37 protein-coding genes, 2 tRNA genes and 1 CRISPR repeat array are annotated in these 42,596 nt (G+C 27.7%); of the genes, 29 read left to right on the top strand and 10 right to left on the bottom strand.

What is annotated here, in order from left to right; translation table 11 throughout:
• Window positions 1-42 precede the first annotated feature (42 nt).
• A CRISPR array of direct repeats spans window positions 43-409; the repeat unit is 29 nt; unit sequence GTTTTTAGCTCGCCTATGAGGGATTGAAA.
• Between the two features lie 251 nt (window positions 410-660).
• The 26 genes from N3D74_04330 (at window position 661) to N3D74_04205 (ending at window position 26,208) form a co-directional block, all read left to right on the top strand.
• The gene (locus N3D74_04330; protein ID MCX8095391.1) at window positions 661-963 is read left to right on the top strand and encodes a hypothetical protein; all 303 of its coding nucleotides are present in this window, start codon (window positions 661-663) and stop codon (window positions 961-963) included.
• A gap of 6 nt (window positions 964-969) precedes the next feature.
• A complete protein-coding gene (larE, locus tag N3D74_04325) occupies window positions 970-1,776 on the top strand; it encodes an ATP-dependent sacrificial sulfur transferase LarE (GenBank protein ID MCX8095390.1) in 807 nt (268 codons plus the stop codon).
• Complete coding sequence (gene larB, locus N3D74_04320; protein ID MCX8095389.1) at window positions 1,767-2,522, top strand: nickel pincer cofactor biosynthesis protein LarB; 756 nt, start codon at window positions 1,767-1,769, stop codon at window positions 2,520-2,522. Before larE ends, larB begins: the two co-directional genes overlap by 10 nt.
• Window positions 2,519-2,761, top strand: coding sequence for a LarC family nickel insertion protein (locus N3D74_04315; GenBank protein MCX8095388.1), 243 nt, complete (start codon window positions 2,519-2,521; stop codon window positions 2,759-2,761). The genes larB and N3D74_04315 overlap by 4 nt, the downstream gene beginning before the upstream one ends.
• On the top strand, window positions 2,758-3,666 hold the full coding sequence (gene larC, locus N3D74_04310; GenBank protein MCX8095387.1) for a nickel pincer cofactor biosynthesis protein LarC: 909 nt from the start codon (window positions 2,758-2,760) through the stop codon (window positions 3,664-3,666). The genes N3D74_04315 and larC overlap by 4 nt, the downstream gene beginning before the upstream one ends.
• A complete protein-coding gene (locus tag N3D74_04305; protein MCX8095386.1) occupies window positions 3,663-5,729 on the top strand; it encodes an NAD(P)/FAD-dependent oxidoreductase in 2,067 nt (688 codons plus the stop codon). Before larC ends, N3D74_04305 begins: the two co-directional genes overlap by 4 nt.
• A gap of 124 nt (window positions 5,730-5,853) precedes the next feature.
• Window positions 5,854-6,120, top strand: a complete 267-nt coding sequence (gene rpsO, locus N3D74_04300; protein MCX8095385.1) for a 30S ribosomal protein S15 — start codon at window positions 5,854-5,856, stop codon at window positions 6,118-6,120.
• Window positions 6,121-6,142: 22 nt separating this feature from the next.
• Window positions 6,143-8,305 (top strand): polyribonucleotide nucleotidyltransferase, encoded by a 2,163-nt coding sequence (locus N3D74_04295; GenBank protein MCX8095384.1) that lies wholly within the window; start codon window positions 6,143-6,145, stop codon window positions 8,303-8,305.
• Window positions 8,306-9,565 carry an insulinase family protein gene (locus N3D74_04290; GenBank protein ID MCX8095383.1) on the top strand — a complete coding sequence of 420 codons (1,260 nt, stop codon included), beginning with the start codon at window positions 8,306-8,308 and terminating at the stop codon, window positions 9,563-9,565. It abuts the gene before it with no gap.
• Window positions 9,540-11,201 carry a ribonuclease J gene (locus N3D74_04285; protein MCX8095382.1) on the top strand — a complete coding sequence of 554 codons (1,662 nt, stop codon included), beginning with the start codon at window positions 9,540-9,542 and terminating at the stop codon, window positions 11,199-11,201. The genes N3D74_04290 and N3D74_04285 overlap by 26 nt, the downstream gene beginning before the upstream one ends.
• A 25-nt stretch (window positions 11,202-11,226) precedes the next feature.
• Window positions 11,227-12,324: a DUF362 domain-containing protein gene (locus tag N3D74_04280; protein MCX8095381.1), complete on the top strand. Its 1,098-nt coding sequence runs from the start codon at window positions 11,227-11,229 to the stop codon at window positions 12,322-12,324.
• Entirely contained in the window at window positions 12,321-12,776 is a 456-nt protein-coding gene (locus N3D74_04275; GenBank protein ID MCX8095380.1) for an HIT domain-containing protein, read from the top strand. Before N3D74_04280 ends, N3D74_04275 begins: the two co-directional genes overlap by 4 nt.
• Window positions 12,777-12,798: 22 nt before the next feature.
• A complete protein-coding gene (locus tag N3D74_04270; GenBank protein MCX8095379.1) occupies window positions 12,799-13,584 on the top strand; it encodes a PIG-L family deacetylase in 786 nt (261 codons plus the stop codon).
• A 23-nt stretch (window positions 13,585-13,607) separates the two neighbouring features.
• Window positions 13,608-13,682 (top strand) — tRNA-Gly (locus N3D74_04265).
• 23 nt (window positions 13,683-13,705) lie between these two features.
• Window positions 13,706-14,113 (top strand): polymer-forming cytoskeletal protein, encoded by a 408-nt coding sequence (locus tag N3D74_04260; protein MCX8095378.1) that lies wholly within the window; start codon window positions 13,706-13,708, stop codon window positions 14,111-14,113.
• Entirely contained in the window at window positions 14,097-14,726 is a 630-nt protein-coding gene (locus N3D74_04255) for a phosphoribosyltransferase family protein (protein MCX8095377.1), read from the top strand. The genes N3D74_04260 and N3D74_04255 overlap by 17 nt, the downstream gene beginning before the upstream one ends.
• Window positions 14,713-15,309, top strand: coding sequence for an ATP-dependent Clp endopeptidase proteolytic subunit ClpP (clpP, locus tag N3D74_04250; GenBank protein ID MCX8095376.1), 597 nt, complete (start codon window positions 14,713-14,715; stop codon window positions 15,307-15,309). Before N3D74_04255 ends, clpP begins: the two co-directional genes overlap by 14 nt.
• Window positions 15,310-15,311: 2 nt before the next feature.
• On the top strand, window positions 15,312-17,633 hold the full coding sequence (lon, locus tag N3D74_04245) for an endopeptidase La (protein ID MCX8095375.1): 2,322 nt from the start codon (window positions 15,312-15,314) through the stop codon (window positions 17,631-17,633).
• Window position 17,634: 1 nt separating this feature from the next.
• A complete protein-coding gene (locus tag N3D74_04240; GenBank protein ID MCX8095374.1) occupies window positions 17,635-19,248 on the top strand; it encodes a Na/Pi cotransporter family protein in 1,614 nt (537 codons plus the stop codon).
• Between the two features lie 73 nt (window positions 19,249-19,321).
• Window positions 19,322-20,680 (top strand): BMP family ABC transporter substrate-binding protein, encoded by a 1,359-nt coding sequence (locus N3D74_04235; protein MCX8095373.1) that lies wholly within the window; start codon window positions 19,322-19,324, stop codon window positions 20,678-20,680.
• 75 nt (window positions 20,681-20,755) lie between these two features.
• The gene (locus tag N3D74_04230; protein MCX8095372.1) at window positions 20,756-22,288 is read left to right on the top strand and encodes an ABC transporter ATP-binding protein; all 1,533 of its coding nucleotides are present in this window, start codon (window positions 20,756-20,758) and stop codon (window positions 22,286-22,288) included.
• Entirely contained in the window at window positions 22,288-23,442 is a 1,155-nt protein-coding gene (locus N3D74_04225) for an ABC transporter permease (protein ID MCX8095371.1), read from the top strand. Before N3D74_04230 ends, N3D74_04225 begins: the two co-directional genes overlap by 1 nt.
• Entirely contained in the window at window positions 23,429-24,424 is a 996-nt protein-coding gene (locus N3D74_04220; GenBank protein MCX8095370.1) for an ABC transporter permease, read from the top strand. Before N3D74_04225 ends, N3D74_04220 begins: the two co-directional genes overlap by 14 nt.
• The gene (locus N3D74_04215; protein ID MCX8095369.1) at window positions 24,402-25,319 is read left to right on the top strand and encodes a pseudouridine-5'-phosphate glycosidase; all 918 of its coding nucleotides are present in this window, start codon (window positions 24,402-24,404) and stop codon (window positions 25,317-25,319) included. The genes N3D74_04220 and N3D74_04215 overlap by 23 nt, the downstream gene beginning before the upstream one ends.
• A complete protein-coding gene (locus tag N3D74_04210) occupies window positions 25,309-25,803 on the top strand; it encodes a CinA family protein (protein ID MCX8095368.1) in 495 nt (164 codons plus the stop codon). Before N3D74_04215 ends, N3D74_04210 begins: the two co-directional genes overlap by 11 nt.
• Window positions 25,804-26,208 carry a transcriptional repressor gene (locus N3D74_04205; protein ID MCX8095367.1) on the top strand — a complete coding sequence of 135 codons (405 nt, stop codon included), beginning with the start codon at window positions 25,804-25,806 and terminating at the stop codon, window positions 26,206-26,208.
• A gap of 2 nt (window positions 26,209-26,210) precedes the next feature.
• Here N3D74_04205 and ychF read toward each other — a convergent pair whose 3' ends face one another.
• The 3 genes from ychF to proB are packed head-to-tail and all read right to left on the bottom strand — an operon-like array spanning window position 26,211 to window position 29,754.
• Window positions 26,211-27,302: a redox-regulated ATPase YchF gene (ychF, locus tag N3D74_04200; GenBank protein ID MCX8095366.1), complete on the bottom strand. Its 1,092-nt coding sequence runs from the start codon at window positions 27,300-27,302 to the stop codon at window positions 26,211-26,213.
• Window positions 27,303-28,655 (bottom strand): aminopeptidase, encoded by a 1,353-nt coding sequence (locus N3D74_04195; protein MCX8095365.1) that lies wholly within the window; start codon window positions 28,653-28,655, stop codon window positions 27,303-27,305.
• Between the two features lie 10 nt (window positions 28,656-28,665).
• Window positions 28,666-29,754, bottom strand: coding sequence for a glutamate 5-kinase (gene proB / locus N3D74_04190; GenBank protein ID MCX8095364.1), 1,089 nt, complete (start codon window positions 29,752-29,754; stop codon window positions 28,666-28,668).
• Window positions 29,755-29,839: 85 nt separating this feature from the next.
• On the opposite strand from proB, the gene N3D74_04185 reads away from it, so the two are divergent.
• From N3D74_04185 to N3D74_04175, 3 genes are all read left to right on the top strand, one after another.
• Window positions 29,840-31,408, top strand: coding sequence for a PQQ-binding-like beta-propeller repeat protein (locus N3D74_04185; protein ID MCX8095363.1), 1,569 nt, complete (start codon window positions 29,840-29,842; stop codon window positions 31,406-31,408).
• 46 nt (window positions 31,409-31,454) lie between these two features.
• A tRNA-Ala gene (locus tag N3D74_04180) sits at window positions 31,455-31,529 on the top strand.
• Window positions 31,530-31,541: 12 nt separating this feature from the next.
• The gene (locus N3D74_04175) at window positions 31,542-35,516 is read left to right on the top strand and encodes a stalk domain-containing protein (protein MCX8095362.1); all 3,975 of its coding nucleotides are present in this window, start codon (window positions 31,542-31,544) and stop codon (window positions 35,514-35,516) included.
• Here N3D74_04175 and pepT read toward each other — a convergent pair.
• The 7 genes from pepT to N3D74_04140 all read right to left on the bottom strand — a co-directional run.
• Window positions 35,498-36,742: a peptidase T gene (gene pepT / locus N3D74_04170; protein MCX8095361.1), complete on the bottom strand. Its 1,245-nt coding sequence runs from the start codon at window positions 36,740-36,742 to the stop codon at window positions 35,498-35,500. The two genes, N3D74_04175 and pepT, sit on opposite strands and share 19 nt — an antisense overlap.
• 72 nt (window positions 36,743-36,814) lie before the next feature.
• Window positions 36,815-37,762 (bottom strand): hypothetical protein, encoded by a 948-nt coding sequence (locus N3D74_04165; GenBank protein ID MCX8095360.1) that lies wholly within the window; start codon window positions 37,760-37,762, stop codon window positions 36,815-36,817.
• Window positions 37,763-37,814: 52 nt separating this feature from the next.
• Window positions 37,815-38,537: a nucleoside phosphorylase gene (locus tag N3D74_04160; GenBank protein MCX8095359.1), complete on the bottom strand. Its 723-nt coding sequence runs from the start codon at window positions 38,535-38,537 to the stop codon at window positions 37,815-37,817.
• 5 nt (window positions 38,538-38,542) lie between these two features.
• Entirely contained in the window at window positions 38,543-39,838 is a 1,296-nt protein-coding gene (locus N3D74_04155; protein ID MCX8095358.1) for an amidohydrolase, read from the bottom strand.
• Window positions 39,839-39,855: 17 nt separating this feature from the next.
• Window positions 39,856-40,791, bottom strand: coding sequence for a nucleoside hydrolase (locus N3D74_04150; protein ID MCX8095357.1), 936 nt, complete (start codon window positions 40,789-40,791; stop codon window positions 39,856-39,858).
• Between the two features lie 16 nt (window positions 40,792-40,807).
• Complete coding sequence (locus tag N3D74_04145) at window positions 40,808-41,725, bottom strand: ABC transporter permease (GenBank protein MCX8095356.1); 918 nt, start codon at window positions 41,723-41,725, stop codon at window positions 40,808-40,810.
• Window positions 41,709-42,596: ABC transporter permease (locus N3D74_04140; GenBank protein ID MCX8095355.1), on the bottom strand; the 888-nt coding region annotated here is incomplete at its 5' end. The genes N3D74_04140 and N3D74_04145, both read right to left, overlap by 17 nt.

Here is a 42,596-nt window from a genome sequence, read left to right as displayed (position 1 = left end):
AAACTTGAAATTTATTTTAGAGGCTTATTATAATTTTGTAAAGTTTTTAGCTCGCCTATGAGGGATTGAAACTAGGTTTACTCTAATTGGATTTTTAATAAATTCCGAACGTTTTTAGCTCGCCTATGAGGGATTGAAACTTATGAAAGATATAAGGTATTTTAAACAGCCTAATATGTTTTTAGCTCGCCTATGAGGGATTGAAATGTTCTAAAGAATAGATTTTTAGATGAGTTAGATAATGAGTTTTTAGCTCGCCTATGAGGGATTGAAACACTCAGAACTCACTATAAATTTATCAGTTTACGATAAGTTTTTAGCTCGCCTATGAGGGATTGAAACAATTTGATTCACAAAAATCGATAAACATCGCATATATTGTTTTTATTTAACTTATAAGGGTTTGAAAACTAAATAAGCATCTTGTTGCAGAATTAAAAACTATTATATAAAAAAAAATATAATATTATTAAAAAGAAATTAGTAAAAAATTTTTATGTATCTCTAAGATAATAAAGATACTTTATGACCATATAAGTAAAATCAAATTTATCAAAATGATTATAAATATGATTTTTTAGTTATTTCATTTAAGATTTATAAATTGATAAAAAATTAGTAAAATATAATTTGTAAATTTTCTTTGAAAGGAGATATGATATGAGAATAGAAGATTTGGTTAGAGATTTAAAAAGTTATAAAGATTATGAAAATGTAAAAGAACTTATTGATGATATTTATGAAGAATTACAAACACTTGATAATTATGATGTATTTGAAGTTTTAGAAGAGTTATACGATGAAGATGAATTAAAAGAGATTCTAATTGAAAAAATAAAAGAAAGAGAAAAAGAACTTGAAGAGATAATTGAAGAGATTGAAGATGAAGATTACGAAGAAGAGGAAGAAGATTTAGAAGAGGAGATTTGGGAAGAAGAAGATTTTGAGGAAGAAGATAGATAAAATTTAATGGATTTAAATAAAAAATTAGATGAATTAAAAAATTATCTAAAAAATTTAAATAAAGTTTCTATTGCATTTTCAGGAGGAGTTGATTCAACTTTTCTTCTCAAAGTTGCACATGATACTTTAAAAGAAAATATAATTTCTATTACAATAGATACAGAATTTCAAAAAAGAGAAGAAATTGAATTTGTTAAAAATTTTACTGAAGAAAATAATATTAAAAGTTATATTTTGAAATTTAATATTTTAGAAGATGAAATAATTAGGAAAAACCCGAAAGATAGATGTTATTTTTGTAAATATAAAATTTTTTCAGAAATTAAAAATTTCTCTATCAACTTAGGTTTTAATAATATATTAGATGGCACAAATTATGATGATTTAAGCGATTATCGTCCTGGATTAAGAGCATTAAAGGAGTTAAATATAATTAGTCCCCTTTTAGAATTGAAATTCACAAAAGAAGAAATAAGAGAGATTTCAAAACAACTCAATCTTAAAACATGGAATAAGCCTCCTGAATCATGTCTTGCAACAAGAGTTCCTTTTGGAGAAAAAATCACTTTAGAAAAATTAAAAATGATAGAAGAAAGCGAGAATTATTTAAAAAGTTTAGGTATTTCTTTAGTTAGGGTTAGAATTATGAATGAATATGCAAAAATTGAAGTTTTACTTAATGAAATTGATATAATTTATAAAAATTTAGAAAAAATTACTAAAAAGTTTAAAGATATAGGGTTTAAAGGAACTCTTATTGATTTAGAAGGATATAAAAAAGAGAAGGTTGAGGAAAAGTTTAAGTGGATTTAGAAAAACTTAAAAAATTACTAACTGATTTTAAAGAAAACAAATTATCAATTGAGGAGACTTTAGAAGATCTCATGAAACTCCCTTATGAAGACCTTGGTTTTGCTAAAATAGACCATTTTAGAGAAATAAGAAAAGGTTTTCCAGAGGTTGTATTTTGTGAAAGAAAGAGAGATGAAGATGCATTAAATATTATATTAAAACTTTATGAAAAGTCGAAAAGAGTTCTTGCAACAAGAGGTAATGAAAATCTTTTTAAACTTGTAAAAGAAAAAATAAAAAGCGCTCAATATAACCCACTTGGAAGAACTATTTCAATTTGCGAAGAAGAGTTAAAACCTAAAGGAAAAATTATAATTCTTACTGCTGGAACAACAGATATTCCAGTTGCTGAAGAAGCTTATGAAACAGCAAAAATTATGGGGAATAATGTAGAAAAAATTTATGATATAGGTGTTGCAGGTCTTCATAGAGTAATTGATAATCTTCAAAAAATAAAAGAAGCAAAAGTTTTAATAGTTGTTGCTGGAATGGATGGTGTTCTTCCAAGTGTTATTGGAGGTTTAGTTAAAGTTCCAGTAATTGCTGTTCCTACAAGTATTGGTTATGGTGCTAATTTTAATGGTCTTGCCCCCCTCTTAACAATGCTTAACTCATGTTCACCTGGAGTTGCTGTTGTAAATATTGATAATGGTTTTGGAGCTGGCTTTTTTGCAAGTTTAATAAATAAAATTGGTGAAGAAGAGTGAAAATTATCTATTTTGATCTATTTAATGGCATAAGTGGAGATATGATTTTAGGAGCACTTTTTGATTTAGGTCTTGATTATTCAACATGGAAAAAAGAAATAGATAAACTGTATTTAACTGGATTTGAGATTGAAATAACAAAAAAAGAAAAAAATGGAATTTATGGAACAGATTTTAAAATTAATATTTCTGATACTCTCACTGAAAGAAAAGGGATTGATTTAATAGAAATGTGTTGATTAAAAAATATAAATATCTAAAAGAAGTAAAAAATTTGAGTAAAAATATAAAATTAACAGAAAATGAAAAATTTGAAGAAGTTCACCTTCATGAATTAGGGGGATTAGATTCAATTATTGATATCGTTGGAAGTGTTATTGGATTAAGATTATTAAATGTTGAAAAAGTTTATTCATCTCCAGTTCCTGTTGGAAGTGGATTTGTAAAAACTCATCACGGAGTTTTACCTATCCCAGCACCAGCAACTATAGAAATTCTTAAAGGAGTTCCAATATTTTCAAATGGAATCAAAGGTGAAATTACAACTCCAACTGGCGCAGCTATTATAACAACTCTTAGTACATCATTTGGTGATTTACCTTCTATGAAAATAGAAAAAATTGGATATGGTCTTGGAAAAAAAGATTTTGAAATTCCAAATATCTTAAGAGTTTTTATTGGAGAACTTTATGATTTTTATTTAAAAGATTTCAATACACTTATAGAAACAAATATTGATGATATGAATCCTCAAATTTTTGGATATATAATTGATAAAGCATTTTCTTTAGGTGCCCTTGATGTATTTTTTACCCCAATTTATATGAAAAAGAACAGACCATCTTATAAAATCTCAATTTTATGTGAAGAGAAAGATAAAAATAACTTAATTGATCTAATTTTTAGTGAGACTACATCAATTGGAGTTAGGTTAACAAGAGTTGAGAAAGTATTTTTAAAAAGAGAAATTAAAGAGTTAGAGACAGAATTAGGTAAAATAAGAATTAAAATTTCATATTTTAAAGGAGAGAAAAAAATTACACCTGAATATGATGATATTAAAAAAATTGCAGAAGAGAAAAATTTACCAATTGTTAAGATTTATTCAATTATTGAAAAGGAATTAAATAAAATAAATTTATGAAAAGAGTTAAAATTCCAGGAATGCTCTTTATTTTAATATCTTTTATACCTTGGATAATTTATTGGAGCACTTCAAATTTAGAAAAAATTATTTCTCTTTTAATTCCACTTATAATTACAATTTTTCTTTTATTACCACAAATTAAAAGAAAAGATTTTAATTTAATGGATTTTTTCACATTTTTCTATTTTTCAATAGCATTAATATTTACTATATTTTTTAAAAATAAAATATTTTATGAAAAAAGTGGTCTTTTAGGCTATTTTACTCTTTTTATAATGGCTTTATTTTCAATAACAATTAAAAACCCATACACATTTCAAGTGTCTAAAAAAGATTATCCAAAAGTTTACTGGAAAGATAAAACTTTTATTTTTGTAAATTATATTATCACTATTTTTTGGATTTTTGTTTATGGCTTAAACTCTCTTTTTTATTTATTTTTATTGTTTCCATTAAATTTGATTTTTTCAAACATAAATATTGCTTTAGGAGTAATTTTTTCAATCATATTTCCATCAAAAGCACCTGAATATTTTATTAAAAGAGTTTATAAAGAATTTTTAAAAAAGTATGATTTTGAAGTTAAGATTGATAGAGCAAAACAAAAAGATGAGAATGAGTATGAAATTATTGTTTTAGGTTCTGGAATTGGCGGTTTAACATCAGCATCGCTTCTTGCAAAAAATGGTTTTAAAGTTTTAGTTCTTGAAAGACACTATAAAGTTGGTGGATATTGCTCTTCTTTTGGAAGAAAAGGATTTATTTTTAACACTGGAGTTGAAGATGTAAGTGGTTTATGGGAAGGTGGGCCTATTTCTTATTTATTAAAAGAGTTAAATTTAGATAAAGACTCTCTTTTTGTAAAGAACAAAACTCAATATATTTTAAATAGTGAAAAAATTGATCAAAAGGATCTTGAAAGCTTTATTTCTCTTCTTTCTCAAAAATTTCCTCATGAAAAAGAAAATATTATAAGATTTTTTGATGATGCTAAAAATGCATATATTGAATGTTATAAAGATGTAAAATTTTTTGGCACTCCACTTCCTGCTGAACTTATTTTGAAGGTTTTAGGAAGTAAATATCTTGTAAATTATCCTAGGGAACATCCTCATTTTTATGATTGGATGAATAAAACTTTTGAAGATAAGCTTAATGAATATTTCAAAGATAATAATTTAAAAAAACTTATATCATCTCTTGTTGGTTATGTTGGTTCTTCACCAAACAAAATTTATGCAAGTAGCGCTTTAACAAATTGTGTTTCTTATTTTCTTTTTGGAGGATATTTTCCTAAAGGTGGTGCCCAAAATTTTTCAAATTCTCTCAAAAATAAAATTGAAGAATACAATGGGAAAGTTTTAACAAATCATGAAGTTCAAAAAATAGTTGTTGAAAATGGAGTTGTAAAAGGAGTAATTTCTAATGAAAAGTTTTTTAAATCTGATATAGTTATTTCAAACATAAATGCAAAGGTTACTTTTTTAAAACTCATTGATCAAAAAGAAATTGATAAAGATTATATAGAATATATTAAAAGTTTAAGGATGTCACCATCATGTTTTATGACTTTTTTGAGTGTTGATATTGATTTAAAAGGTTATCCAAATTTAATAAAAGATATTGATGATGAAATTGATGTTGTAATAAATTCAAACGCTGATCCAAATTTAGCACTAACAAATAAATCAAGTATAACAATAATAAGTGGTGCTAATTATTATGATTTCCCTAAAAGAGAAAGTGAGGAATATAAAAATTTAAAAGAGAAATATATTAATGAATCAATTGAAAAATTGATTAAATTAATTCCAGAAATTAAAGATAAAATTTTAATTAAAGAAGGAGCAACACCTAAAACATTTGAAAGGTACACATTGATGCCAGAGGGAGCTCTTTATTCTTTCGATCAATCAATTGACACAAAAAGGCCATTTTTTAAAACTCCAATTAAAGGCCTTTATCTTGCTTCTGCTTCAACATTTCCAGGAGGGGGAATTGAAGGAGTAGTTATTTCAGGAATTATTGCCGCAAATGATATTTTAGGTTGGAAAAAATAATTTTTTACCCATATAATTTGAAAAATTTCCTTAATATGATATAATTTTTTAAAGTTATAAAACCAATGATCCTTAACCTGGATTAAAGTTAAATCTGGGTTAAAGGGTAGGTTAGGAGGTAAAGATGTTAGATAAAAAAGAAAAACAGGAGATAATAGAAAAGTTTAGATTACACGAAAAAGATACAGGATCTCCTGAGGTACAGATTGCTATATTAACTGAAAAGATTAGAAGGTTATCCGAACATCTTAAGGAGCATAAAAAGGATCACTCCTCAAGAAGAGGGCTTCTTAAGATGGTTGGAAGAAGAAGAAAACTCCTTAATTATCTTAAGGAGAAAGATTACGATAAATATTTACAATTAATTGAGAGTTTAAATTTAAGAAAGTAATTTAACTCTCTAAAGGAGAAAAATGATTTTAGATATAAATAAACGGACATTAGAAATTGAAATTTCTAATAAAAAATATTTTTTTGAAATTGGTGAAGTTGCAAAACAAGCAGATAGTGCCACACTAGTAAAATGTGGTGGTACTGTTGTTTTAGTTACATGTGCTGTAAGTAAAGAAGTAAAAGAAGGGCAAGATTTTCTTCCACTTGTTGTTGATTATGAAGAAAAACTTTATGCAGTTGGTAAAATTCCAGGCGGATTTTATAAAAGAGAAGGAAAACCAACAGATGAAGAAATACTTAAAGGTAGATTAATAGATAGATCTTTAAGACCTTTATTTCCCGAATTTTTCTATAATGATGTTCAAATTATAGCAATGGTTTTATCACAAGATAAAGAGAATCCAGCAGATATTTTAGCCTTAAATGGAGCATCCCTTGCATTATCTCTATCTTCTGCACCATTTTTAGGTCCAGTTGGTGCAGTAAGAGTTGGTAAAATTGAAGATAAATTTATAATTAATCCAACATTTGAAGAGATAGATAAAGGTGAAATGGATATTGTTGTCGCAGGAACAGAAGATTATATTGTTATGGTTGAGGCAGGTCTTAAAGAAGTAAAAGAGGAAGATATACTCAAAGCACTTGATTTAGCACATGAAGAGATTAAAAAAATTGCAAGAAAAATAAAAGATTTTGCAAAAGAAAATGGAAAAGAAAAAATTATAGTTGAGCCATTCTTAGTAGAAGATGAAATAATTCATAAATCAAAAGAGTTTCTTGAGCCAAAGTTTGAAGATATACTTGAGAATTTTCCTGAGAAAACAAAAAGAGAAGAGGAGCTTGAAAAACTTAAGGATGAACTTTTTAAATATTTCATAGAGGATTTTGAAACAAAAGAGGAGTTTACAAAAGAAGAAAATGAGTTATTAAAAAAACTTGATTATACATTCACAAAAATTTTAAAAGAATTTGTAAGAAAAAGGATTATTGAAAAAAATATAAGAGTTGATGGAAGAAAACCTGATGAAATTAGACCACTTTATATAAAAGTTGGTCTTTTACCTCAAACTCATGGTTCTGGTTTATTCACAAGAGGTCAAACTCAAGTTCTTTCAGTTGTAACATTAGGAGGTCTTAAAGAAGGACAACTCATTGAAGGTCTTGAAGAAGAATTCACAAAAAGATATATGCACTATTATAACTTTCCACCATTTTCTACTGGAGAAGTTAAACCTCTTAGAGGTCCATCAAGAAGAGAAATAGGACATGGTGCTTTAGCAGAAAGGGCGCTTCTTGCAGTTATTCCAGATGAGATAGAATTTCCATATTCAATAAGAGTTGTATCAGAAGTTTTGGAATCTAATGGTTCAACATCTATGGCTTCTGTTTGCGGTTCAACTCTTTCTTTAATGGATGCAGGAGTTCCAATTAAAAGACCTGTTTCTGGTATTGCAATGGGTTTAATTAAAGAAGGAGACAAATATACAATTCTTTCTGATATTCAAGGAATGGAAGACCATCTTGGAGACATGGATTTTAAAGTTGCAGGTACAGAAGAAGGTGTTACTGCTCTTCAAATGGATATAAAAATAAAAGGAATAGATCTTGAAATAATTGAAAAAGCACTAAAACAAGCAAAAGAGGGAAGATTATATATATTAAGTGAAATGTTAAAAGTTATTGATAAACCAAGACCAGAAATTTCACCACTTGCTCCAAGAGTTATTGTTATGGAAATTGAACCAATCAAAATTAAAGATGTTATTGGTCCTCAAGGAAAATTTATCAAAAAAATTATAGATGAAACAAAAGTTCAAATTGACATTGAACCAACTGGAAGAATTTATATAACTGCACCAGATTACAATTCAGGAGAAAGAGCAAGAGAAATGATAAAAGAGCTCACTCAAGACATTGAGGTTGGAAAAATTTATCTTGGAAAAGTTTTGCAAGTAAGAGAATTTGGTTTAATTGTTGAAATAACACCTAATAAAGATGGATTGCTTCATGTATCTCAAATGAGAAGTAATATTGCAAAAAATACAAAACTCTGGCCAAAAGTTGGAGATGAAATAATTGTTAAAGTTGCAAATGTTGATGACCTTGGAAGAGTTAATTTAACTCAAAAAGGAATTATATTTGATGATGAAGATAGAGAAAGGAGAAGAGATAGAAGAGAATAGATGGCAGATAGCGAAACAATAGTTGAGCCACTATTTAATGGCTCAACATTAATATACCAGAGAGGAGAAAATTTCCCTTCCTTCTCTCTTTTTATTTTGGTACCAGCAGGTTCAATTTATGAGAGTGAAGAGACAAATGGATATTCACATTTTATAGAACATCTTGTTTTTAAAGGAACTCCTAAAAGAAACTCAAAAGAAATTTCAATTGAAGTCGAAGGAATTGGTTGTGATATGAACGCTTTTACATCAAGTGAATATACTGGCTACTATATTAGAGGAAGAGATAGAAGTTTTAAAAAAGCAACTGATGTTATTTTAGATATTATTCAAAATCCACTTTTTCCTGAAATTGAAATTGAAAAAGAAAAAAATGTTGTTATTGAAGAGTATAACTCAATTGAGGATTCACCTGAAGAACTTTCTCTAATTGAACTTAAAAAAGCTATTTGGGGAAATTCAAGTTTTTCTTATGATGTTATTGGAAAAGTTGAAAATATAAAAAATTCAACAAGAGATTCTCTCTTTTCCTTTTTTAAAAATTTTTATCATCCAGAAAATTTAATCATCTCTTTTTATGGAAATATTCAATTTGATGAAGTTAAAAAGGTAGTAGAAGAAAATTTAAAAAAATTTGATTATGATAAAAAAATAAGTGAAGTTTTTGAACCAAATTTTTTATCTGATATAAAAGTTAGATATAAAGATATTAAACAAGTTTATGTACACATGGCTTTTAAATCTGTTTCAATTCTCACAAAAGAATATCCTATTCATCTTGTTCTTTTAAATGTTTTAGGTGGTGGAATGTCATCAAGATTATTTCAAAGGATAAGAGAAGATTTAGGTTTAGTTTATTCAATTTATTCTTTCAATTTATCTTATAAACAAACTGGGGCTGGAGTAATCTATTTTGCAACAAACAAGAATAATTTAGAAAAAGTTCTTTATGAAATTAAAAGTGAATTTGAGAAAATAAAAAAAGAGTCTTTTAAAATAGATGAGATAGAGAGAAGTAAAGAATTTTTAATTGGAAATTTGCTTCTTAGATTAGAGAACTCTTTGGCAAAAAGTGAAAGAAATGGAGTTAATTTTTTTAGAAAAGGTTATGTTGAGAAAATTGAAGAAGTAATTGAAAGAATTCAAAAAGTTAATAGAGATGATTTAATGAAAGAGTTTAGTGAAATAGAGTTTGAAAAATTTGGTTTTGGTGTATGTGGAGGCTTAACACAAGATGAGTTCGCAAGAATTATCAAGTAAATTTGTAAAAATAACTTTTTTAGGAGGGTTAAACGAAATTGGTAAAAACATGATGATTTTTGAAGATAATGAAACTGCTTTTATTCTTGATGCAGGTTTTAAATTTCCTGAAATTGAAATGTATGGAGTTGAATATGTAATTCCAAATCTAACATATATTGATAAAATAAAAAATAAATTAAAAGGAATAGTTATAACTCATGGTCATCTTGATCATATTGGTTCTATAAAATATATTTTTGAAAAAGTAAAACTTCCTCTTTATGGAACAAAACTAACTCTTGGTCTTGCTTCAACTGTAATTCCAGGTAAATTAAAACCATACGAAGAAGTTGAAATAAAACCAAATGAAAAATTTAAAATAGGAAATTTTACACTTGAGGGAGTTTATGTAAATCATTCAATTCCAGACGGACTTGGTTTTTTAATTGAAAATCCCTTTTCTGGAAGAATTTTTCATACAGGAGATTTTAAAATTGATACAACTCCAATTGATGGAAAAGCAATTGATCTTCAAAAATTAGGAAAAATTGGACAAGATGGAGTTTTACTCATTCTATCAGATTCTACAAATGCAACAAAAGAAGGTTTTACTGGTTCTGAAAGGGTTGTTGGTGAAAGGCTTTTTGATCTTTTTAGAAAAATAAAAGGAAGAATTATAATTACAACTTTCTCAACAAACATTCATAGAATCCAACAAATTTTTGATATTTCTCATAAACTAAATAAAAAAGTTTATGTTGATGGAAAAAGTTTTGTAATTATAATTACAATTTCTAAAAAACTCGGCTTTTTAAATATTCCAAATGATCTAATGATCCAGATTGATGAACTTTCTCTTGTTCCAGAAGAGAAATTAGTTATTTTAACAACTGGAAGTCAGGGTGAACCACTTTCAGGGCTTACAAGACTTGCAAATTCAGCACATGATAAAATAAAAATTCTTCCAAAAGATACAGTTATAATTTCTGCACATCCAATTCCTGGAAATGAAGAATATGTAAACAAAATTATAAATTCTCTTTTTTATCTTAATGCTGAAGTTATCTATAGAGAAGAAGATGGTGTTCATGTATCAGGACATGCTTCAACTGAGGAGTTAAAAATAATGCTTCAACTTATTAAACCAGATTATTTTGTTCCTATTCATGGAGAAGCAAGACACCTTTATGCTCACAAAAAGGTAGCAAAAGAGATTGGTATAAGTGAAGATAAAATTTTTGTAGTTGAAAATGGTGATACTTTAATAGTCACAAAGGACCATGTTAGAAGAGGAAAAAAAGAAAACACAGGAGATCTTTTTATTGATGGGCTTGGTCTTGAATCTGAAGAGAGTGAAGTTTTAAAAGATAGAAAAATTTTAGCAAAAGAAGGTATTGTTGTATTAGGTATTTTAATAAATAAAGGGAAAATAAAAGACATAAGTTTTTCATCAAGAGGATTTTTTAATGGAATTGAGTTTAATAAAATAATAAAAGATGCTAAAGAAAGAGTAGAGGAGATATATAATTCAAATCACTCTTATTCAAAAGATATACTTGAAAGAGATTTACAAGGTGCTCTTTCTTCATTTCTTTATGAGAGAACAAGAAGAAAACCAATTATTATTCCATTAATTTTTGAAGAGAATGAATAAAATTTATTAGAAAGGAAAATTTAAAATGGCTGAAGTTTTATTTGCTTCACTCAGAGCAGAAAATGAAGAGAGGTCATTTTTAAGAAAAATTAAAATTTTAGCATCTAAACTTATTAAAGAGATTAAAAATGGTGATCTAGTTGCAATTAAACTTCATTTTGGAGAGTTAGGTAATCATGGTTTTTTAAGGCCAATTTTTGTAAGGCAGATTGTTGACCTTGTTAAGGATTTAGGAGGTAAACCATTTTTAACAGATACTAACACTCTTTATAGAGGCTCAAGGTCAAATGCAATTGATCACTTGAACACTGCAATATACAATGGATTTTCTTACTCCTCAATGGGTTGTCCAATTGTAATTGCTGATGGAGTAAGAGGACAATATTTTTATGAAATTGAAGTAAACTTAAAACACTTTAAAAAAGTAAAAATTGGTGGTGCAATTATTGATTCAGATTATCTTGTTGTTTTAACTCACTTCAAAGGTCATATGTCAGCAGGTTTTGGAGGGAGCATTAAAAATGTAGCTATGGGTTGTGCTTCAAGAGCAGGAAAACAACAGCAACATGCAGATTTTAAACCACCATTTATTTTTGAAAGATGTATTGGCTGTGGTAAATGTAGAGATCATTGCCCTGAAAATGCAATTGAAATTATAAATAAAAAAGCAAGTTTCGATTATTCAAAATGTATTGGATGTGGAGAATGTGTTACTGTTTGTCCAACAAATGCAATTAAAACATCTTGGGGAAGCTCAAGTGAAATTTTAGAGGAAAAAATGGTCGAATATGCTTTTGGAGTAAAAAAATTTTTTGAAGAAAGAATCTCCTTTTTAAATTTCGTTTTGGATGTATCACCAGATTGTGATTGTTTACCATGGCATGATGAAAATATAATAAGAGATATTGGTTTGTTTGGTTCAAAAGATATTGTTGCAGTTGATCAAGCATCTTTTGATGCAATAAAAAATATTGAGGCCCTAAAAGTTCACTCATTAGATTATAAAACTTTAGAAAATGAAGATAAATTTTTATATGTCCACAAAATTTCTGGTATAAGACAACTTGAATATGGTGAAGAGATTGGCTTGGGAGAAAGAAAATATAATATAAAGGAAATATGAATTTTTGTCCTTTTTGTGAACCTGAAAATGAAAGAGTAATTTTTAAAAATAAATTTTCTTTTGCACTTCTTGATATATTTCCTGTAACTAAAGGACATACATTAATTATTCCAAATAGACATGTTTTGAAATTAGAAGATTTAAACGATGAAGAAATTTTAAATATTTTTGAAACATATAAAAAAGTGAAAATTGGTATTGAAATAGTTCTTAAAGCATCTGGTTTTAATTTTGGATTAAATCTTGGAGAAGTTGCAGGTCAATCAATAGAACATATTCATTTTCATTTAATACCAAGATATATTGGTGATACTAGTTTTCCAGATGGAGGAATAAGAAAGGTGACTATGAATTTAATAGATTTTATTGTTAAAAATTTAAAAGAAGTATGGGTTAAAAATAGGTTAAGTAATAATGAAATAGAAAAACTTAAAGAAGTACTCAATAAATAATTTAATAGTAAAATTTAATTATATGAAAAAGAAAAAATTATATAAATATTTAATTCTTTTCTCTCTTTTTATTATTTTAATTTATGGTTTATTTTTTATAAGAGCAACTCAAGTTTTACCACAAGGAGCAATAAATTTATTGCCTGAAATTGAAAATCCAAAAAAAAATGAAAGAATAATTGTTTTTTCTCCACATCCTGATGATGAAACCATTGCTTGTGGTGGTTATATACATAGAGCAATTATAAATCAATCAAATGTTTTTATAGTTTTAATTACTGATGGAAATAAGAGACATAAGAAAGAGATTAGATATAATGAATTAAGAAATGCTGCTTCTTTGCTTGGTTTAAAAGAAGATAACTTAATTTTCTTGAATTATCCCGATGGTAAATTATTTAAATATAGAAATGAACTTTATATAGATTTTTACGGAATAGTTAAAAATTATAAACCTGACAAAGTATTTATACCTTTATCTTATGATAAGCATAAAGACCATAAAGTAAGTGGAGAGGTATTAAAAGAGGTTTTATCAAATTTTGAGAATATAAAAATTTATCAATATCTTGTACATCATGATTATTTCCCTCAACCAATTAAATTTGATCCAAATTTATACGTTTTGCCTCCTTTAAGAACATTAAATTTTCATTCAAAATGGGAAAAATTTATTTTAAATGAAAAAGAAATTGAAATTAAGAAAGAATCAATTTTTATCTATAAATCTCAAATTGAAAAGATACCACTAAAAGAATTATTACCAAGTTTTATAAGAAAAAATGAGATATTTTATGTAGATACTTAAAATTATTGATATAATATCATTAGGCGGGAATAGCTCAGGGGTAGAGCATCGGCTTCCCAAGCCGAGGGCCGCGGGTTCGAATCCCGTTTCCCGCTCCATAAATTTCAAAAAGGAGGTAGTAATGCCATTCGGAAAAGCATCAAAAGAAGAAGTTGTAAGAGATTCAGCACAGTCATATATTGGTGAAGGAACAACAGTTGAAGGAAAAATTATTTGTGAAGGTAGTTTAAGAGTTGATGGAAAAGTAAAAGGTGAAATTGAAGTTAAAGGAATAGTAACAATTGGAGAAAAAGGAGTTGTTGAATCAAATATTAAGGCAGCTGAAGTTCAAATAATGGGAGTTATTAATGGAAATGTTTTTTCTGATAGAAAAGTAGAAATTTATTCAACTGGAAAATTAATTGGTGATGTTCATACATCTAAAATTGCAATTGAAGAGGGAGGGGTTTTAGAAGGAAAATGCACAATGGGAGTAAATAAAGAAACTTTAATTTCAAAAGAGAAAACAAAAGTTGATATTCAGAAATAGAGAAGAAGCAGGAATACTATTAGGAAAAAAATTAAAAGAGTTAAACTTAAAAAATCCTATTGTTTTTGGCATACCAAGAGGAGGAGTTGTAATTGGTTATGAAATAAGTAAGATTTTAGATTGCCCTCTTGACATTATTATTGTTTCTAAAATTCCTTCTTTTTACAATGAAGAGTATGCAATTGGTGCAATAAGTGAAGATGGAACAATTTTTTTAAGAGAAAAAGAAAATGAAGAGCTTTTAAAAAAAACAATCGAAAGAAAAAGAAAAACTCTTGAAGATAGAGTTAAATTATTTAGAGGTGGTAAACAATTAAAAGATTTAACTAATCAAACTGCAATTGTTGTTGATGATGGAATTGCAACAGGAGAAACAATGTTAATTGCAGTAAGAACTATAAAAAATAAAAATCCAAACAAAACAATTGTTGCTGTTCCTGTTTCAAGTATTGATGCAAAAGAAAGAATAGAAAAAGAGGTAGATCTATTTATTTCATTGTATCTTCCACACTTTTTTTATGCGGTTGGACAGTTTTATGAGGATTTTGAGCAAGTTGAAGATAATTATGTTATAAATATATTGGAAGAAAGGAGAAGACATGAAAGAGATTAATCAGGTTATACCATGGGTTATAGAAAAGACACCATATGGTGAAAGAAGTTATGATATTTTTTCAAGATTACTTAAAGATAGAATTATTTTTCTTGGAACTGAAATTAATGATCAGGTAGCAAATGCAATTATAGCAGAACTTCTTTTTCTTGAGGCAGAAGACCCTGAAAGAGATATAAATTTATATATAAATAGTCCTGGAGGAGAAGTTACAGCAGGTCTTGCAATATACGATACAATGCAATTTATAAAAGCACCTGTATCAACAATATGTGTAGGCCAAGCAGCAAGTATGGCTGCTGTACTTCTTGCAGCAGGTACTAAAAATAAAAGATATGCATTACCAAATACAAGAATTTTAATACACCAACCATGGGGTGGGGTGCAGGGCCAAGCAAAAGATATTGAAATTGTAGCAAAAGAGATTATAAGAGTAAAAAATAAAATTAATGAAATTTTATCAAAACATACTGGGCAACCCCTTGATAAAATTGAAAAAGATACTGATAGAGATTATTATATGACTTCATATGAAGCAAAAGATTATGGAATAATTGATGAAGTTTTAGAGAATAGGAAATAAATATGGAAAAGAAGACAATTTATCCTGTTTTACCATTAAGGAATGTTGTAGTTTTTCCTCACACTGTCCTTCCAATTTTTGTTGGAAGAAGAAAATCGCTTGCATCATTTGAAGAAGCAATAAAAAAAGATAAACTTCTTATTCTTGTCACTCAAAAAATAGAAGAAGAGGAAGATCCAACACCAGAGGGTTTATATGAAATAGGTGTTCTTGCTCAAATTTTACAAAATGTTAAACTTCCAGATGGAACTGAAAGAGTTATAGTTGAAGCAATAAAAAGAGTCAAAATTGAAAATTATACAAAAGTTGAACCCTATTTCGAAGCAGAAGTAACAGAGATAGAAGATAAAGTTGAGATTACACCAAAAATCGAGGCTTTAACAAGAGTTACACTTGACCTTTATGCAGATTATGTAAGATTGTCAAAAAAAATTCCAATAGATTCTTTAACAGCTGTTCAAGATATTGGAGATCCTACAAGATTTTTAGATATAGTTGCATCAAATATAATTGTTCCTATTCAAGATAAACAGAAAATTTTAGAAACTATAAATATTGAAGAGAGATTTGAAATTTTAATAAAACTTCTCTCAAAAGAGGTTGAACTTCTAAAAATAACAAATGAAATTGAAGAGAAAGTAAAATCACAAGTTGATAAAACACAAAGAGAATATTTCTTAAGAGAGCAACTTAAAGCAATTAAAAGAGAATTAGGTGAATCTGAAGAGTATTCTGAAGAAGTTGAAGAATATAGAAATAAACTAAAGGGAAGAAAATTACCAGATTATGTTTTAGAAAAATTTAATGAAGAGTTGAAGCGCTTATCAAAAATGCCACCTATGGCAATGGAAGCAGCAGTTATTAGAACATATCTTGATTGGCTTCTAGATCTACCATGGGATAAATCAACAAAAGATGAGATTGAAATTTTAAGAGCACAAAAAATTTTAGATGAAGATCATTATGGTCTTGAAGATGTTAAAGAAAGAATTCTTGAGTATCTTGCAGTAAGAAGATTAACAAAAAAGCCAAAATCCCCAATTCTTTGTTTTATAGGACCTCCTGGAGTAGGAAAAACATCTCTAGGTAGATCTATAGCAAGAGCACTTGGAAGAAAATTTGTTCATGTATCTCTTGGTGGAATTAGAGATGAAGCAGAAATAAGAGGTCATAGAAGAACATATGTTGGAGCTCTTCCTGGAAGAATAATACAGGGGATAAAAGAAGCAGGTACAAGAAATCCAGTTTTCCTTTTAGATGAAATAGACAAAGTCGGAGTAGATTTTAGAGGAGACCCATCAGCAGCACTTCTTGAAGCTCTTGACCCAGATCAAAATTCACATTTTTCTGATCATTATATTGAAATTCCGTTTGATCTCTCTGATGTTTTATTTATTACAACAGGAAATGTTACTCACACAATTCCTCCGCCACTTTTAGATAGAATGGAGATAATTTACCTTCCAGGTTATACTGAAGATGAAAAACTTCACATAGCTAAAAAATATCTATTTCCAAAACAACTAAACTTTAATGGTTTAAATGAAGATGATGTTAAAATTACAGATGAGGCATATTTAAAAATAATAAGAGAATATACAAGAGAATCTGGATTAAGAGAACTTGAAAGACAGATTTCTAAAATTTTAAGAAAAGTTGCAAAAGAGAAACTTGAGAAAGGTGAAAACTTTAAAAAAGTTACAGTATCAGCAAAAAATTTATTTAAATATTTAGAATATCCACTATATAGATTTGGAATAAAAGAAGAGAGAGATGAAATTGGTGTTGCAACTGGTCTTTCTTGGACACCATTTGGAGGAGACATTACAAAAATCGAAGTTGTTAAAATGAAAGGAGATGGAAAACTTATTCTAACAGGACAACTTGGAGATGTTATGAAAGAATCAGCACATGCAGCATTCTCTTATATAAGATCTCATGCTGATACACTTGGAATTGAGGATAAAGATTTTTATAAAAAATTTGATTTTCATGTTCATGTTCCAGAAGGTGCTGTTCCAAAAGATGGACCATCTGCAGGAATTGCAATGCTTACAGCAATGATTTCAACAATTAAAGAAGTTCCAGTTAAAAAAGAAGTTGCAATGACAGGAGAGATAACTTTAACTGGAAAAGTTTTACCAATTGGAGGTCTTAAGATTAAAGTTCTTGCAGCACACAGAGCAGGAATTAAAGAGGTAATTATTCCAAAAGAGAATGAGAATGATCTCAAGAAAATTCCAAAGCAAATTAAAAACAGTTTAAAATTTCATTTAATTGAAAGAGTGGAGGAGGGTATTAAATTATCTTTAAGGAGTTCTTAATGTGCTAACAAAAATTATTTTTCCTTTAATTGGAGGCATTGCTCTTTTTATTTATGGTATTCATATCACATCTAATGGTATTCAAAAAGCATTAGCACAAAATCTAAAAAAAATTTTAGAAAAAGCAACTTCAAATCCAGTTATGGGTGTCTTACTTGGTTTTATAGTTACTTCTATAATTCAATCAAGTTCTGCAACAACAGTAATTGTTGTTAGTTTGGTTAATAGTGGCATATTAACTCTTTATCAAGCAGTAGGTATTATTTTTGGTGCAAACATAGGTACAACAATAACAGCACAAATTATTGCTTTAAAAATAACTAAATATGGATTTTTGTTTTTCACAGTTGGATTTTTGTTATATTTCTTACCATTCAGAAAAAGAGTAAAGTATTTTGGTGAATTTATAATGGGTTTTGGTTTAATTTTTATCGCTATTGAAATTATGACTTCTTCAGTTAGTCCATTAAGAGCATCACAAAAAGTTGTTGATGTTTTTACTGAATTTGGAAAGGTTCCAATTTTAGGAGTACTTGCAGGAACAATTTTCACAGCAATTCAACAGAGTAGTAGTGTAACAGTTGGCATAATTGAAGCACTTGGTATGGAAGGATTAGTTGACATAAATTCTGCCTTTCCTTTAATATTAGGAGCAAATATTGGAACTTGTGTTACTGCACTAATAGCAAGTATTGGAACAAAATTATCAGCAAAAAGAACTGCTTTATCACATTTACTTTTCAATGTTATAGGTACATTAATATTTTTAATTATTTTAAAACCCTATATTTTGTTTATATCATCTCTTACTTCAGATACAGTTAAACAAATTGCTAATTCTCATACTCTATTTAATGTTATAAATACATTGATTTTTTTACCTTTTACATCAAAATATGTTGCTTTAATTACAAAATTATTGCCAGGTGAAGAAAAATTAATTGAAACCGGAGTTAAATATTTAAATCCTTCAATTTTAAAATCTCCTATTGTTGCTTATGATGCTTTGGTTAATGAAATAAAAAGATTAGGAGAAATTGTAAATAATAATTTTATATGTTTAAGAGAGCTCATTTTTAATAAAAATAAAAGTGCTGTTTTAGATATAACTTCAAGAGAGGAAACAATTAATTTTGTTAACAGAGAAATATCAAGATATGTTTCAAAAATTTCATCTCTTTCTCTTCCAGAAAAAGAAGCGAGAGAGATACCTCGATTACTTATTGTATCTTCTCAATTTGAAAGAATTGGAGATATCATAGATAATACTTCCCAAATTGAGTTAAATAGATTAGAAGAAAAAATTCCATATTCTCAATATGCTATGAAAGAATTAGAAGAAATGTTTGAATTAGTTTATAAAAATTTCTTATTAGTAAAAGAAAATTTATATAATAATGATTTTGATTTTTATGATGAAGTTAAGAAAAATGAAATAGAGATTGACAGATTAGAAGATTGTATGAGAGATAATCATATTGAAAGATTAAAACAAGGGATTTGTTTAAATGAAGCGGGTGTTATATATCTTGATACAATTTCAAATCTTGAAAGAATTGGTGATCATATAATAAAAATTGCAAATATTATTTGTCACTATGAAAGTGTGGTATAATTTTTAAAATGGAAAGGAGGTGATTGTTAATCATAAAAATTCTCAAAATTTTTCTTAAAGAAGGAGGGCATAAATGAAAAAAACTTTAACAATTTTTTTGGTATTACTTTTAGTTGGTGTAATTTTTGCTGGATGCGCAAAAACTACAGGTACAATTTCTGGTACAGTAAAAGATAAAGCAACTGGAAAAGCAGTTCCAGGTGCAACAGTAACAATTGGTGGAAAGACAGCCACCACTGGAAGCGATGGTAAATATGAAATTAAAGATGTCCCCAAGGGTGAACAAACTTTAAAAATTACACTCAAAGGTTATAAAGATTTTACTGAAAAAGTAACTATTGAAGCAGGAAAAACAATAACAAAAGACATATCTTTATCACCAGTTATTAAAGTTGGATTAGTTACAGACGTAGGTGGTAGAGGTGACAAATCATTTAACGATTCAGCATTAAGAGGTTTAGAAGCATGGGGTGCTGGACTTAAGATGGTTGCTGGTGTTGGTTATCAACCATTAACAGATGAAGAGTATAAAAAGAGTATTGAAGATGAAGCACCAGATCTTTTAGATAGAGGAATTAAAAAATTTGATATTGAACCACTTGTTCTTGAATCAAAAGCAAATGAAGATTATATTCCAAATTTAAAGAAGTTAGCAGATGAGGGTTGTAAACTTGTTATTGGTGTTGGATTTATGTTAACAGATGCTATAAAAGAAGTTGCACCACAATATCCAAATACATACTTTATGTTAATAGATGGTGTTATTGATCCTGCACCACCAAATGTAGTTTGCTATACATTTAAAGAGCATGAAGGTTCATTCCTTGTTGGTGCTCTTGTAGGACAGATGACAAAGAAAAATAAAGTAGGATTTGTTGGTGGAATGGACCTATTTATTATTCATAAATTTGAAGCAGGATATAGAGCAGGAGTAAAGACTGTTAATCCTAAATGTGAAGTTTTAATTGGATACACTGGAAACTTCACAAGTGCAGATGATGGACAAAAAATTGCAAAACAACAATTTGATGCTGGTGCTGATATTGTTTATCACGCATCAGGTGCATGCGGTATTGGTGTAATAAAAGAAGCACAAAAAAGAGGACAAGGATTCTTTGCAGTTGGAGTAGATTCAGATCAAGATTATATGGCACCAGGAAATGTATTAACATCTATGATTAAGCATGTTGACTATGCAGTTTGGCTTTCAATTAAATCAGTTGTTGAAAATACATTTAAATCAGGAATTGTTTCTCTTGGAGTAAAAGAGGGTGGAGTTGGTCTTTCACCTATGAAATATACAAAGAATATGATACCATCAGCAGTTTTAGAAAAAGTTGAAAAACTAAAGAAGATGATTGCAGATGGTACATTTACAGTTCCAGACTCAAGAGATGCATTTGCAAAATTTGTTCCTCCTCAAGTTCCATAATTAAGGTTATATGAATCTTTAGGGGTGAGGCAAGTTTAAGCCTCACCCCTTTTTTTAATATATTTGGAGGAGAGTTTGGAGTACGCAATTGAGTTAAAAAATATAACTAAAGTTTTTCCTGGTGTCATTGCAAATGATAATATCAATTTACAAATAAAAAAGGGGGAGATATTTGCAATAGTTGGAGAAAATGGTGCTGGAAAAACTACATTAATGAATATTATTTATGGTCTTTACACACCTGATAAAGGTGAAATATATATAAATGGAAAAAAAGTAATACATAATTCACCAAAAAGAGCTATAGAACTTGGTGTTGGTATGGTTCATCAACACTTTATGCTTGTTCCAGTTTTTACTGTTTATGAAAATATTGTACTTGGAAATGAGTTTATAAAAAATGGATTTGTTTTTGATAGAAAAAAAGCAATTGAAGAAGTAAAAAATTTATCTGAAAAGTATGGGCTTAAAGTTGATCCTCTTGAAAAAATTCAAAATCTTCCAGTTGGAATTCAACAAAGAGTTGAAATTTTAAAGGTTCTTTTTAGAGGAGCAGAGATATTAATTTTAGATGAGCCAACCGCAGTATTAACACCTCAAGAAACAAAAGAACTTTTTTTAACAATAAAAGAACTTAAAAAAGCAGGAAAGACAATTATATTTATTTCACATAAATTAAAAGAAGTTCTTGAAATTGCAGATAGAATTTGTGTTTTGAAAAATGGAAAAGTTATGGGGATTAAAAATAAAGAGGAGACTAATGAGAGAGAATTAGCACGTCTTATGGTAGGAAGAGATGTAGTGCTAGAAATTCCAAAAAAAGGAGTTGAACCAGGAGAAGTTGTTCTTGAAGTTAAAGACCTTGTAGTTTTAAGTGATAGAGGTATTCCAGCAGTTAAAGGAATATCTTTTAAATTAAGAAAATATGAAATTTTAGGAATCGCTGGAGTTGAAGGTAATGGACAAAAAGAACTTGTTGAAGCTCTTACTGGTTTGAGACCAATTGAAAGTGGAAAAATAATAGTTAAAGGTAAGGAGATACTCATAAGTGATGCAAAAATTTTAAGAAATTTAGGAATGGCTCATATACCTGAAGATAGAAGAGCGAGAGGGCTTGTTTTACCTTTTACTGTATCTTATAACCTATTTTTAGGAAGACAAAGAGAAAAACTTTTTTCAAAAGGAAGATTTTTAAATAGTGGTTATATAAAAGTTTTTGGAAATAGTAAAGTTGAAGAGTATGACATAAGACCAAGAAACCCATATCTTAAAGTAGATGCGCTCTCTGGTGGAAATCAACAAAAAGTTGTAGTTGCAAGAGAAGTTTCTTATGATCCAGACATTTTAATTGCATCACAACCAACAAGAGGTCTTGATGTTGGAGCAACAGAATTTGTTCATAAAAAGTTAGTTGAGCAGAGAGATTCAGGGAAAGCAATACTTCTTATTTCTCTTGAACTTGAAGAAATTATGAGTTTATCAGATAGAATTGCTGTTTTGTATAATGGTGAAATAGTTGGAGAGATGAATGCAAAGGATGCAACAGAAGAAGAATTAGGACTTCTTATGTTAGGACTAAAGAGATATGAGAAAAAAGAGGTGCAATAATGAATAATTTAAAATTATCAAGTATTGATAAATTTATTAACTGGTGGAATGCAAAAAAAGAAGATTTATCATCTTTTCTTGTTCCAATAATTTCAGTCATAATTTCATTTATAATTGCTGGAATTATGATTAAACTTACAGGAAAAAGTCCTATTCAAGCATATAGAGTTTTATTCCAAGGAGCAATTGGAAAAAGTTTTGCAGAATTTATATCATTAAGAGTTGCAGGTGAAGGAATTCTTAAAGGAGCAATACTCGCATTAACAGGTTTATCAATTACAGTTGCTTTTAAGGCAGGGCTTTTTAATATTGGAGCAGAAGGACAATTTATTATTGGTGCAATAACTGCTGCTTATTTTGGTTTTAAATTTAATTTGCCTCCTCTTATAGGAATACCTCTAATACTCTTGATTGTCGCAGTTGCTTCAGGACTTTATGGTGCATTTGCAGCATTTTTAAAAGTAAAAAGAGGTGTACATGAAGTTATTACAACCATAATGTTAAATTGGATTGCAATTCACCTTGTTGAGAACTGGATAGTCGTTGGACCATTTAATATATTAAGATATAATCCAAGAGCAGTTCTTGCTGGTACACCCTATATAACAGATAATTCAAGATTAAAACCACTTTTTGCTGGGACTCGATTAAATGCAACTATTTTTATTGCTATAATTGCAGTAATTTTAGTTTATATCTTAATAAATAAAACTATTCTTGGTTATGAAATTCAAGCAACAGGTTTAAACCTTGAAGCAGCACGCTATGCTGGAATAAATATAAGTAGAACTATGATAATTTCTATGTTTATTGCTGGTGCTTTATCTGGAATAAGTGGTGCATGTATGATTCTTGGAACTGAAGGAAGATATCCTGGTGTTTTTAGACCTGGTTATGGATTTGATGGTATAACAATGGCATTAGTTGGAAATACCACACCTGTGGGAACTTTTATAGCATCTCTTTTCTTTGGTCTTGTTAGAGGTGGAGCAACTGGAATGCAACTTATTGGAATTCACAAGAGTTTTGCAGATATAATTCAAGGTGTTGCAACTATCTTTGTTGCAGGTCAAGTTGGGATAAAGTATCTCCTCTTTAAGATTGGTGAAAAGAGAGTTTTTAAGGGCAAGGAGGTAATCAGTGGAGTTTCTTAAAACTATTATATCTTTTATATCTTCAATGTTAGTTTTTGGAACTCCAATTATTCTTGCAGGACTTGGTGGAGTTATGTGTGAAAATGCTGGTGTTGTTAATATTGCTCTTGAAGGAATAATGAGATTTGGAGGATTTTTTGCTGTTTTTGGTTCTTATATATCTTCAAAAGTAATAGATCCTATAACTGGTGGAAGAGATCCACTTGCTGGAAATCCATGGGTTGGTATTTTATTTGCAATTATAGTTGGAGTTTTAGCAGGACTTTTACATGGATATATTTCAATTTCTTTAAAAGGAAATCAAATTGTTTCAGCAGTTGCAATTAATGTTTTCTCTCTTGGTGGTATGACATTTTTCTTGGAAAGATATTTTAATACTACAGGGCACTCACCATCTGTTGCATCATTTATGGGGAAACCACTTTTTCCAGCACTTGCAAAAATTCCAATCTTGGGAGACCTGTTTAAAACGATGAATATCTTCGTATGGCTTGCTGTTATTCTTCCTTTTATTGTCCATTTTTATTTATATCATACTCATTGGGGATTAAGACATAGAGCAGTTGGAGAACACCCTAAAGCAGCAGATACTCTTGGAGTTAATGTTTATGGAATTAGGTACTTTGCAGTTATTATGTCTGGATTTTTTGCAGCCCTTGCAGGTGCATCAATGTCAATAGGACAATTAGATTTATTTGATAATCATATGCCAGCTGGTTTAGGATTTATTGCTCTTGCAGCAATGATTTTTGGAAAATGGAAACCACTTGGAACATTTTTAGCTGCTCTTTTCTTCACACTAGCAAATGTTATCCAAATTTATATTCAAACTCAAGCTCCACAAATTTTAAAAATAATTCCAAGAGGATTTTTCTTGGCACTTCCATATATTTTAACAATTCTTATTCTAGCTGGATTTGTTGGTAGAGCTACTCCACCTGCAGCAGATGGAGTTCCATATGAAAAAGGCGAAAAGTTGTAAAGATTCAATTATCTTTTCTGATGAATTTAAAGGTAGTTTTTATCCTCACACATGCCTTGAAACAACTTTAATCTCTTTTGGTTTTCCATATCCAGATAATCTAAAAATTGCAACCAAATTAGAAGAGATAATAAGAAAAGAAGAAGTCACTCCATTAACTATTGGAATAAGAGATGGAAAAATTCTTGTTGGTTTAAAAGAAGAAGATTTTGAATTTTTTGCAAAAAGTAAAGATGTAATAAAAGCTAATATGAGAGATGTGCCTTATCTTTTGTCAACAATGAAAAGTGGAGCACTTACAATTTCAGGAATGCTTTATGTTATGGATCATTTTAGTTTAAAATTTCTTGCATCAGGTGGCCTTGGGGGAGTACATATTGGTTTTGAAAAGTATTTTGATATTTCTACTGATCTTTTTGCTTTATCAAAATTTAAAGTAGTTTTAATAACTTCTGGATTCAAATCCATTCTTGATATTAAAAAGAGTTGGGAATTTCTTGAAACTCTTGGAGTTCCAGTTGTTGGATTTAAAACTGATAAACTACCTGGTTTTTATTACAGAGAAACTGACATTTATCTTGATAATTATTTTGATAATATTGAAGATTTAATTAACTACATTGATTTTTGGGATAGATTTTATACATCTTCCCTTTTAATAGTAAATCCTGTTCCTGAGGAAGATGAAATGGATAAAAAAGAGTTTGAAGATATACTTCAAAGTGTTTTGAAAAATTTAGAAAAGAAAAAAATTGAAGGTAAAAACATTACCCCCTTTATTCTTTCAGAATTACATAAAATCTCGAATGGAAAAACAATAAGAGCAAACAAAGCACTTCTTATAAATAATGCAAAACTCTGTGCAAAAGTTTCTAAACTTTACTTTGAAAAATAAATATCTATTGAATTATCTTATTGAAATAAGAAATAAATTAATAAAAGAAAAAAAGACACTGGGAATTTCTGAATCATGCACCGGTGGATATCTCTCATATCTTTTTAATTTTTTACCAAACTCATCAAAATTTTTTAAAGGTTCTATAGTTGTATATACAAATGAGATTAAAGAAAAAGTTTTAAAGGTCGATAGCGAAATTCTTAAAAATTTTGGTGCAGTAAGTATTGAAACATCTTTTGATATGGCAAAAAAAGCAAAGTATCTATTTGATGTTGATTACTCAATTGGAGTAACTGGAAATTTAGGTCCGATAACACAAGAAGGCAAAAATAAAGGTTTAATTTATGTATCAATTTTATTTTGTGATAAATTCATAAAAAAAAGTTTTATTTTATATGGTACAAGAGAAGAGATTAGACAAAAAATTGTTTATAATATAATATATCTTTTTTATATAAACTTAATTAGAGGAGCTAATTAATTGATAGATAAAGTATTTTCAAATTTTGGTTTTAGAACAACAAAAGAAAGAAAAGAGATTTTAAGATTTTTAATAAAGAATAAAGGGAAACACCTTTCTGCTATGGATATTTACGAATCTCTAAAAACAAAAGGAGTTAGTTTAACAAGTGTTTACAGAACTCTATCTATTCTTGAAAGTAAAGGTCTTGTTAGAAAAACATCATTTCATAAAAGACACATGAATTATGAAATATCAACAAAACCTCATATACATTTTATTTGTACAAATTGTGGGAAAATAATTGAATTTAATGCTCCTGAGGTTGATAAGATTTTTAATCTTCTTGGTATTAAAGAAACTGATTTTGAACCACTTCATTATATAATTGAAATTTATGGGGTATGTAAAAACTGTAAAAAATAAATTTAAATATTTATTTTAAAATAAATAACATCACCATCTTGAACAATATATTCTTTTCCCTCAATTTTTATTAACCCTTTTTCTCTTAATTCATGCAATGAATTTACTTTTTTTAAATCATTTATATTAAAAACCTCTGCTTTAACAAAACCTTTCTCAAAATCAGTATGAATTTTTCCTGCAGCTTCTTTTGCATTTGCTCCCCTTTTTATAGACCATGCTTGAATAATATTGTTAGCATATGTAAAAAAGGTTATTAAATTTAAAATTGTATATGATTCCTTTATAATTGTATTTAGAATTCTTTCTTTTAAATTTAATTCTTTTAGAAGAGCCTCTCTTTCGTTCTCTTCCATTTCTGAAAGTTCGAGTTCAATTTTCAGAGGAACCTTTAAAAGTTTATATTTTTTCTTTTCACAATAATCTTTTAATTTTTTAAAATTTTCACTTTCCCCATTAAAAATATCCTCATCACCAACATTTCCAATTATTATAAGAGGTTTTGTTGTCAAAAGATTATATTTTTTATAAATTTCATTAAATTCATTAGGATAATTTATTTCATTTAACCAAGCACCTTTTTTAAGAGTTTCTTTTGCAAAATTAAGTGCTTCAAATTCAAGTTTTAATTCTTGTTTTCCAGAGCGATATGCATGATCAACTTTCTCAAAATTTTTTTCAATAATTTCATAATCAGAAAGAGCAATTTCTATGTGAATTATTTCTATATCTCTTATTGGATCTATACTTCCTTCAACATGTGGCACATTTTTTTCTTCAAAACATCTAACAACTTCTAAAAGTCCATCTGCTCTCCTTGTTTCGGAGAGGAACTTGTTTCCAAGTCCCTCTCCTTTATGTGCATTTTTAACTAATCCCGCAAGATCAATAAATTTAATTGAAGTTGGAATAATTTTTTCTGGTTTTATATATTTTGAAAGAATCTCTAATCTTTCATCTGGAACTGAGACAACCCCAATATTTGGATTAACTGTTGAAAATGGAAAAAGGTTTATCACTATGTCATTGCCAGTAAGTGCTTTAAAAAGAGTTGATTTTCCTGAATTTGGTAAACCAATTATTCCTATTTCCATTTATTCAAATTTTTCAATAAAAACTTTATAAGAATGATATGTTGCAAATAGATCACCTTTTGAAATAATTTCAAATGGAGCATGCATAGATAAAACTCCTGGTCCCATATCAATTACATCCATGCCTTTTCTTGCGAAAAACATTGCAACTGTTCCTCCACCACCTTCATCAACTCTTCCTAATTCAGCAGTTTGCCAAACTACTCCATTTTCATTTAATAAATTTCTAATTTTTCCAACATATTCTGCACTCGCATCATTAGATTCATATTTTCCGCCTCTTCCTGTAAATTTAGTCATTACAACACCATTATTTAAATATGCTGTATTTTTTGGTTCAAAAACTTCTTTAAAGTTAGGATCAAAAGCAGCATTAACATCACCTGATAAAACACATGATTTTGAATATATATTTATTAATTCTTTATAATCATTTACAAAATTCAAAAGTATTTCATCAAAAACAAAGGATTGTGCTGATGTGTTTCCCTCTGAGCCAATTTCTTCTTTATCCATCAAGTAAACTATAGACCATCTTTTTGGCTTTTCTGAATTTAAAATTGCATGAAAACCAGAAAAAGCACAAGATCTATCATCATGACCATAGCCTAAAATCATGCTTTTATCAAAACCAATTTCTTTTGCTTCACCATATGGAACTAATGTAAGTTCACTTGATATAAAATCTTCTTCACATATACCATATTTTTCGTTTAAAAATTTTAATATATTTGCTTTTACCTTTTCTTCTTTTTCATCTTTCAGTGGCTTTGAGCCAATTAATACATTTAAATTTTCACCTTCAATTGCTTCACCAATTTTCTTCTCATATTGTTTTCTCGCAAGATGTGGAAGTAAATCGGTTATTGAAAAAATTATACCTTCTTTTTCACTATCTATTTTTAAAACTTCTCCATTCTTTTTAATAATTACTCCTTTTAATGCAAGGGGAATTGATACCCATTGATATTTTTTAATTCCACCATAGTAATGTGTCTCAAAAAAAGCAAGGGAAGTGTCTTCATAAAGAGGATTTTGTTTTAAATCTATTCTTGGAGAATCAATATGAGCTGTTACAAGATTAAAACCTTCTCTAAGATCTTTTTCACCCTTTCTTAAAATAAAAATTGATTTATTTTTTATTTTTTTATAAAGTTTATCATCACTCTTATTTTCATCTAAATTTTTAAATCCGCTTTCTATTAAAATCTTTTCAATATAATCAACTGATTCTCTTTCTGTTTTTGCGTAAGAAATAAATCTAATATAATCTTTCGAAACTTTTTCAATTTCTTCTTCTTTGTACTCCTCCCAAACATTTTTCTTTTTAAGTTTTAATTCATTTAATTCCATAAAAACCTCCTTATTCTTTTATTATTGCTAAATTATCTCTATGAATAATTTCTTTAATTGATTTTAATTCATTTTTATGTAAAATCATACTTTTTATAGTTAATGAAGAAAAGTTTGTTAGTCCTTGACCTATTTTTTTATTTTCTATATTTAATATTGAAACAGCTTCTTTTTCAAAAAATTCTCCTTTAACTTCTACTATTCCAGGCAAAAGTAAACTTTTCCCTAAATTTTTAATAGCATCTTCAGCACCTCTATCAATTATAATTTCCCCTTTAGAAGTTAAAGCATATAAAATCCACCTTTTTCTTGAATCAAGATGTTTTTCCTTTGGAATAAAAATAGTTCCTATATCTTCTCCTTCTATTGTGCCTTTAATTGTTCTAAATGGATTTAATCCACTACCAATCACAGTTTTTATTCCAACGCTTGTTGCAATTTTTGCTGCATTAATTTTTGTTTCCATGCCACCAGTTCCAAGAGAAGTTTTTGTTTTTTCAATAGATGAATAAATTTTATCATCAAAAGATTCAACTATCTTTATTCTTTTTGCATCCTTATGAATCAGCGGATCTTTATCATATACACCATCTGTTGTTGTAAGTATTATCAAAATATCAGCATCTATTATAGTTGAAACAATTGCTGATAATGTATCATTATCTCCAAATTTAATCTCATCAACTGCAACAACATCATTCTCATTTACAATCGGTACAACTCCTCTATCAAGTAAAACATCAAAAGTGTTTCTTGTGTTAATATATCTTGTTCTATCAATAATATCTTCTCTTGTTAAAAGAATTTGAGCGATTTTTATTCCAAAAAGTGAAAAAAATTCAGAATATATATTCATTAATATGCTTTGCCCTATTGCTGCAGATGCTTGTTTTAGAGAGATTGATTTTGGTTTTTGATTTAAACCAAGAGTTTTTAAACCAAGGCCAATTGCACCAGAAGTTACAATAACTGGTTTATATCCTTTGTTTATTAAATAATAAACCCCTTTTGCTAAACTTCCAAGAACTTCTGGTTCTGGAACTTTTGTTTCAGAATGTGTAAGACAATTTGTCCCAATTTTTATCACAACTTTATTCATATTTTAAATTTTATCACAATAAAACAACTTGTTTATTTTTATTTGTTTATTATAATTAAAAAAATAATTTAAAGGAGGAGATAAAATGAGAAGATTAATAATTTTCTCATTGATTTTAACTTTTTTATTTTTAGGTCAAATTGGATTTATAAATTCAAAAACAAATCAAATTTCACCTTGGCCTATGTTTATGCATGATATTTATCACACAGGAAGAACTAATCTTCTTGGCCCAGAGACACCAAAAGAAAAATTTAGATTTTCTACAGGTGATGCAATTGATACATCACCAGTTATTGGAAGTGATGGAACAATTTATGTTGCATCAAGTGATGGAAAACTCTATGCAATTAATTCAAATGGCACAGAAAAATGGTATTATAAAGGTCCAGGAGATGTTAGCACAGTTTCGTCACCAGCAATTGATTCAAATGGTGTAATATATTTTGGAAGAGGTTCAACAATTTATGCAATAAAACCTGATGGTACATTAAAATGGTCTTATAAAACAGGAGGTCTCACGGAATCAGCACCAACAATTTCTTTTGATGGAACCATATATGTTGGAGGAGGTAAATATTTATATGCACTTGATAAAAATGGAAACAAAAAATGGGAATATGAAACAGGATATTCTATTTCAAAATCTTCTCCTGCAGTATCACCTGATGGAACTATATATGTTTGTTCAAAAGATAGAAAAATTTATGCAATCAATCCAAATGGTACTAAAAAATGGATCTTTCCAACTGGAAATTTAATAAATTCTTCACCAACTATAGGAGATGATGGAACAATTTATTTTGGATCAACAGATCAAAAGTTTTATGCTTTAAATCCAGATGGAACTAAAAAATGGGAATTTGATTTTGGAAATAATTGTCCAATAAATTCAACAGCAGCAATTGGATTTGATGGAACAATTTATGTTGGAGTTATAAATAGAGGGCTGGTTGCATTTAATCCAAATGGAACTATTAAATGGACTTTTAAAAGTAGATATTGGCTAAACTCTTCACCATCAATTGATGGTAATGGAGTTATATATATTGGAGATGAAAGTGGTTATCTTTATGCTATTAAACCAGATGGAACTCTTAAATGGGAACTTGATCTTAAGAAGAAAATATACTACTCATCAGTTGCAATTGGAAATAATAGAACTATTTTTATAGGTTCAGGAAATAACCTTTGGGCATTTGAAGATAGTGAATCACCACCGCCACCCCCACCATTAGAAAAAATAACAATTCTTCTTTGGATAGGAAATCCTATGATGAGTGTTAATGGAATTTATAAAGAGATTGATCCAGGAAGAGGAACTGTTCCAGTAATAGTAAGTGATTGGGGAAGAACTCTTCTTCCAATTAGAGCAATAGTAGAGGAATTAGGTGGAGAAATCATGTGGGATGGAGTTTCTCGAAAAGTTACTATTTCTTTTAAAGGAGACATAATTGAATTGTGGATAGATAATCCTCAAGCAAAAGTTAATGGAATCATAAAATGGATTGATGAAAATAACCATAATGTAAAACCAATCATTATAAATGGAAGAACAATGCTTCCAATTAGATTTGTTGCAGAAAATCTTGGTTGTGAAGTTCAATGGGATGGAAATACAAGAAAAGTAACAATTGTATATCCAAAGAGTTAATTTACATTAAAATATTTTATGATATAATATTTTAAGATTTTTAGGTGGGGCAGTAGTTCAGCGGGAGAACGCCTGATTTGCACTCAGGAGGTCACGGGTTCAAATCCCGTCTGCTCCACCAAAGGGATTGTAAATGTCATACAAAATTAAAATAATTTTATTTATCAGTTTACTGATAATTTATTTTCTTAATCTCGATTTTTTATTATCAAATTCAAAAATTCTTAGAAATTCTGAATTTGATAATAAAATTATGTTTCCACTTAATAAAAATTATATGTTTTCATCAATTAAAGATATAAAATTTAAAAATGATGAAATATATTTTGCTACCTGGGGAGAAGGTGTATATAAATCTATATTAAATGAGGAAGATCTTGTACCTATTAATAATGGTTTATTTACTCATTTTATTAATAAGATTATATTTGATCAAGAAGATCCAAATAAAATATTTTTAGCTACTGATATTGGTATTTATAAATCAATTAATAATGGTAAAAATTGGTTTTTTCTTTCAGAGTTGCCTGATGTTGTAAATACATTTATTTTTGATTTAAAAAATAAAGATAAAATATTTGCTGGATGTAATAAATATGGATTATACTTATCTACAAATGAAGGAAAAGATTGGATTTATATTGATATTGATAAAAATTTATCAAAAGATAATGAAAATATTTATTTTATAGAACAAGATTCTAAAAATGAAAATAACCTCTACATAGCTACAAGTAATGGAATATATAAATCAGAGGATGGAGGTTTAACTTGGAAAATATTTGGATTTAATAATGAATGCTCAACAGTTATTAAAATTATATATGATGATAGCATTAGAAAATTATATGTTGGAACAGTTCATGGTTTATTTGTATCTTATGATGATGGTAAAAATTGGAGTCCTATATTCAGAAGTCTAAAATCTGGCGTGTCATGTCTAAATATACTTAATAAAAAAAATATATTTTTTGGAACAAATATTGGTGAAATTTACAAATATGACGAAGAAGCTAAACTTTTAGAAAAGTTAAATTTAGATAGTGAATATATTAATTGTATTGAATTTAATAATAATATTATGTACATAGGGCTTAATGAAAATTATGCAATAAGTAAAAATTTTGGAAAAACATTTTTAAAATTTGAAGAGCCAAAACAAATTTTATATACAAAAAAAATTAATAATACAGAATTTTCATGCACTTCTTTTGGATTATACAAAAAAATAAATAATAAAGTATGGGTTAAAATAGGATTTGATAACTTCATTGTAAATTATATAAAAGAAGATCCTAACAATTATAATATTTTCTATGTTGCAACAAACAATGGATTATATAAAACTGACGATTTTGGAGAAAGTTTTCATGAGGTTAATATTGATATAAACACAAAATTAGATATTGAAAAAATTGAGATAGCTAAATTAAAAGATCAAGATTTAACATATATTTTTTTATCTTCATTTTCAGGTTTTTATAAATCAATATATTCAGAAAATTTAAATTTTAAAAAAACATTTAATGGAATTGTTATATGTTTTGAAATAAATCTTAAAAACCCATCAATTATATATCTTGGAGGAAGAGGTTTATTTAAATCAACAGATGCTGGTGATACATGGGAAAATATTGGTTTAACTTATTATTATATTTATTCGATAGGCATTGATCCAAACAATAATAAAAAATTATTTGTTGGAACATCAAATTATGGTTTATTTAAAACTGATAACGATGGAATAACTTGGGAAAGAGCATTTATTTTTGATTCTGAATACTATACGTTTAAAAATATATTTATTCATCCAAATAATAACAATATAATTTATACATTTGGAATTTTAAATATACCTCTTGTAAACAAACAGAGAGGTTTTTGCTTCTATACAAATGATTGTTTTATTAATTGGTATGAACTTGAATTACCTTTAACAATAGAGAATATAAACTCATATTTTTTTGAGTCACCTGATGTTTTGATTTTATCAACTGAAATTGGCAATTTTTATTTAAATATTTCTAATAATTCTGGATATTTTAATAGTGTAAATACTTCTTTATACATTTCAAATACTTTAGAGTTTGACAATAAATTATATTATATCGGTAGAGATGGGAAAATAGGATATTTTGATAATATAAGAAGATCATTTTTGTATAATTATCCTTTAGATTTAGAAATATATTGTATTCATTTAAACCCATTAAATGAAAATACTATTTATTTAGGAACTAATTTTGGATTATTTAATTTTGATTTAAAGAATTTGAAATATATAGAAACAAATGAAACAACAAATTTTAGATCAAGTATTAATTCTATTTTTATAGACAAAAATGATTCTTTTAGAATTTTTTTATCAACTAATGAAGGGATTTTTATGTCAGATATTAACAAATATAAATGGATAAATATTGGCTTAAATGAATTAAAAATTAATTCTTTTAGTTGTATTAATTTTGAAGATAAAAAGTTATATTTTGCTGCTACTAATAACGGATTATATATAACTAAAGATCTTAAAGTATGGGAAAAATTATTTGATATTCATAATTATGTAGATACAAAAGCAATAGGTTCTAATATATATATTCTAAATTTTATAAATAATAAAATTTATATTGGAACAGACAATGGTGTATATGAATCTGAAGATATTGGTAAAAATTGGAGATTTTTAGGATTAGAGAATAGTAAAGTTTTTAAAATTTATCAATATAATAATGGAATTTTAACATCTGGTGATTCTGGAATTAATTATTATGATTTTATTAATAAAATATGGATTCCTCTATCAAATGGATTAACAAATTATTTTTTGAATGATTTATATATTGATAATAAAAATAATGTGTATGTAGGAACTGATGGAAATGGAATATTTAAATTAATTAAAATTTACACTGAAAAACCTAGTATCATATTTAATTATGAATTTATGGAAAAATTTGTAAAAATTAAATGGAATATTTTAGATTTTGAAATTTCTTATATAAGAAAATATGAGCTTTATAGAGGTAACACATTAGAAGAAATGAAATTAATTAAAGTATTTAATAATAACTCTTTTGAATATTTAGATAATGAAATTTCATCTAATAATGTTTATTACTATCAATTAAAAATTGTAGGATTTTATTTTACTGAAATATCTGAAATTTTAATAATTCAAATTCCTATTCAGGATTCAAATCCTCCTTATATTGAAATTATTTTTCCAAATGATAACTATTACACAAATAATTATCAAATTAATATTATTGGTAAGGTATATGATCATGAGACAAATGTTAAGGATATTTATATTAATGATAATAAAATAAATTTTAATATAACCGGACTTTTCAATTTTAATTTAAATTTAAATGAAGGCATAAATAAAATATTTATAAAAGCATATGATACTTTTAATAATTTTGCAATAAAAGAAATTAATGTGATTCTTGATTTAGAAAAACCTGAACTAATTTTGAATATACCTGATAGGGTTTATAATGATACACTTATTATAAATGGTAAAATAAAAGATAATTATAAATTTATTAAATATCTTAAATTAAATGATAATATTTTAAATTTGACAGAAAATTTTGAATTTTATCAAATTATTTATTTAAAGGAAGGCATAAATTATCTAAATTTTAAATATGAAGATATTGCAGGAAATTTAGGTGAAAAGTCTTTTAAAGTACTTTATTTAAAAATTATTAAATTTGAACTTACTATAAATAGCGATATTATGTATGTTAATGATACACCTAAAAAAATTGATACTCCTCCTAGAATAATAGAAGGCAGAACTTATCTACCTATAAGATATATCTTAGAACCTCTTGGTGCAAAATTGATATGGGAACAGAATGAAAGAAAAGTCAAAATATTATTCAATGATATAATTATAGAATTGTGGATAGATAAAAATTTAGCAAAAGTAAACAATAACATTAAATTAATAGATCCAGAAAATCCCAAAGTTACACCCCTTATAATAAATGGCAGGACTATGCTACCAATTAGATTTGTTGCGGAAAATTTAGGATGCAAGGTAAACTGGGATTCAATTAATAAAAAAATATCGATAATTTACCCAGGTGACTTATAATAAAATTCAGTGTAATTTTTTACAATATTTATTATAATTTGAGTTACTTTTTCAAGAGATGATACAGGTATATATTCATATCTTCCATGATAATTAAAACCACCTACTCCAATGTTTGGAGTTGGTATTCCTTTATAAGATAATCTAGCACCATCTGTACCACCTCTTATTGGAATTATTTTTGGATTTATACCAATTTCTTCCATAGATTTTTTTGCAATTTCAATTAATTCCATATGTGGTTCAACAATTTCTTTCATATTATAATATGTATCTTCTAATATTAAATTTACTGTTCCACTCCCATATTTAAAATTTAAAATTTCTGAAATTTTTTTCATTAATTCTTTTCTTTTTTGAAAACTATCTTTAAAAAAATCTCTAATAATAAAATAAAGATTTGTTTTTTCAACTTTTCCTTCAAATGAAATAAGATGGAAGAAACCCTCATATCCTTCTGTGTGTTCTGGTCTTTCTTGTGGAGGCAACATATTTATAAGTTCATTTGCAATTAGCATTGAATTTTTCATTTTGCCTTTAGCTTCTTTAGGGTGTATATCAACTCCATTAATTTCAACAAGCGCCTTTGCAGCATTAAAATTTTCAAATTGAAGTTCACCAACTTCTCCACCATCAACTGTATAAGCAAATTTAACCCCAAATTTTTCTGGTTCAAGAAATTCAACTCCTTTTCCAATCTCTTCATCTGGAGTAAAACAAACTCTAATTTTTCCATGTTTTATTTCAGGATGATTTAAAAGATATTCCATTGCAGTTATTATCTCTGCAATTCCTCCTTTATCATCTGCTCCAAGAAGAGTTGTTCCATCAGTAACAACGAGATCATCTCCAACATATTTCAATATTTCAGGATAATAAGAAGGTGAAAGAATAATATTTTCTTTTTCATTTAAAACAATTTCTTTACCATCATAATTTTCAATTACCTTTGGATTAACATTTTTTCCACTCATATTTGGTGCTGTATCCATATGTGCCATAAAACCAAGAGGTGGAATATCTTTTTCTATGTTAGAGGGAAGTGTTGCGAAAACATAGGAATATTTATCAACCTCAACATCTTCCATTCCTATCGAAATCAGTTCATTTTTAAGATATTCAGCAAAAATTTTTTGAGTTTGAGTTGAGGGATAAGTTTCACTTCCTTCTTTTGATTGAGTATCAAACTTAACATAATTTAAAAACCTCTCCAAAACTTTTTTCATTTATTCCTCCTTTCCTTTTTAATCATTATTAACAATATTTTAAATGGTTTTAAAGAAAAGATATAGTGGTTACTATTTACTTTCTTCAAATGATTTATTAGTTCTTACAGCTCTGAAACCAAGAGAACCAATAACAAAACTTTTATCTCTTTTAATGACACAACCATTATAAGATATTGTATATATCTCTTTATCGTTTGCTTCAGTTGAAGACAAATAATAAATTACTGGTTCATTTGTAAGCCACAAGGGTGTTTCTTTATCAGGTGTTATTTCATAATTTTGCTTTCCTTCTTTTCCATTCCATGGAACTCCAACGCATTTTCCTTTTCTATACATACTCCTTGTTAATTCATCAATAGTAGGCAATCTCCAAAAATCATATATCTTGTCAGTTAATTCTGTTCCTTCATAATTTATATATCTAAACATGTTATATTTTTCAAAATCTTTTTTTGTCGCATAAATAAATTTTTTTCCTTCAAAACCAATCTCACCTTTTCCATAAAGTGCGATTTCATTCCATGACAAATTTCCTTTTGATTTAAAATGAAATGCAACACCTTCACCTGACCATATTAATTCAATTTCAAAACCTTTAATTTTTCTTTCTCCTCTATAACCATCATTAAATCTATTTATATTTCTTATAAAAAGAGGAACACCAAATAAAAATATTATTATGAGGTTTATTAATATTAAATAGAGCACTCTTTTTAATTTAATTTTTTTGCTAATTTGTTTTTTCTTAGATTCATATATAAATAAAAATCCCATTAAAATAAAAAGAAAAGTCACTGGAATCCAAGAAATAATAATTTTCAAACTTAAAGTGTTTATTGATATTATTCTTGATAAGACAGTAATAGAAAAAATTCCACCAAAAATTATAATTAAGACACCTCCAATTTTTGGATATAAAATTGAGATAATAGATAACAATATTGTTATAATAGATGGTAATAAAAAATATATCCATTCAAATGGTTTATACCACCCCTCATGAAACATTTCATTCACCCCCCAAAAACTCCATAATGAAGTAATAAAAATAAGTAAAATATAAGAAAAGTTATATTTTATATTCTGAAATAGTTTCAAGTGCGATTTTTGAAGCAAAATATTCACCTTGCATAAATTCTTTATCTTTCCCCTTTTCTTTCATTTTTCCTAATGTTATATTTCCATCAATAACAAAAATCGCACCTGCTTTAACTTTTCTTCTTTGTGAAACAATAAAAACAATTCCACTTTCCATTTCTACTGCTTGAACTTGAGATTCAACAAATTTTTTCATTGTATATTCATCATAATTTTCATAAAACCCATCAGAAGATAAAATTATACCATAAAAGGTTCTTTCAAAATTTTCTTTAGCCTTTTTAATTAAAAGTTTTGTTAAATCAAAATCAGGAACTGCTGGAAATTCCAATGGCAAATATTTTAAGGATGTTCCATCATCTCTTATAGAAGCAGTTGCAACAACAATATCACCAGTTTTAATTTCAGGATTTAACCCACCTGCACTACCAACTCTTATAAAAATTTTTCCACCCAATTTTATTAATTCTTCAAGAACAATTGCAGCAGAGGGTGAGCCCATTCCTGTTGTTGCAACAGTAATTCTTACATCTTTATAAAATCCAGTATACACATATAGAGCTCTATAATCATTTACAAGTTTACTATTTTTTAAAAATTCGTTATTAATTCTTTTCGCTCTATCTGGATTTCCAACTAATATTATTTTTTCTGAAATATCCTCTTTTTCGCATTTGATATGGGCTTCACTCATAAAATTTATACTCCAAATTTTTGCATTGGTATTTCACTTCTTATAAGCATAACATCTTTAATTTTATTTATTTCTTTCATAATATAAGGAATATCAATTGTAAGAATTTTTCCATTTTTTACAACAACTTTTCCATTAACAATTACAGTATCTATATCTCTTTCAGAGATTGAATAGAGTAAATTTGCGAAAATATTTATAAACGGATTTAATGATGGAGAATTTTTATTTACAAGAATTAAATCAGCAACATATCCCTCTTTTATTTCACCTAAATTTATATGTGATAGAAGTGATCCACCTGAAGAAAATAGTGGAATAAGTTCTTCAATTTTTGCTATTTCAGCATTATTCTTTGAAATTTTTGCATTAAGTGCTGCAAATCTTCCTGATTCAAAAATTGATAGTGTATTATTAGAAACAACTCCATCTGTTGCAAAACCACATCTTACTCCTTCTTTTAAAATTCTTACCAAAATATCTGAAAGATCTCCAAATTTCATAAATGTTTTTGCTGCATGAGCAATAAAAGCACCTTCATTTTTTATTATTTTTAAATCCTCATCTTTTGCTCTATATGCATGTGCAATTAGAGTGTTTTCTTTTATTAAATCAAGATTATATAGATATTCGATTGGAGTTCTGCCTTTCTCTTTTAAACTTTTTTCTACCTGCCACTCCATTTCTGATGCATGAATATGAATTTTTAATTTATAAGTTTGTGATAAAATAGAAAATTTTTTCAAAAAATCTTCTGGACAAACATATGGAGAATGTGGACCTAAAGAGAGTGTTAATCTATCAGAAAGACCATTATATTTTTCTATAAAATCCATTGCTTTTTTAAAATTTTCTTCTTCACCTTCTCCTATCCCAAAAAGAGCCCAAGCAAGATCTGCTCTCATGCCTGATTCATCGTAAGCTTTATATGCCTCATCCATATAAAAATAGTGATCAAAAACAGTTGTTACACCGGAAAGGAGCATCTCAGCTGCTCCAAGTAGAGTTCCAAAATAAACAAAATGGGGTTTCAAATTTTTTTCATAAATCCAAATATACTTATTAAACCAATCAGTTGAATTAACATCTTCTGCTGAACCTCTTATTAATGTCATCGCAACATGGGAGTGGCAATTTATTAACCCTGGCATTGTATAAAAATTTTCTCCATTAATAACTTCTTGACCCCCTTCTAAATTTTCTCCAATTTTTTTAATTATATTCCCTTCTATCAAAATATCCTTATTTTTTTCAATTTTAAGATCTGAAAAATTTATAATTGTTGTATTTTTTATTAGCACAAATACCTCCTTTTGATTTAACTTATATCTAACTTTTCAATCATTTCAAAAATCATTTTTTTAAATTTATTTATGTCTAAATTAACCGCAACTGAAACATTTGGTTTTTTCTTCAAAACACCATAAGTATCAACAACCGTTCTTCCCCTTGTTAATTCTCCTTGTGTTTCTATATCTACATAATAATCTTTTAAGGTTAATACAGATTCATCAACAAGATATGCTACTGTTAAAGCATCATGAATTGGTGCTCCATTAAATCCGAAAAATTCCTTATTTGCGTTAGCAAAAAATTTTAAAAGTGGACCAACAACCCTTGAAACTTTTCCATTCATTTTTTCAATTTTATCAATATCTTCAAAAGTTAAAAGAGCTTTATTTGTAACATCAAGACCAACCATTACTAGTGGAATACCTGAATTAAAAACAATTTTTGCTGCTTCAGGGTCAACATAAATATTAAATTCCGCAGAAGGAGTAATATTTGAATCAAAAATTGCTCCACCCATTAGAACAATTTTTTCTATTTTTTCTTTTATTTTTGGTTCTTTTATAAGAGAAATTGCTATATTTGTGAGTGGCCCTGTTGGAACAAGATAAATTTTTTCATTTGAGTTTAAAATTGTGTTAATTATAAAATCGACTGCATGAATTTTAAGTGGTTCAACCTGAGGTATAGGAAGATTGGCTCCATCCAAACCTGATATTCCATGAATTTTTGGAGCAGTTACTAAATCTCTTAATATTGGTTTATCAAAACCTCTTGCAACTTTTATATCTTTTCTATTTATTAATGTCAATGTTTTTAATGCATTCTCAAATGTTTTATCTCCAGTTTGATTTCCTGCAACTGTTGTAATACCAAGAAGTTCTATTTCATTTCTTGTTGAAGCAAGCATAATAGCAATCATATCATCATGTCCAGGATCACAATCAAGAATTATTTTTTTCATTTTTTCTCCTTTCTTTTTATAATTTTCTTCTTTTTCTTGATGCTTGAATTGAATATATTGTTAGAGTAATAACTGTTGCAATATAAGGTATCATTTGAATAAATTCTGAAGGAATTTGAAGCGATGCAAGATAAATAGCAATGGTATTTAAAATACCAAAAAGAAGAGAAGCAAGAAAAACACCAACAGGCATATGAGTTCCTAAATTAGAAGCAGCAATAGCAATAAATCCTCTTCCTGCTGTCATATCTCTTGCAAACCAACTAACATAACCCATCGCTAAATATAGACCACCAAGAGCACCAAAAATCCCTGAAAGAACTAATGCATAAAATCTAATTTTATTAACATTAACACCAACAGAACTTGCTGCGTCTGGATTTTGACCTACTGCTCTAATTCTTAATCCTAGTGGAGTTTTAAAGATTATTATATAAAAAATAATTACAGATATTAATGCTAAATAAGTAAGAATATTATGGCCACTAAAAATCTCACCTAATATTGGTATATCTTTAAGAATTGGAATATGAAGTGATGGAAAAACTAAACTTTTTAGAGAACTTGATGTTCCTTTATCTTTTGCAAAAACATAAAGAAGAAAGATTGAAAATCCTGATGAAAACATATTTAAAGCAATTGCTGCTAGAATTATATCTGCTTTGAGTTTAAGATGAAAATATGCAAGAATACAAGCAAGTCCTATTCCTGCTGCTACTCCTGCAATCAAAGCAAAAAGTAGATTTTGTGTAAAAGCACTAACTATAACACCAAAGAAAGCTGCTAAAAGCATTGTTCCTTCCATAGAGATATTTATTGCACCTGATAGGGCTGTTATAGCGACTCCAATTGCAGCATATAAAATTGGAGTCATGACCCTTAAGATTGCAAAACCAAAAGATGTGCTTAAAATACTTTTAAGAAGCGGATTCAATTTTAACCTCCCTTTTTTCTGCTTCTCTCACTGTAATTCTATATTTCCATTGTGTAAGAAATGCTTCAGCAGTAATTAAAAGAATTATTATGGATTCAAGAACTGTTACAATTTCTGCTGGAATATCAGTAAGTAAATTTAAAACCTGACCACTTACTCTTAAATATGCTATAAAAATTGATGCAAATGCTATTAAAATTGGATGATTTCTACCAATTATTGCAACAACAACTCCATCCCACCCATAACCTGGTGTTGCTTGCCAATTAAATCTTCTATGAATTCCCATAACCTCACTTATCCCTGCAATTCCTGCAATTAAGCCACCTATTACTTGAGTTAATAAAATAATTTTAAAAGTATTAATTCCTCCATATTTTGCAAAGTTTATATTAAAACCTGTCATTCTTATTTCATAACCAAGTTTTGTTTTGTAAAGTAAAATGTAAACTAAAATTATAAAAACAATTGTTAACAAAACTCCATAATGTATTCTTGTATTTTTTACAAATTGATCAAACCAAGCAGTTTTTGGAAGTTGATATGATACAAGATACCCCGCTTTTTTATCTCTAAAATGAAAATTTATAATATATAAACTAAGATAAAGTGCTACATAATTCATCATCAGAGTTATAACAAGTTCACTTGCTTTCCATTTTGCCTTTAAAATTCCTGGAATAAATCCCCAAAATGCTCCTACTCCACCTGCGACAAGAAGCATTAAAGGAATATGTATTAATTTAGGAAAATTTGTTGAAACTCCAAAACCAGTAGCAACAGCTGCTGATATAAAAAGAGCTCCTTCTGCTCCAATATTAAATTGTTGTGCTTGAAATGGAATTGCAATTGCAAGTCCACATAAAATAAT

This window comes from Caldisericia bacterium (assembly GCA_026414995.1).
Taxonomy (GTDB): domain Bacteria; phylum Caldisericota; class Caldisericia; order B22-G15; family B22-G15; genus JAAYUH01.
Note: the sequence above shows the minus strand (reverse complement) of the source record. Positions and strands in the feature narration are given on the sequence as shown.

Bases quoted from the DNA above. Each gene is read 5' to 3' on its own strand.
- N3D74_04225 (MCX8095371.1), top strand. From the start codon at position 22,288: ATGAATAATTTAAAATTATCAAGTATTGATAAATTTATTAACTGGTGG.
- pepT (MCX8095361.1), bottom strand. From the start codon at position 36,742: ATGAAAAAAGTTTTGGAGAGGTTTTTAAATTATGTTAAGTTTGATACT.
- proB (MCX8095364.1), bottom strand. From the start codon at position 29,754: ATGAATAAAGTTGTGATAAAAATTGGGACAAATTGTCTTACACATTCT.
- N3D74_04185 (MCX8095363.1), top strand. From the start codon at position 29,840: ATGAGAAGATTAATAATTTTCTCATTGATTTTAACTTTTTTATTTTTA.
- N3D74_04175 (MCX8095362.1), top strand. From the start codon at position 31,542: ATGTCATACAAAATTAAAATAATTTTATTTATCAGTTTACTGATAATT.
- N3D74_04160 (MCX8095359.1), bottom strand. From the start codon at position 38,537: ATGAGTGAAGCCCATATCAAATGCGAAAAAGAGGATATTTCAGAAAAA.
- N3D74_04270 (MCX8095379.1), top strand. From the start codon at position 12,799: ATGAAAAAGAAAAAATTATATAAATATTTAATTCTTTTCTCTCTTTTT.
- N3D74_04215 (MCX8095369.1), top strand. From the start codon at position 24,402: ATGAAAAAGGCGAAAAGTTGTAAAGATTCAATTATCTTTTCTGATGAA.
- ychF (MCX8095366.1), bottom strand. From the start codon at position 27,302: ATGGAAATAGGAATAATTGGTTTACCAAATTCAGGAAAATCAACTCTT.
- N3D74_04235 (MCX8095373.1), top strand. From the start codon at position 19,322: ATGAAAAAAACTTTAACAATTTTTTTGGTATTACTTTTAGTTGGTGTA.
- N3D74_04150 (MCX8095357.1), bottom strand. From the start codon at position 40,791: ATGAAAAAAATAATTCTTGATTGTGATCCTGGACATGATGATATGATT.
- N3D74_04280 (MCX8095381.1), top strand. From the start codon at position 11,227: ATGGCTGAAGTTTTATTTGCTTCACTCAGAGCAGAAAATGAAGAGAGG.
- rpsO (MCX8095385.1), top strand. From the start codon at position 5,854: ATGTTAGATAAAAAAGAAAAACAGGAGATAATAGAAAAGTTTAGATTA.
- larE (MCX8095390.1), top strand. From the start codon at position 970: ATGGATTTAAATAAAAAATTAGATGAATTAAAAAATTATCTAAAAAAT.
- lon (MCX8095375.1), top strand. From the start codon at position 15,312: ATGGAAAAGAAGACAATTTATCCTGTTTTACCATTAAGGAATGTTGTA.
- clpP (MCX8095376.1), top strand. From the start codon at position 14,713: ATGAAAGAGATTAATCAGGTTATACCATGGGTTATAGAAAAGACACCA.
- N3D74_04330 (MCX8095391.1), top strand. From the start codon at position 661: ATGAGAATAGAAGATTTGGTTAGAGATTTAAAAAGTTATAAAGATTAT.
- N3D74_04305 (MCX8095386.1), top strand. From the start codon at position 3,663: ATGAAAAGAGTTAAAATTCCAGGAATGCTCTTTATTTTAATATCTTTT.
- N3D74_04195 (MCX8095365.1), bottom strand. From the start codon at position 28,655: ATGGAATTAAATGAATTAAAACTTAAAAAGAAAAATGTTTGGGAGGAG.
- N3D74_04275 (MCX8095380.1), top strand. From the start codon at position 12,321: ATGAATTTTTGTCCTTTTTGTGAACCTGAAAATGAAAGAGTAATTTTT.
- N3D74_04260 (MCX8095378.1), top strand. From the start codon at position 13,706: ATGCCATTCGGAAAAGCATCAAAAGAAGAAGTTGTAAGAGATTCAGCA.
- N3D74_04295 (MCX8095384.1), top strand. From the start codon at position 6,143: ATGATTTTAGATATAAATAAACGGACATTAGAAATTGAAATTTCTAAT.
- N3D74_04285 (MCX8095382.1), top strand. From the start codon at position 9,540: ATGAGTTCGCAAGAATTATCAAGTAAATTTGTAAAAATAACTTTTTTA.
- N3D74_04290 (MCX8095383.1), top strand. From the start codon at position 8,306: ATGGCAGATAGCGAAACAATAGTTGAGCCACTATTTAATGGCTCAACA.